Source organism: Methylobacterium dankookense, assembly GCF_902141855.1.
GTDB classification, from domain to species: domain Bacteria; phylum Pseudomonadota; class Alphaproteobacteria; order Rhizobiales; family Beijerinckiaceae; genus Methylobacterium; species Methylobacterium dankookense.
Window position 1 is genome coordinate 55,488 of sequence record NZ_CABFVH010000010.1, and the last position, 55,309, is coordinate 110,796.

Sequence of the window (55,309 nt, forward strand, 5' to 3'; positions counted from 1 at the left end):
GCACCAACGTCGTCACCGGCGAGACCGCGACGCTGGCGCTGACGCCGGCCCAGGCCGAGACCATCACGCTCGCGCAGAAGGTCGGCTCGCTGTCGCTGGCGCTGCGCAGCATCGCCGATTCCGGCAGGCCGGTGGAGGCCGAGCCGGAGCAGAAGAATCCCGCCCTCACGGTCGTGCGCTTCGGCGTCGCCCGGCAGCAGACCACCCGGTGATGGCCCAGATGCCCGCCCGTCCCGCCTTCCGCCCGCTGCGCGCCGCGCTCCGGCTCTCGCTCCCGCTCGCGGGCATCGCCCTCGGCTTCTCCGCCGCCGCCCAGGACCGGCCGGTCCTCGGCCCCGCGCCGACCCTGGCGGTCGGCGCCGCCGAGGCCTCGGCCACCCGCAAGATCGAATTGACCGCCGGCCGCTCGGTCATCGTCGACCTGCCGCGCGACGCCAAGGAGGTCTTCGTCGCGAACCCCAAGGTCGCCAACGCCGTGGTGCGCTCGACCCGCAAGGTCTTCGTGATCGGCATGGAGAACGGCACCACCTCGATCTTCATCCTCGATGCCGAGGGGCGCCAGATCACCGCCCTCGACGTCACCGTCGCGCGCGATCTGAACCTCAACATCCTGCGCCAGCTCCTCGGCCAGAGCATCCCCGGCGCCCGCTTCGACGTGCGCTCCAGCGGCGACTCGGTGCTGCTCTCCGGCTCGGTCGCCTCGGCCGCCGAGGCGCAGCAGGCCATCGACATCGCCAACGCCTTCGTCGGCGTCTCCGGCGGCGGAGGGGGCGGCAGCGGGGCCGGCGTCGCCGGCGGCTCGCGCGGCGCGGTCATCAACAACCTGACCATCCGCGGCAAGGATCAGGTCATGCTGCGCGTGACCGTGGCCGAGGTCTCGCGCACGGTGCTGAAGCAGTTCGGCGTCAACCTCAGCGGCAACTGGTCGAACCTCAACCTCGTCAACGCCTCGCCGCTCGCGATCTCCGGCGGCCAGTTCCCCACCGGCAACCTGATCTCGGGGACGATCAACGGCCCCGGCGGCGCAAGCCTGACGGCGACGCTCAAGGCTTTCGAGCAGGCCGGCGTGTCGCGGATCCTGGCCGAGCCGACCCTGACCGCGATCTCGGGCGAATCCGCCAAGTTCACGGCCGGCGGCGAGCTTCCGGTCCCGTCGAGCCAGACCTGCACCCCGGCCCTGGTGGCCGGCCAGCAGCCCACCTGCGTCGTCGGCATCGCCTTCAAGAAATACGGCGTCAGCCTGAACTTCACGCCCGTCGTCCAGTCCGAGAACCGGATCTCGATCCGCGTCGGCACCGAGGTCAGCGAGATCGACCCGCAGAACTCGTACAGCTTCGTCAGCGGCAACTCGACCACGGCCGTGCCCGGCCTGACGGTGCGCAACTCCGAGACCACCGTCGAGCTGCCCTCCGGCGGTACGATGATGACCGCGGGCCTGATCCAGCAGAAGAGCAAGTCGGCGATCGCCGGCCTGCCCGGCCTCATCAACCTGCCGATCCTCGGCGCCCTGTTCCGCAGCCGCGACTACCAGCGGCAGGAGACGGAGCTGATGATCATGGTGACGCCCTTCATCGCCAAGCCGATCGAGCCGCGCCAGGTCTCGAGGCCGGACGACGGCTTCGTCGAGGCCACCGACGGCCAGGCGGTTCTGCTGGGCCAGATCAACCGCCTCTACGGCGTGGCCGGCGCCAAGCCCCTCGGACGCGGCTACCGCGGCCGCGTCGGCTTCATCACCGACTGACCGTCTCCGATCCCCGCCTCGCCGGGCGCCCTGTTGCGGCCGCCCCGAAGACGGCCCGCCCTTTCAGGACCCGCGCCATGACCGCCCTCCGTCCTCAGCTTCTTCCCCTCGCCGCGCTCGCCGCCCTCCTCGGGGCGTGCCAGGCCGACCGGGCCGCGACCGGCTCGATCTATCCCCACGACTACCGCGCGCGGCACCCGATCGTGCTTGCCGACGGCAGCCGCAGCCTCGACGTCTTCCCCACCGGGCCCGGCCATCTCGATCCGCGCCAGCGGGCGGATGTCGACGCCTTCGTGCTCGAGTACCGACGCTACGGCCGCGGCACGCTCCTGGTCGAACTGCCGCGCGGGGTCGCGCCGGCGGCCGGCGCCGCGGTCGAGCGCACCGGCGCGGCGATCCGGCGGCTCACGGCCGAGGGCGGCGTCCCGTCCCGGGAGATCGTCGTGTCGGGCTATGCCGTGGCCAATCCCGGCCTCGCCGCACCGATCCGCCTGAGCTTCCAGCGCATGGAGGCCCGGGTCGCCGACCAGTGCGGGCTGTGGCCGCAGGATCTCGGCGTCAGCACGCCGATGTCGAACCTGCGCAACGAGCCGAACTGGAATCTCGGCTGCGCGACGCAATCCACCGTCGCCGCCCAGGTCGCCGACCCGGTCGACCTCGTGCGCGGCCGGACGGAGGGCCGGATCGACACGGTCCGCCGCGTCAAGGACATCGATCAGCTGCGCATCGGCAAGGATCCCTCAACCAACTGGCGTCAGGATGGGCAGACCAACGTGAGCAGCCGTCTCGGCATCTGAACCGCGTCGCGACCACGCCGGCCCCGTACAGGACCCGAACCGGAAAGCCTCATCATGGCGGACACTTCCGAGACATCCGAGCGCTTGATCGCCCCGGTGCCGCGGATCACGATCCAGGCGTTCTGCGAAACGGCGGAGACGGCTGCCGCCATCGAGGCGGCCGGCACGGACCGGCGCATGCAGAAGGCCCATCTGAAGGTGCAGATGGGCGGGGCCGCCGCGGCGGTCGAGGCCTATCGCAGCGCGCCGACGCCCAACGTCATCATCATCGAGACGCAGGGGCCGAAATCGAAGCCGCTGGAGCATCTCGACGCGCTCGCCGAGGTCTGCGACGAGGGCACCCGCGTCCTCGTGATCGGGCACGTCAACGACGTCGCGCTCTACCGCCAGTTCATCCAGCGCGGCGTCAGCGACTACCTGATGGTGCCGCTGGAGCCGCTGACGCTGATCACCTCGGTGTCCGACCTCTTCACCGCGCCGGGCGTCAAGCCGGTCGGCCGCACCATCGCCGTCTACGGCGTGCGCGGCGGCATCGGCGCCTCGACGGTGGCGCACAACCTCGCCTGGTCGATGGCCCGCGGCCAGAAGCTCCAGACGGTGATCGCCGACCTCGACATCGCCTTCGGCACCGCGAGCCTCAACTTCAACCAGGATCCGCCCCAGGGCATCGCCGAGGCGGTCTTCGCGCCGGAGCGCCTCGATTCGGCGCTCGTCGAGCGCCTGCTCTCGAAGTGCAGCGACAATCTCAGCCTGCTCTCGGCGCCCGCGAGCCTCGATCGCACCATCGACCTCTCCGAGCCCGCCTTCGACGGGCTCATCGACCACCTGCGCGCGGCGGTGCCCTGCATCGTGCTCGACGTGCCGCATCAATGGTCGGCCTGGACGAAGCGGGTCCTGACCGGCGCCGACGACCTCATCGTGGTGGCCGGCCCAGACCTGACCTGCCTGCGCAACGCCAAGAACGTGCTCGGCGCCCTGCAGCACGGCCGGCCGAACGACCGCGCCCCCCGCGTGGTGCTGAACGGCGTCGGCATGGCCAAGCGGCCGGAAATCGGCGCGGCGGAATTCGCCAAGGCGCTCGAGGTGCCGCTCGCGGCCGCCATCCCGTTCGATCCGGGCCTGTTCGGCACCGCCGCGAATAACGGGCAGATGGTGGCCGAGGTGCAGCCCAATTCCAAGGCGACCGAGATCTTCGCCGAGCTCGCCGCCTCGGTGCTCGGCCGTCCCGAGACGCGCCGCAGCCGTGCGAACCTGTTCGAGCCGCTTCTCGCCAAGCTCGCGCGGCGCAAGGCCTCCTGACCGTGATCACCCGAACCCGCACGGGCAAGGATCCCCAGCATGTTCGGTAGAAGGCAGAACGTCGCCCAGCCCGCCGCGCCGGCGCGCCCGCAGGCACAGGCGAAGGCCTCGGCGCCCGTCCTGATCCAGGACGACGCGCCGCCCCGGCGCGTGGAGCCGGTCGCGCCCTCCGTCTCCGTCCAGGTGGAGAGCCCGCGCTCCGAGGAATACTACCGCACGAAGAGCATGATCTTCGGCGCGCTGATCGAAGCCATCGACCTCGCCCAGCTCTCGCGCCTCGACGCCGAGACTGCCCGCGAGGAGATCCGCGACATCGTCTCGGAGATCATCGGCCTCAAGAACATCGTCCTCTCCATCGCCGAGCAGGAGGAGCTGCTCGACGACATCTGCAACGACGTCCTCGGCTACGGCCCGCTGGAGCCCCTGCTCGCCCGCGACGACATCTCCGACGTCATGGTCAACGGCGCCAACCGCGCCTTCATCGAGGTCGGCGGCAAGATCCAGCTCACCAACGTGCGCTTCCGCGACAACCAGCAGCTGATGAACATCTGTCAGCGCATCGTGAGCCAGGTGGGCCGACGCGTGGACGACGCTTCGCCGATCTGCGACGCGCGCCTGCCCGACGGCTCCCGCGTCAACGTGATCGCGCCGCCGCTCGCCATCGACGGGCCGGCACTCACCATCCGAAAGTTCAAGAAGGACAAGCTCACCCTCGACCAGCTCGTGCGCTTCGGCGCGATCTCGCCCGAGGGCGCCGAGATCCTCAAGATCATCGGCAAGAGCCGCTGCAACGTGGTCATCTCGGGCGGCACGGGCTCGGGCAAGACGACCCTGCTCAACTGCCTGACCGCCTATATCGAGCACGACGAGCGCGTCATCACCTGCGAGGACGCGGCCGAGCTGCAATTGCAGCAGCCGCACGTGGTCCGCCTCGAAACCCGGCCGCCCAACATGGAGGGCCAGGGCCAGGTCACCATGCGCGACCTCGTCAAGAACTGCCTGCGCATGCGGCCCGAGCGCATCATCGTCGGCGAGGTGCGCGGCCCGGAGGCGTTCGACCTCCTCCAGGCCATGAATACCGGCCATGACGGCTCGATGGGCACGCTCCACGCGAACTCGCCGCGCGAGTGCCTGTCGCGTATCGAATCGATGATCTCGATGGGCGGCTTCACCCTGCCCTCGAAGACGCTGCGCGAGATGATCGTCGGCTCGATCGACGTGATCATCCAGGCGATGCGCCTGCGCGACGGCTCGCGCCGCATCACCCACATCACCGAGGTGATCGGGATGGAGGGCGACGTCATCACGACGCAGGACATCTTCCTCTACGACATCATCGGCGAGGACGCGAACGGCCGCCTGATCGGCAAGCACCGCTCGACGGGCGTCGGCCGGCCGAAATTCTGGGAGCGGGCGCGCTATTACGGCCTGGAGAAGCGGCTCGGCGAGGCCCTCGACGCCGCCGAGATGGGATCAGAGCCGTGAACCTCGCAGGCAACCTCCCCCTCGCGGCCGGGCTGCTCGCCCTCGCGGTCGCCGGAATCGTCTACGTCGTGCTGCTGCCGCTCCTCACCGGCGAGCGCCGGGCGGCGCAGCGGCTGAAGACCATCAGCGTGCCGAGCGCGAGCGGCGCCGTGCGCAGCGCGACGGTCAACCGCCGCGACCAGATCGCCAAGACCCTCAACGAGATCGAGGCGAAGTCGAAGGGCGCCACCAAGGTCACGCTGGAGCTGAAGATCGCCCGCGCCGGCCTGCCCTGGACGGTGCGCACCTTCTGGACCGTCTCGGGGGGCATCGGCGCGGTGCTCGGCCTGATCCTCCTGATGATCACCGAGAGCCCGCTCGTCGCCCTCGGCGGCGTGTTCGTGGGCGCGCTCGGCGTGCCGCAATACATCCTGCGCAGCATGCGCCTGCGCCGCATCGCCAAGTTCAACAAGGAATTGCCGAACGCGGTCGACGTCATCGTGCGCGGCATCCGGACCGGCATCCCGGTCGGCGACTGCTTCCGCATGGTCTCGCGCGAGGCCGAGGAACCGGTGCGCAGCGAGTTCCGCACCATCATCGAGACGCAGGCGCTCGGCCTCTCCCTCGGCGATTCGGTGAGCCGCCTCTACGAGCGCGTGCCGGTGCCGGAGGTGAACTTCTTCTCGATCGTGATCAACATCCAGCAGCAATCGGGCGGCAACCTCTCGGAGGCGCTGAGCAACCTGTCGCGCGTGCTGCGCGAGCGGCGCAAGATGGCCGGCAAGGTCCAGGCGATGAGCATGGAGGCCAAGGCCTCCGCCTCGATCATCGCGGCGCTGCCCTTCGGCGTCGCCGGCATCACCACGCTGACGAGCCCGGACTACATCTCGCTGCTCTGGACGACCGATGCGGGCAAGATCGCCCTCGTCGGCTCGGCCCTGTGGATGGCCTGCGGGATCTTCACGATCAAGAAGATGATCGCCTTCGACTTCTGACCTCCGAGGCCGGCGCAGCCCGGCCCCATGCAGGCTCCCGAGCGCCATGATCGACCTGATCGCCGCCAAGCTCCTCGACGCGCGGTTCATGAGCACCGCGCTCACCGCGATCGCGGCGGCCGCCACCGCCTTCGCCGTCGCGCAGCCCTTCCTGGAGACCGATCGGCTCGGCAAGCGCATGAAGCTCGTCAGCGACGAGCGCGAGCAGATCCGCCGGCGCGAGCGCGAGCGCATGGGCACCGGCAAGGTCTCGATCCGGGCCGAGCAGAAGGCCTACATGAAGGACGTGGTCGAGCGCTTCGACCTGCGCCGCTGGCTCGGCACCGAGACCGCCAAGATCAAGCTGCTGCAGGCGGGCTATCGCGGGCCGCAGGCGGAGACCGCGTTCCTGTTCTTCCGCCTCGTCGCCCCGGTGGTGCTGACGCTGGGCTCGATCTTCTACTTCTTCGTGATCGAGGTGCTCGACCAGCCCTATCTGGTCCGCACCGCCCTGGTGATCGCCGCGTCCTATCTCGGCATCAAGGCGCCGGAGCTGTTCCTGATCAACAGCGCCAAGAAGCGCCAGGCCGAGGTGCGCAAGGCCTGGCCCGACGCCCTCGACCTGACGCTCATCTGCGTCGAATCCGGCATGGCCGTCGAGCACGCCTTCAAGAAGGTGAGCACCGAGATCGCGGTCTCCTCCGTGGTGCTGGCCGAGGAGCTGGCCCTGATGACCGCGGAGATGTCCTACCTGCCAGACCGGCGCCAAGCCTACGAGAACCTGAGCACGCGCATCGGCATCGAGCCCGTGAAGGCGGTCTCCACCGCCCTGATCCAGGCCGAGCGCTACGGCACGCCGATCGGCCAGGCCCTGCGCGTGCTCGCCCAGGAGAGCCGAGACCAGCGCATGACCGAGGCCGAGAAGAAGGCCGCGGCCCTGCCGCCGAAGCTCACCGTGCCGATGATCCTGTTCTTCCTGCCAGTGCTGTTCGTGGTGATCATCACCCCGGCGGTGATCCAGATCATGCGGGCGAACTGACGTCCGGACAGTCACGAACGATTGACAGGCGGCCGCGCTCCGGCCTATGCACCCGCCACCACGCGCGGCTTCCTCGCAGAAGTCCGCGCGTTTCGCGTTGCTGCCCGCGGCTCTCCGCAGGCGCGACACAACTGAACAAGAAGCCGGTCCAGGGGCTCGCCCCGGAGGCCGTTCGAGAACACGAGAGAACGATGTTCGCAGTCATCAAGACGGGCGGCAAGCAGTACCGCGTCGCCGCCAACGACACCATCACCGTCGCCACCCTCCCCGGTGAGGCCGGCGCCTCGATCGAGTTCGGCGAGATCCTGCTGTTCACCGACGGCGCGGGCGCGACCCAGGTCGGCGCACCGACCCTGTCTGGCATCACGGTCACCGGCGAGATCGTCTCGCACGGCCGCGACAAGAAGGTCATCGCCTTCAAGAAGCGCCGCCGGCAGAACTCGCGCCGCAAGCGCGGCCACCGTCAGGCCCACACCGTCGTGCGCATCACTGGCATTCAGGCCTGATCGCACTTCCGCAGGGCGCGTAGGGGTCCGTTCCGGGGCCCCGTCCGCGACCGCATCCACCCAACCCAGAATTCGGAGCAACTCCCATGGCACACAAAAAGGCTGGCGGCTCGTCCCGCAACGGTCGCGACTCGGAAGGCCGGCGCCTCGGCGTCAAGAAGTTCGGCTCGGAGGCCGTCATTCCGGGCAACATCATCGTGCGCCAGCGCGGCACCAAATGGCACCCCGGCGCCAATGTCGGCATGGGCAAGGATCATACCCTGTTCGCCCTCGTCCCCGGCAAGGTGCAGTTCGAGACGCGCCGCGGGCGCGCCTTCGTAGCGGTGATCCCGGCCCAAGAATCCCAGGTTCTTGAGGCTGCAGAGTAACGGCGGGCGCCTGACAGGCGAAGCGAGCGTCCCGCCGGTGTCCCAGACGACCCGGCAGAGACGTTCCCGCTGAGACCCGCGCAAATCGCGCGGGTCCGGGACCGGACGGAGCAGCGGGGAGGATGGGGCACCATCCTCCCCTTCGTCGTCTCAAGGCGCGGCACGCAAGGCGGCCGCCTCGGAGGTGACCCGATGTTCCCGGACCTGACTCGCGACGACGTCTTCCGGATCGAGACGCGCCGTCTCTGGCTGCGCTGGCCCCGCGCCCGGGATGCGGAGGCCATCACCCGGCTCGCGGGCGAGCGGGAGGTGGCCGAGATGACGGCGCGCATCCCGCATCCGCTGCCGCGGGCGGAGGTGGACGCCTTCCTCCTCGACGTGCGGGCCCGCAACAGCGACGGCGCCGGCCTGACCCTGGCCCTGTCGCGCCGCGCGGATCCGGCCGGGCTGATCGGCATCGTCGGCCTGTTCGAGGGCACCGAGGGCGTTCCGGAACTCGGCTACTGGCTCGGACGTCCCTATTGGGGCGCGGGCCTGATGTCGGAGGCCGCCCGCGCCGTGGTCGAGGCCTTCTTCGCCTATGCGGGCGGCGAGGTGCTGCAGGCCTCGGCCCGGGTCGAGAACGCGGCCTCGCAGCGGGTGCTCGCTTCCTGCGGCTTCCAGCATGCCGGCCGCGCGCGGAAGGCCTTCCCGGCGCGCGGCGGCGACCTCGCGGTCGACCTGTACCGCCTCGACCGGGCGCGCTGGCGGAACTGGCAGATGCCCTCCGCGCAAGCCGCCTGAAGGTTCGGGCCGGGCGACGCCCCGGCCCGGATCGTGCGAAACTGGACGAGAGGGCGGCTCGACCCGCTCGCCGCAAGAGACGGGTGTCACCGTGAAGTTCCTCGACGAAGCCAAGGTCTATGTCCGCTCCGGCGACGGCGGGGCCGGCTGCGTCTCGTTCCGCCGCGAGAAGTTCATCGAGTTCGGCGGCCCGAACGGCGGCGACGGCGGTCGCGGCGGCGATGTCTGGATCGAGTGCGTCCAGGGCCTGAACACCCTGATCGACTACCGCTACCAGCAGCATTTCAAGGCCCGGAAGGGCGAGCACGGCATGGGCTCGAACCGGCACGGGGCCAACGGCACCGACGTGGTGCTGAAGGTGCCGACCGGAACCCAGATCCTCGCCGAGGACGGCGAGACCCTGATCGCCGACCTGACCGAGGTCGGCCAGAAGATCCGCCTCGCCAAGGGCGGCAATGGCGGCTTCGGCAACGCCTACTTCACCACCTCCACGAACCGCGCGCCCAAGCACGCCAATCCGGGCCAGGAAGGCACGGAGATGTGGATCTGGCTGCGCCTCAAGCTCATCGCCGATGCCGGCCTCGTCGGCCTGCCGAATGCCGGCAAGTCGACCTTCCTGGCCACCGTGACGGCGGCCAAGCCGAAGATCGCGGACTATCCCTTCACCACCCTCCATCCCGGCCTCGGCGTGGTGAACGCCGACGGGCGTGAATTCGTGCTCGCCGACATCCCGGGCCTGATCGAGGGCGCGCACGAAGGCGTCGGGCTGGGCGACAAGTTCCTCGCCCATGTGGAGCGCTGCCGGGTGCTGCTCCACCTCGTCGAGGGCACGAGCGAGCATGCCGGCAAGGCCTACAAGCTGGTGCGCGGGGAGCTCGAAGCCTATGGCAACGGCCTCGCCGAGAAGCCCGAGATCGTCGCCCTGTCGAAGGCCGACGCCCTCGACCCGGAGACCCTCAAGGACCAGGTCGCCCGGCTGAAGCGCGCGGCCAAGCGCGCGCCTCTGGTCCTCTCCTCGGCGAGCGGCCAGGGCGTGCCGGAGGCGCTGCGGGCGCTGGCCGGCGCCATCGAGGCGGGCCGCGCGGCCGAGGAAGCGGCGGAGCCGGCCCCCGCCTGGGAGCCGTGACGACGGGAGCCGTTGCCCGCATCGCCGGAAACGCGCATCGTCGGCTTGGGAATGCGGTCCGGCCTTCAGGGAGTGGATCCGATGAGCGAGGCCCTGGTCATCGAGGGTCGTGAGGCGGCGGACCTCGCCCACGAATTGGCCGAGCGCCGCGGCGTCTCGGTGGAGCGGGCAGTCGTCGATTCCCTGCGCGAGGCGCTCAGCGCCGCCGCTGGTCGCCCGGCCGGAAGCGTGCCGGGCCCCGTCCGGGTCCCGACGCTCAAGGAGATGAGGCCGGACCAGCGTGCGCGCTACGAGCGCCTGCAGGCGCTGGCTCTGGAGGGAGAGGCTTTGAAGAAGCCCGGCGCGACCTCCGATCACAGCGATCTCTACGACGAGTTCGGCCTGCCGATATGATCGTCCTTGATGCGTCGGCGATCGTCGCAATCCTGCTCGGCGAGGAGGAGAAAGATCTTTTCGCGCACCTGATCGCCGGACAGGCCTCCGTCTTCGTCGGTGCCCCGACTCTGCTGGAAGCGCGAATCGTCCTGGTGTCCCGCCTCCAAGAGGCGGGCTCGCGGCTGCTCGACGGCTTTCTGGCTGAGTCCTGCGCCACCATCGTCCCGTTCGACGCCGCGATGTACGCTGCGGCGAGCCAGGCCTTCTCGCGCTACGGCCGCGGGCGGCACCCCGCGAAGCTGAATTTCGGGGATTGCATGTCCTACGCCGTCGCATCGGTCATGCGCCTGCCCCTTCTGTTCAAGGGCGACGACTTCGTCCACACGGACATCGTCCCCGCCTACGCGCCCCTGCCATGATCCCCGCACTCGAAGATTTCCGCCGCGTCGTCATCAAGGTCGGTTCCGCGCTCCTCGTGGATCGGGCGCGCGGCCGGCTGCGCCATGCCTGGCTCGCGGCGCTCGCCGAGGACATCGCGGACCTCCACGCCCGCGGCGTGGACGTGCTCGTCGTCTCCTCCGGCAGCATCGCGCTCGGGCGCACGGTGCTCGGCCTCGCTCCGGGCGCGCTCAAGCTGGAGGAGAGCCAGGGCGCGGCCTCGGTGGGGCAGATCGCCCTCGCCCGCCACTGGTCGGAGGCGCTCGGCCATCACGGCATCATCGCCGGCCAGATCCTGGTGACGCCTCAGGACACCGAGGAGCGCCGCCGCTACCTCAACGCCCGCGCCACGATTCAGAAGCTGCTCGAATTGCGCGCCGTGCCGGTGGTCAACGAGAACGACACCGTCGCGACGAGCGAGATCCGCTACGGCGACAACGACCGGCTCGCCGCCCGCGTCGCCACCATGATCGGCGCCGACGTGCTGGTGCTGTTCTCCGACATCGACGGGCTCTACACCGCCCCGCCGAAGAGCGACCCGGACGCCCGGCATCTCCCGGTGGTCGAGCGCATCACCCCCGAGATCGAGGCGATGGCCGGTGGCCCGGCTTCCGAACTCTCCCGCGGGGGCATGCGCACCAAGGTCGAGGCCGCCAAGATCGCGGTCGGCGGCGGCACGCATCTCGTCATCGCCGACGGGCGCGAGAAGAACCCGCTGCGCAAGGTGGTCGAGGGAGGGCGCTGCACCTGGTTCCTGTCCGGCTCGACCCCGAATGCCGCGCGCAAGACCTGGATCGCCGGCTCGCTGGAACCGCGCGGGGTGCTGCTCATCGACGACGGCGCCATCAGGGCGCTGCAGGGCGGGGCGAGCCTGCTGCCGGTGGGCGTGCGCGCCATCGAGGGCAGTTTTAGCCGCGGCGACGCGGTCGATGTGCGCAGCCTCGCGGGCAAGCCCCTCGGCCGCGGCCTCGTCGCCTACGACAGCACGGAGGCCGCGCTGATCATCGGTCATCCGAGCGCCCGCATCGGAGATCTGCTCACCCATCCCGGCCGCTCTTGGATGGTGCACCGCGACGACCTGGCGTTGTTTGTCGAATAGGTGAAAACCGGTACCCGCAACGCTTGTTTCGCCGGTTCCGGATGTGCAAGTACGGGCGGCATAACCTCGTTGACCGGATGGCGGACGTGCCTGTTCTCAACCTGCGCTCGGATCTCGCGGATGCCGACGACCTCGGCACGCAGATGGCCGGGATCGGCCGCCGCGCCCGCGCCGCCGCGCGGAAGATGGCGCTCGCCACCGCGCAGGCGAAGGATGTCGCGCTGCGCACCATCGCCGAGTGCATCCGTGCCCGCGGACCCGAGATCCTGCGCGAGAACGCCCGCGACGTCGCCGCCGCGAAGGCCGCCGGCCATAGCCAGGCGCTGATCGACCGGCTCACCCTCGACGAGAAGCGCCTCGCCGGCATCGCCGACGCGGTCGAGAAGATCGGCGCCCTGGCCGATCCGGTCGGGCGGCAGCTCGCGGCGATCGAGCGGCCGAACGGCCTGCTGATCGAGCGCATCGCCGTGCCGCTCGGCGTGATCGGCGTGATCTTCGAGAGCCGCCCCAACGTCACCGCCGATGCCGGGGCGCTCTGCCTCAAGGCCGGCAACGCCGCGATCCTGCGCGCCGGCTCGGACAGCCACCGCAGCGCCATGGCGATCGCCCAGGCGATGAGCGAGGGCCTCGCCGCCTCCGGGCTGCCCGCCGACGCGATCCAGATCGTGCCGACCCGCGACCGCGCGGCGGTCGGCGCCATGCTCTCCGGCCTCGACGGCAGCATCGACGTGATCGTGCCCCGCGGCGGGCGCGGCCTCGTGGAGCGGGTGCAGAGCGAGGCGAAGGTCCCGGTCTTCGCCCATCTCGACGGCATCTGCCACGTCTACATCCACGGGCAGGCCGATCTCGACATGGCCCGCACCGTGCTCCTCAACAGCAAGATGCGCCGCACCGGCGTCTGCGGCGCCGCCGAGACGCTGCTGGTCGACGCGGCCTGCGCTCGCACCCACCTCGCGCCCCTGGTGACGGCCCTGCTCGAGGCCGGCTGTGCCGTGCGCGGCGACGAGGGCGTGCGCGCGGCCGACCCGCGCGTGACGCCTGCGAGCGAAGCGGACTGGCGCACGGAATATCTCGACGCGGTGATCTCGGCGCGCGTGGTGGACGGCCTCGACGCGGCCATCGACCATATCGAGACCTTCGGCTCGCACCACACCGACGCGATCATCACCGAGGACGCGGAGGCGGCCGCCCGCTTCCTCGCCGAGGTCGATTCGGCGATCGTCACGCACAACGCCTCGACGCAGTTCGCCGATGGCGGCGAGTTCGGCTTCGGCGCCGAGATCGGCATCGCCACCGGGCGCATGCATGCCCGCGGGCCGGTCGGCGTCGAGCAGCTCACCACCTTCAAGTACCGGGTCCACGGCAACGGGCAGACCCGACCCGTCTGACGCGGCGTGCGGGCGACGTTGCCGCCGACCGCATCGGGCATGCGGATCGGGCTCTACGGCGGTTCCTTCAACCCGGCCCATCTCGGGCATCGGCACGTGACGCTGACGGCCCTGCGGCGCCTGGCGCTCGACCGGATCTGGTGGCTGGTCACGCCCGGCAACCCGCTGAAGGACCGCGGCCTCCTCGCGCCGATGGCGCAGCGTTGCGCGCAGGCCGCCGCGGTCGCCGACCACCCGCGCATCGCCGTCACCGGCTTCGAGGAGGCGATCGGCGCCCGCTTCACCCGGCAGACGATCCGCTACCTCACCCAGCGACGGCCGGACGTGCATTTCGTCTGGATCATGGGCGCCGATTCGCTGGCGAGCTTCCACCGCTGGCGCGGCTTCCACGAGATCGCCGCGCGGGTGCCGATCGCCGTCATCGACCGGCCCGGCCACACGCTGAGCGCCCCGAACGCCCGCGCCGCGCGGCTCCTCGCCGGGGCGCGCGTGCCGGAGGACGAGGCCGGAACGCTGGCGCTGCGGCGCCCGCCCGCCTGGACCTACCTGCACGGTCCGCGCTCGAACCTGTCCTCAACGCAGATCCGCCAGGGCTTGTGAACGGCAGATGGCGTATTGCAATCAGTCCGCGAACCCTCCACTTTCGGACCGTGCCGCTTCGGCGGAATCCAATTCTCATCAGGAACCGTGACGCTGTCCGAGACGACCCACACCGAGGCCGCCGACGCCGAGACCCACGCGCTGGCGCGAACCGAAGACCTGAGGGCGCTCGCTCTCGGTTGCCTCGACGAGATGAAGGCCGAGGAGACGATCGCGATCGACCTCGCCGGCAAGACCTCGCTCGCCGATACCATGATCATCGCCTCCGGGCGCTCGCAGCGGCATGTCGGCTCGATCGCCGACAAGATCCTGCAGGAGATGAAGGCCCGCGGCTTCGGCAATGCCCGCGTCGAGGGCATGCCGGCCTGCGACTGGGTCCTGATCGATGCGGGGGACGTGCTGGTGCACATCTTCCGCCCCGAGGTGCGCGGCTTCTACAACCTGGAAAAGATGTGGGGCGCCGACCGTCCCGCCGGCCAGCAGCTCGCCGGCTGACGGCACCGCACCCTTGCGCCTTCTCGTCGCCGCGGTCGGCCGCCTGAAGAACGGGCCCGAGCGCGACCTCGCCGCGCGCTACCGCGAGCGTACGGCCCAGTCCGGCCGGACGCTCGGCTTCACCGCCTGCGACCTCGTGGAACTCGCCGAGAGCCGGGCGCGCCGGGCGGACGACCGCTGCGCCGAGGAGGCGTCCGGCCTGCTCGGCCATCTGCCGGCCGGCGGCGTGCTGCTGGCCTACGACGAGCGCGGGCGCTCCGACCTGACGAGCGAGCAGATCGCGGGCCGGATCGGCGGCTGGCGCGATGCCGGCCGCGCGGCGCTCTGCGTCGCCATCGGCGGGCCGGACGGCCACGATGCCTCAATTCGGACGCGGGCGGAGCTGATCCTGTCCTTCGGGGCGGCGACGCTCCCGCACGGACTCGTGCGCGTGCTCGTCCTCGAACAGCTCTACCGCTCCATGACCATCCTGGCCGGCCATCCCTATCACCGCGGCGAAGCCGGCGCGTGAGCGGCACGACCCGGTGAAGCGAGGCTTCCTCAGACGGGCGGCGGGCGCCCTGGTCCTCCTGGCCGTCTCGGCCGCCGTGCCCGCGCGCGCCGAGGACGCCGCCCCCCAGGACCAGGACCGGCTGCAGAAGGCCCAGGCCGAGCGCGAGCGCCGCGCCGAGAACCTCAAGCGCATCGAGGAGGCCCTGGCCGCGAGCACCGGCGCGCGCGCCCAAGCCGAGTCCGAGATCGCGACGATCGGGCAGGATCGCGCGAAATTGAACACCGCCCTCGTCGATGCCGGCCGGCAGGCCCAGGCGACCGAGGCGCGGCTGACCCGGCTGGAGGAACGGCTGCGCACCATGGGCGAGAGCGAGGCGGCGATCCGGCGCTCGCTCGACGCCCGCCGCACGGTCATCGCCGAGATCCTTGCCGCGCTCCAGCGCATGGGCCGGCGCCCGCCGCCGGCCGTCCTGGTCAATCCGGAGGACGTGCTCGCGGTGATCCGCACCTCCATGCTGCTCGGCGCGGTGGTGCCGGAACTGCGCGGCGAGGTGGCGACGCTGGCGGGCGACCTCACGGAACTGGTGCGCCTGCGCAGCCTCATCGCCGCGGACCGGGAGGGCCTGCGCAACGACCTCGCCGGCTGGGCGCGCGAGCAGCAGCGGCTCAACGCCCTCGTCACGATCCGCCGCACCCGTCAGGCCGAGGTGGAGAGCGGGCTCGCCGCCGAGCGCGTGCGCGCGGCCGAGCTCGGCAATCAGGCGCGCAACCTCAAGGACCTCCTCGACCGCATGACGAGCGAGGTGAGCGCGGCCCGCCGCGCCGCCGAGGAGGCCCGCGCCGCCGAGGAGCGGGAGGCGAAGGCGACGCAGCAGCGCTTCGCCGCGGCCGGCTTCCGCGACCCCGCGCGGCTCGCCCCCAAGATCCCCTTCGCGCAGGTGCGCGGCGAGGTCCCGCGCCCGGTGAGCGGCCGGATCCTGCGCACCTTCAACCAGCCGGACGGCAATGGCGGTTTGACGCGCGGCATCTCGTTCTCGACGCGGCCCAAGGCGGTCGTATCCTCCCCCGCCGACGGCTGGGTGGCCTTCGCCGGCCCGTTCCGGTCCTACGGCCGTCTCTTGATCATCAATGCGGGCGATGGCTACTATCTCTTGCTGGCGGGAATGGATCAGATCAGCGTCGAGGTCGGCCAATTCGTGCTCGCGGGAGAGCCGGTGGGCAGCATGGGCGAGGGAAGTGCGGCACAGCCGGCAATAGACGGCGACCGCGGCGATCCGGTCCTGTACGTCGAGTTCAAGAAGGACGGTGGCTCCATCGATCCGGAGCCCTGGTGGGCGAGGAGCCCCAGCGAGAAGGTTCGCGGCTAATGCGCAAGACTTCCCTCATCATGCTCGGCGCGTTCCTCGGCGCCGGGACGTCGATGGTGGCGACGCAGACCGACTTCCTGTCGGGTCCGCGCGCCGTCGCGGCGTCCGCCGAGACCTACCGCCAGCTCAGCCTGTTCGGCGACGTGTTCGAGAAGGTGCGGACCGACTACGTCGAGAAGCCCGACGAGTCGAAGATGATCGAGGCGGCGGTCAACGGGATGCTGACCTCCCTCGATCCGCATTCGAGCTACATGGACGCCAAGGCGTTCCGCGACATGCAGACCACCACCCGCGGCGAGTTCGGCGGCCTCGGCATCGAGGTCACGATGGAGGACGGCCTGATCAAGGTCGTGACCCCGATCGACGACACCCCGGCGGCGAAGGCGGGCCTGCTCGCCAACGACATCATCACCCAGATCGACGACGATCAGGTCCAGGGCCTGACCCTGAACCAGGCCGTCGACAAGATGCGCGGCCCGGTGAACTCGAACGTCAAGCTGAAGATCAGCCGCAAGGAGGCCAAGGAGCCGATCGACGTCACGCTCACCCGCGACGTGATCAAGATCAAGCCCGTGCGCTCGCGCGTCGAGGGCAGCGACATCGGCTACGTGCGCCTGACCCAGTTCAACGAGCAGACCTTCGACGGCCTGCGCGCCGCGGTCGACAAGCTCTCGACCGAGATCGGCCAGGACAAGATCAAGGGCTACGTCCTCGACCTGCGCAACAACCCGGGCGGCCTTCTCGACCAGGCGGTGATGGTCTCCGACGCCTTCCTCGACCGCGGCGAGATCGTCTCCACCCGCGGCCGCAACCCGGACGAGACCCAGCGCTTCTCCGCGAAGTCCGGCGACATCACCAAGGGCAAGCCGGTGGTCGTGCTGGTCAACGGCGGCTCGGCCTCGGCCTCCGAGATCGTGGCCGGCGCCCTGCAGGATCACAAGCGCGCGACGATCCTCGGCACGCGCTCCTTCGGCAAGGGCTCGGTGCAGTCGATCATCCCGCTCGGCGGCTCGGGCGCGCTGCGCCTCACCACGGCCCGCTACTACACGCCGTCGGGCCGCTCGATCCAGGCGAAGGGCATCGAGCCGGACACCGAGATCCTGCAGGACGTGCCGGACGAGCTGAAGGGCAAGGACGAGACCAAGGGCGAGGCCGGCCTGAAGGGCCACCTCAAGCAGAAGGATACCGAGGAGCGCGGCGGCTCGTCCGCCTACGTCCCGCCGGATCCGGCCAAGGACAAGCAGCTCTCCGCGGCGGTCGACTTCCTGCACGGCATCCAGAAGGGCGCTGCCAACACCCAGAAGCCCAGCATGCCGAACTGAGCCCGCGCTCGGACCGTCATCGGAGCCCCGCCGGCCGCAAGGCCCGGCGGGGCTTCCCGTTTCAGCGCCCCGCGCCGTCCCGTTGAGGGAAAATTAACCATGACGGCCGGCAATGGTCCCAGGGGCGCCTCGCCGGTTCGGCGATTCCGGCGCGGCTCCGGGCCGAGGCCGTGGTGGGTGAGAGTTCCGACGATATCCTGACGCAGCCCCTCGGGGTGGCCGCACCGCTGAGCCGGAAGGCGGCGGCGCTCGCCCGCCTGCGGATGCTCGGGCGCTCGCCGAAGGCCATGGCCGGCGGCACGGGCGCGCTCGTCCTGCTCCTGGTCGGCAGCCTGCTGCTGTTCGGCGATCCGCAGGGCGGCGAGCCCCGCGTCACCGTCGCCATCACCCTGCGCGAGCCGGTTGCCGTGCCCACGCCCGCGCCGCAGGCGGTGGCCGCCGCGGCGCCCGAGCCCGAGGCACCGCCCGCCCGCACCCAGCGCAGCGCCGAGGAGATCGAGACGGCTTCGGGCGTCACCGTGGTGCGCCCGAGCGGCACCGCGGCGCCGAGCGAGGCGGTGGTGATCCGGGTCCCCTCCGCGAACGTGCAGCTCAACCCCGCGCCCGATCCGCGCCTGACCGACCGGGGCCGCCACGGCACGATGCCGAAGCTCGGCGAAGGCCGCCTGCGGGCGCTCGACGTCTATGCCCGCCCCGAGGAGCCGGGCAGCGGCCCGCGCATCGCCATCCTGATGACCGGCCTCGGCATCGGCCAAGCCGCGACCGCCGCCGCCATCGTGAAGCTGCCGCCGGCGGTGAGCCTCGCCTTCGCCCCCTATGGCGGCGAGGTCGAGCGCGCCGCCGCCCGGGCGCGCGCCGCCGGCCACGAGGTGCTGCTCCAGGCGCCGATGGAGCCCTTCGACTATCCCGACAGCGATCCCGGGCCGCAGACCCTGCTGACCGCGCTCAAGGGTCCGGAGAATGCCGACCGCCTCGCCTGGGCCATGAGCCGCTTCCCCGGCTATGTCGGCGTGGTGAACTTCATGGGCGCCAAGCTGATGAGCGATGCGGGCGCCTTCGAGCCGGTGCTGCGCGAGATCGGCGCCCGCGGGCTCGGCTTCGTCGACGACGGCACGGCCGCCCGCCCCCTGCCCGCCGGCCTCGCGGCCAAGGTGAAGACGCCGCTCGCCCGCGCCGAGATCGTGATCGACGCGGTGCCCCGCGCCGACGCGATCGACCGCGAGCTTGCCCGGCTCGAGGCGCAGGCCCGCACCAAGGGCTTCGCCCTCGCCTCGGCGAGCGCCCTGCCCCAGACCATCGACCGCATCGCCCGCTGGGCCCGCGATCTCGACGCCCGCGGCCTGCGCCTCGTGCCGGTGAGCGTCGCCCTGCGCGGCGGGGAGACGCGGCTGTCGAAAGCCGAGTAGACAGGCGCCACAGACGCGACCCGCGATTCGCCCGCAGCGGCGAGCGCCCGGGCCGTTGCCGCTGGCCCCCGCCCTCCCTATGGTCCCGCGCGATGACGACCGAGCCCACCGCCCTCCGCGAGCCGCCTCTGCCCTACCGGCCCTGCGTCGGCGTCGCCCTGATCAACCGGGAAGGCCTCGTCTTCGTCGGGCGCCGCAGGGACATGCCCGCCGATGCGGGCGACGCGGCCGCCTGGCAGATGCCGCAGGGCGGCATCGACGAAGGCGAGACGCCCGAGGCGGCGGCCGTGCGCGAGCTCTACGAGGAGACCGGCGTCTCGCCATCCTGCCTGCGCCCCCTCGGCCAGACCCCGGAATGGCTCACCTACGACCTGCCGCCGGAACTGCTGAAGCGCTCCTGGCAGGGCCGCTACCGCGGCCAGGCGCAGAAATGGTTCGCCTTCGGCTTCCTCGGAACGGATGAGGAGATCGACGTCGAGAGCCCCGGCGGCGGCGCGCACAAGCCGGAATTCGACGCGTGGCGCTGGGTGCCGTTCTCGGAGCTGACCGGGTTGATCGTGCCGTTCAAGCGGCCCGTCTACGAGGCCGTCGTCACCAGCTTCGCCCCGCACGCCGCCTGGGCGCGCGCGGCGTGACCCGCGCCGCGCGAGCCTGAGCCGCCCCGTGCGCTGGCTCGCCGTTCCCCTCGCCATCGCCTTCGGCTGGCTGCTCTTCACCCTGAGCCCGCTCTGGGCCCTCTACGACCTCGCCCGGGCGGTGCGGGCGCGCGACGTCGCCTATGTCGAGCGGCATGTGAACTTCCGGACGCTGCGCCTGTCGCTCGTCCGCCAGACCAGCGCCGCCGTGAAGGCCGCGGCCGACAGCAATCCCGGCCTGGAGCCCCGCGAGCGTCAGCAGCTCAGCGACGCGGCCGTCGGGCTGGCGCTTGCCCTCGCCGAGACCATGGTGACGCCGGAGACCGTCATCGACCTCCTCGACGACGGCTGGCCGCAGCGCCTCGACCTGCCGCGGCCGGAGACCCAGCCGGCCGCCGGGCTCAATCTCGACCGGATCGGCAAGCTCGTTCCCTATTACCTGACCTCCGAGATGCGCGGCTTCCGCACGGTGGTCGTCCCGGTGCCGCCCGAGGCGCCGCGGGCGCTGCAGACGCGCATCCGCATGCGCCTGCGCGGCTGGTCCTGGCGGCTCATCGACATCGAGGTGAACGAGGCCCTGCGCCAGCGCATGGCGGCGGGCCTCGCCAAGACCATCGCCAAGGCCCAGCAGGGGCCCGGGCGCAACTGAAATCCGGGCGGCGAGAGGGATCATCTCTCTCGCGGGTCCGGGCGGAGCCCGGGGATCGCCTGTCGGGGCTTCGCCCCGACACCCCACCAAAGCGACTTAACCCTTTATCCCCGACACGTTCAGCGCGGCTTGGCCTCGGCCGGCTCGGTCTTGTCGCCCTTCGGGATGCGCGGCTTGCGCGATTCCGCGATGCTCTCGGCCTTGTCCTCGTCGGTGTCGCCGCTCTGCTCGATCGCCTTGTCGGGATCGGCCGCGAGCGTCTTCACGATCGCGAGAAGGCGCTCGCATTCGGGGCCGTACTTGTAGCTCTCCAGCACGATCGCGGCATCGCGCAGCGTGCGCAGGTCGCGCAGGGTCTGGCCGTTGGCGCCCTCGCGAAGCTCGGCCTTGCCCGCGATCAGGTCCTCGATCTTCGCCCCCGCGACGTCGCAGGCCTGCGCGGATCCGCCGGCCAGGCAGGCGGCCAGTGCGGCCGGCAGGGCGAGCGGCAGGACGAGGAAGCTGCGGGCGGAGCGGATCATCGGTTCGTCTCGGGGATCAGGCGTGGTGCGGCGAGCCGTGGCCCAGGATGTCGTTGGTGAGGGCGACGAGCTGGCTCGGGCGATAGGGCTTCGGAACGAAGACCGATTGCGCAACGGCGTCGCCGTGGGAAAGCTCCGCGCGGCCGCCCGAGGTGTAGACGACGGGCAGGTCCGGGCACTGGCACCGGGCGTGCCTCGCCAGCGCGATGCCGTTCGTGTTGCGGGCGAGATCGATATCGGTGAAGAGCAGGTCGACGCTCTCCCGGGCCAGGATCTCCTTCGCCTCCCAGGCATCGGCCGCGGTGAGGACGCGGTAGCCTTCGTCGAGAAGGGCCTCGGCGGCGAGCTCGCAGACCACGGGCTCGTCCTCGACGACCAGGACCGTGTTGGCGCCGCGCTCGAGATGGGCGGCCGTCAATCCGTGCACGGGATAGGCAAAGGGGATCATGACGCAACTCCAACTCACCCGGCACGGAGATCCCGTCCCCTCGCCGGATCGCAGGACCAACGGGGCCCTGCGCGCCGGTGTTCGCCGTGTTTGCATCGAATTGCTGAGGTTTGGTGAGCGGAGCCTTAACCCTGCCCGCGCTCTGCTGAACGGAGCGCCCGAAATGGTTAACGAAGGATTAGCGACTCCGTCCGGGAGCCGCATTTCGTGAACCGGGGCTGGCAGTTGGGAACCGGGCTGACCCTGACCGCGCTCGCCGGCTACGTGGATGCGCTGGGCTTCGTGCGGCTCGGCGGCCTCTACACCTCGTTCATGAGCGGCAACACCACCCAGCTCTCCGTCTCCCTCGCCCACGGCGACATCCGGCACGCCCTGATGCCGATGCTGCTGCTCTTGGGCTTCCTCGTCGGGGCGACGCTGGGCAGCGGCCTCTCCATGGTGACGCCGCCGCGCTGGGCGACCTCCGTGGTGCTCGCCTACGAGACGCTGCTGATCATGGCGGCGCTGGCGCTCGGCCTGCCGACGCCGGAGCTCGGCCTCGCCTCGTTCTTCATGGCGATGGCCATGGGCGCGCAGAACGCGGTCCTCGCCCAGGTGAAGGGCTTCCGGGCCGGCACCACCTTCGTCACCGGCGCGCTGTTCAGCCTCGCCCAGAAGATCGCCGAGGCCTTCACCGGCAAGGGGCCGCCGCTCGGCTGGCTCGGCGACGCGGCGGTGTGGGGGGCACTCCTCCTCGGCGCGTTCCTGGGCACGCTGGCCTATGGGCGCTACGAGCTTTACGCCCTCCTCCTTCCGGCGCTGGCCGGCGGCAGCCTCGCGGTCGCCGCGGCCCTGCTCGCCGCCCGCGCCCGCATCGCCGCCTGAGGATTCCCATGACCGCACCGACCTCCCTGCTGAGCCACGTGGCGCCGATCGAGGCGGGCGCGCACGTCACCGCCGCGCACTGGCTCGGCGGAAGGCTGGCGCTGGCGCTGGGCGACGGCACCGTGGTGCTCGCGGGCGACGGCGAGACCGTGCGGGCGGCGGCCCATCCGGAGGGCTCGATCCTGTGCGCCGCGAGCACGGGCAGCCGGCTCCTCACCGGCGGCGACGATGGGCGCGTGGTCGAGATCCGCGCCGACGGCACCCTCGCCGAGGCGGGAACCGCGAAGGGCGGCGCCTGGATCGACGCGCTCGCCCTGCATCCGGACGGCGGCTTCGCCTTCTCGGCCGGCAAGCGCGTCGCCAGCCGCGACGCCAAGGGCCGCGAGCGCACCCTCGACGCGCCCTCCACCGCCCGCGGCCTCGCCTTCGCGCCGAAGGGGTTCCGCCTCGCGGTCGCCCACTACAACGGCGTCAGCCTCTGGTACCCGAACCTGGAGACGCCGCCCGAGCTGGTCTCGTGGAAGGGCTCGCATCTCGACGTGACCTGGTCGCCGGACGGCCGCTTCGTGGTCTCGACCATGCAGGAGAACGCGCTGCACGGCTGGCGCCTGCAGCCGGACCGCGGCCACATGCGGATGTCGGGCTACCCCGCCAAGGTGCGCTCGGTGTCGTGGTCGTCCGACGGCAAGTGGCTCGCCACCAGCGGCGCCGAGGCCGCGATCATCTGGCCCTTCGATTCGAAGGAGGGCCCCACCGGCAAGGCCCCGCGGGAATGCGGCGTGCGCCCGGCCCGGGTCTCGCAGGTGAGCTTCCACCCGAAGGCGCCGGTCCTGGCGCTCGGCTACGAGGACGGCTGCATCCTGCTCGTGCGATTCTCGGACGCGGCCGAGCTTCTCGTGCGCCCGGCGGTGAAGGGCAGCGCGGTGACGGCGCTCGCCTGGGACGCGGCCGGCGCCCGCCTCGCCTTCGGCTGCGCGGACGGGGCGGCCGGCCTCCTCAGCCTGCCGGGCTGAGGAACCGGAGCGCGGCTCCCCCCCTTTACGCTCACGCTCCCGCCACGGAGGACACCCGTGTTCCGCGTGATCCGAACACTCGGCCTCGCCCTCGGGCTGATCGGCGGCGGCCTCGCCGCCCAGGGGCCCGAATTCACCCAGCAATACGTGCAGCGCCTCGGCGGGACCGTGGACGAGCTGCGGCGGCAGGTCGACGGCCTGGAGGCCGACGCCCGGGCCAGCGGCACCACCCGCGACGGCGCGGTCGACCGGCTGCGCGGCAGCCCGGACCAGCTCGTCGCCCGCCGCGGCGAGGCGGCGCGCGGCGACATCGAGCGGCTCGCCGCGCTCAACGCCCAGCAGCAGGCCATCGCCTCGGCGACGAGCCCGCTCGGCCGCATGGTCGCGGTGATGCGCCAGCCCGATTCCGGCCTCGCCCAGGCGACCTGGCGCGACTACCAGCCGGCCGTGCCGACCACCGCGGACGGCGTGATCGCCGGCCTCCTCGGCTTCATCGCCACCTGGGCCGCGTGGCGGCTCGTCTCGGATCTCGGGCGGCGCGCCGCACGGCGGCGGCCGCGCGAGCCGGTCACGGCGACGTGATTCCCGACGCAACCTGCGCGCGCGGTGTGACCGGACATCTACAGCTTCGAGCCCGCTCCTTGCACTAGGGAGAGAGTTGGACCCGCGCGCGGCGGCCGTGATCGCGCCGGGCCGATCCGCAGAGTCGCCCCATGCCGCGCGCGCCCCAACCGATTGTCGATCCGGCGCTCGATGCGGCAGCTCTGCTCCGGCGCGTGGGCTTCTTCGGGCTGTTCGTGGTGGTGCCGGTGACCGCGCAGGTGGCGCGGCGCGCCTCGGTGATCATCGCCCCCATCGCCGTCGTGCTCCTCGTCATCGCGAGCGCCATCGACGGGCGCCAGCGCGCCGTGCGCCCGTCCGGGTCGCGGCTGCTGCGCTCGGCCGCCTTCCTGGCGGGCATGCTGGTGATCCTGTGGTCCGCCCTCTCGCTCGCCTGGACGCCCTTCCTCTCGGCGGCGGCGGAGCGGCTCGCCAACCTCGCCGCGGTGATCGGCCTGACGCTGCTCGGCTATTTCTCGCTGCCCGACCGGATGCGCTCGGCCAACCTCTACCTGCTGCCGCTGGGGGTCACCGCCTCGGCGCTCGTCGCCATCGTGCTGGGCCTGTTCGGCGACAGCCTGATCCAGGGCGGCGCCGACGACGACAGCGCGCTGGGCCGCGGCCTGACGCTGCTGACGCTGCTCGTCTGGCCGGCGGTGGCGTGGCTGCGCTCGCGGCGGCGCGACCGCGAGGCCCTGGCCGTGGCCCTGCTGGTGGCCGGGGCGCTCGTCGCCTCGCCGAACGTCACGCAGATCGTGGCGCTGGCGGTCGGCGCCGTCGCCTTCGCGGTGACGAGCTTCCGGCCCCGCCTCGGCACATTGCTCACGGCGGGCGTGACCGCGGGGCTGCTCGCCACGGCGCCGCTCCTGCCCTTCGTGGCGCGGCCGGTCGGCTCCGCCCTGTTCGGGCCGCTCGCGCCCGGCGTGCTCTCGCTGAAGAGCTGGCAGAAGGTGGTGACCACGGAGCCCGTGCGGCTGATCACCGGCCACGGGTTCGAGACGGCGCTCCGCGGCCGCTTCGTCGGCCTCGTGCCGATGAACGCGCCGACCACGGCCCTGTTCGAGTTCTGGTACGAGCTCGGCATCGTCGGGGCGCTCGCCGCCGCCTTCGCGCTCTACGCCTCGGTGCGCCGGGCGGGCCGCGACGTGCCGGTCCTCGTCCCCGGGGCGATGGCGGCCTTCGCCTCCGCCTTCACGGTGGCCTGCATCGGCGTCGGGCTCACCGTGATCTGGTGGCTGACGGCGCTCGCCATGACGGTCCTCGTCTTCGTGGCGATCGAGCGCGGGCAGTTCCGCACCAGCCGCCCGAAGGTCAGCCGCCTGCGCCGGATCCACGAGAGCGGGGAAGGCTGATCACGTCCGGGATCCCAAAGGGATCACCCCTTTGGTGGGTCCAGGGCGAAGCCCTGGGATGACGCCGGGGCACCCCGCGAGAGGGATGATCCCGCTCGACACCCGGGTTTCAGCCGATCTCGGCTTCGTCCTCGATCCGGGCCATGTCGTCGTCCGACAGGCCGAAATGATGGCCGATCTCGTGGACCAGCACATGCGCCACGAGGTGGCCGAGCGTCTCGTCGTGCTCGGCCCAGTAGTCGAGCAGCGGGCGCCGGTAGAGCCAGACGGCGTTCGGCATCTGGCCCGTCACCACCTCGCCCGACTGCGCGAGGCCGACGCCGCGGAACAGGCCGAGCAGGTCGAACTCGCTCTCGCACGCCATCTCGGTGAGCGTCTCATCGTCGGGGAAGTCGTCAACGATGATGCGCACGCCCGCGCAGAGGCGCCGGAAGCCCTCCGGCAGGGCGGCGAAGGCCGCGTCGGCGAGTTCCTCGATCTCGGCGAGGCTCGGCGCCTTCGCGCCCGCGAGCGCGCTCACCGCCGCTGCGCCGGCGCCGCCGCCGGCATCACGCAGCCGCCGAGGAATCCGGCGAGGTCGTCGGTGATGTAGTCGATATGCGGCTCCTGCACCGCCTCCTGCTCGAAGGCCTCCCGATAGGGATCGGCGACCTTGGGCACGACCAGCACGGTCGCCATGCCGAGATCGTGCGGGACCACGAGGTTGCGGGCGATGTCCTCGAACAGGGCGGAGCGGGCCGGGTCGATGCCGTGGCGACTCAGGAAGCGCTCATAGGTGGTGCGCTCGGGCTTCGGCACGAAATCGGCCGCGGCAATGTCGAACACGTCCTCGAAATGGCTGAGGATGCCGAGCTTCTCCGCCACCCGCTCGGCATGGCGGCGCGAGCCGTTGGTGAGGATCAGCTTGCGTCCGGGCAGGCGCTCGATGGCGTCGCCGAGGCCCACGTCGAGCTTGATCGTCGAGTGGTCGATGTCGTGGGCGAAGTCGAGGAAGTCGTGCGGGTCGACGCCCTCCTCGACCATCAGCGCCTTCAGGGTCGTGCCGTAGCGATGGTAGAAATGCTTCTGCAGGGCCCGGGCCGAGAGGCCGTCGAGGCCGTAGAGGCGCATGACGTAGAGCGTGATCCGCTCGTCGACCTGCGGCCAGACCATCGCGTCGCTGGGATAGAGGGTGTTGTCGAGGTCGAACACCCAGGTGTCCACCTGGTCGAAGCCGCGGGCGTCGCCGGTGGTGAAGTGGCACGTATCGGGTCGGTACACGTCTCACTCGGTGTGATGCGGCCGGGAGCGGGTGCCCCCGGCCGCGGAGGGGATCGGGCTCAGCCCCTGCGGATCAGGGTGCCGGCGCCGTAATCGGTGAAGAGCTCGAGCAGCACGGCGTGGTTCACCTTGCCGTTGAGGATGACCACCGCCTCGACGCCCTGGTCGATGGCGTAGATGCAGGTCTCGATCTTCGGGATCATGCCGCCGGTGATGGTGCCGTCGGCGATGAGGCGCCGGCAATCCTCCACCGTCAGCTCGGGGATCAGCTTCTTGTCCTTGTCGAGCACGCCCGGCACGTCGGTGAGCAGCAGCAGGCGCTTGGCCCGCAGCGCGCCGGCGATGGCGCCCGCGAAGGTGTCGGCGTTGACGTTGTAGGTCTGGCCGTCGGCGCCGTAGGCGACGGGGGCGAGAACCGGGATCAGCTCGGCCTTCAGCACCGCGTCGAGGACGCCGCGCTCGACATGCTCGGGCTCGCCCACGAGGCCGAGATCGACCACCTGCTCGGTCTCGCTGCCGGGATCCCGCACGGTCTTCATGGCGCGCTTGGCGCGGACCATGTTGCCGTCCTTGCCGCACAGGCCGATCGCCCGGCCGCCCTCGGCCGAGATCCAGCCGACGATCTGCTTGTTGATCGAGCCGGCGAGGACCATCTCGACGACCTCCACGGTCGCTTCGTCGGTGACGCGCAGGCCGCCGCGGAACTCGGACTGGATGCCGAGCCGGTCGAGCATCTTCCCGATCTGCGGGCCGCCGCCATGGACCACGATCGGCTTCAGGCCGGACTGCTCCAGGAGCACGATGTCCTCGGCGAAGTCCTCCGCCGCCGCGCGGTCGCCCATGGCGTGGCCGCCATACTTGATGACCACGATCTCCTGGTCGTAGCGCTGCATGTGGGGCAGCGCCTGGGCCAGCACCTCGGCGCGCACGTGGACATTCGGCAGTTCGGTCATCGCGGTCCTCTGCGGGCGCGGACGGCGTCGGACGCCGTCGGCGCGGGCGCCTTTCTATCGGAAGCGGGCCGGGCTGCGAAGCACGCGCGGGTGACAGACGCATGACACGCGCGGAACCCGCACGGGAGGCCGGGACCCCGCCGCCCTACTCCGCCGGGACGGCCGAGCGGACCTCGCGCGGCGCGAAAAGCCCCCCCTCCGGCTGCATGTCGACGCGCCGGTCGTGCAGGGCGTTGAGCGTCGAGCGGTGGCCGATCGAGACGATGGTGGTGCCGGGCAGGCGCTCGCGCAGCATCTTGTAGATCGCGGCCTCGCTCGGCTCGTCGAGCGCCGCGGTCGCCTCGTCGAGGAAGAGCCATTGCGGCTTGGCGAGCAGCGCCCGCGCGATGGCGAGGCGCTGCTGCTCGCCGCCCGACAGGCGGCGGTCCCAGCTGTCGACCTCGTCGAGCCGGTCGGCGAGCTGCGGGAGCTGGGCCGCGACCAGGGCCTCGCGGATCGCCTCGTCCGTGAACTGGTCGATGGTGCTCGGATAGACCACGGCGCCGCGGAGCGTGCCGAGCGGCAGGTAGGGCCGCTGCGGCAGGAGCAGGGCCGATTGCCCGGCCGGCACGTCGACCCGGCCCTTGCCGAAGGGCCAGATCCCGGCGATCGCCCGGAACAGGGTGGACTTGCCCGAGCCCGAGGGCCCGGTGAGCAGGGTGGCGCCCCCCGTCCGGAAGGCGAGGTCGTCGGCCTTCACGATCTCGCGCCCGTCTGGAAGGGCGAGCGTCAGGCCGCGGGCGGTGACCGGCCCGGTGGTGTCGTTGCCCTGGGCGAGGCCGTAGCCCGCGGCCGAGAGCGCCTCGGCCTTGGTCATCGCCCGCTTGAAGGAGCCGAGACGGATGGTGTTCGCCCGGTAGGAGGCGAGCGTGATGTAGCTCGTGACGAAGAAGTTCAGCGCGTTCTGGACGTTGCCGAAGGCGTCCGAGGTCTGCTGCAGCGTGCCCAGGGTGATCTTCTTCGAGAAGAAGGACGGGGCCGCGATGATGAGCGGGAAGACCGCGCTCGCCTGCCGGTAGCTGAAGGTGAAGGCGATCAGCTTGATGCGCCGGTAGATGATGTCGACGTAGTTGTCGATCACGGTGTGGAAGATCGTGGCCAGCCGCGAGGCCTCGGCGCGCTCGCCGCGCAGGAGCGCGATCTGCTCGGAATAGATGCGGTTGCGGGCCAGCGAGAAGCGGAAGTCCGCCTCGACCTGCTCCTGGCGGAAGTTGAGGCCGATCAGCGGCTTGCCGATGATGTGGGTGAGCCAGGTGCCGACCACCGCGTAGGCGATGACGAGCCAGACCAGGAAGCCCGGGATCACCGCGTCGGTGAAGGGCAGCACGAAGTCGCGCGACAGCGTCCACAGGATGACGATGAAGGAGACGAGCTGCGCGGCCTGGGAGAGCAGCCGGATCGACAGGCTCGCCGTCTGCTGGATGAAGGCGTTGACGTCCTGCTGGATACGCTGGTCGGGGTTGTCGGCCTGCTCGTCGATGAAGGGGATGCGGTAATGCGTGCCCTTGCCGAGCCAGCGCTCGTAGAGGCTGTGCGTCAGCCAGGTGCGCCAGCGGATGTGCAGCGAGGAATCGACGAAGAGGTCGATCATCCCGATCACGATGTTGAGCATCGCGAGCGGGATGAAGATCCACAGCACCTGATGCCAGAAAGCCTCCGCGTTGAGCTCCTGCAGGGTGTTGTAGAGGTCGCGGTAGAAGAAGTTGAACCGCAGCGTCAGCGCCACGTCGGCGAAGTTGACGAAGATCGACAGCGCCACGAGCCGCTGGCCGATCTGGCCCTCCGTGCGGCCGAACCAGCGGAACAGGCCGATCTCCTTGGTCGGCGCGTCGCGGTTGGCGAAGTACGGGTCGGCGATCAGGGTGATGTCGCGGATGGGCTTCCAGTAGGAGATCGCGAGCACGATGCCGGCGAAGACCACGGCGCCGGTCGCGGCGAAGGCGGGCGGCAGCAGCGCGCCGATGACGGCGGGCAGCAGGCCCATGGCGGCGGCGGTCTTGGCGCCCGCGAGCAGCAGGTAGCCGATGCCGTAGACCGAGACGAAGACCTTCAGATAGGCGGAGAGGTTCCCCGAGGCGACGAGGATGCCCGCCATGACGAAGCCGGCGAGCGAGACGTAGAGCGGGGGCGAGGGGATGCCCGGCACCGCCAGCAGCACCAGCGCGACGAGTGCGGTGAGCGCGGCCTGGAAGCCCAGACCGGTCCTGAGTGCGGCCACGCGCGTCTCTCCAATACTCCCGAGGCCGGGGGCTTGTTCAGCCCACGGCCGTCGTCAGCGCCAGTGACGGCGCGTCGTGGCGAGATAGTGGCATCGATGCCGCCCTGTCCCGTGAAACTTTCGCAAGGCGCGGGCGACCGATCGCCCCGCCTACCAGTTCCACTCCTCGAAGCCCGGCTCGCGGCAGCGGTAGCCGACCGGGCATTGCGGGTTGTCGCGGGTGGGCAGGAAGCGCAGCTCCGCGACCTCGGAGAAGTCGCAGAACGAGCGGTCGCGGACGAGGCGCTCCGTCGCGCCCCGGCCGGTGGGCAGGGTGACCTCGCCCTCGCGCTTCACCAGGGCCATCGCCTCGGCGCAGACCAGCCGCTGCGTCGCCGATGGCGGGACGGCGATGGGTCGTCCTTGCGCGAAGGAGGCACTGGCGGTGAGGCCGAGCAGAAGGGCGCTGACGAAGCGTCGCATCGGGGGAATGGCCAAGTGCCTCGGAACGCACGTGAACTCGGGATGGGGCCGTGCAGGCCGCAGCCCCGTGTCCCGCGATCAAGCATGGCAGTTTCCGCCGGCCCCGGGAAGGGCCTGGGTGTCACCCCGGCGCCCCAGCGCGGGAGAATTCGCCGTGGCGGCGCCGTAATCGGCTGATTTGGAATTCGCAGGCGCAGAGACCCGGTTAACATTTCGTTGAACACAGGCGGGATGGGACCGGCGCCGCTGCTTGACCTGCCCCCGCCGTGAGGACTGGTGTTCTGCGATGTCCGCTCTCTCGATTCTCGATCTCGATGCCGTCCGGGCCGCGCCCGTGAGCCGCGAGCCCTACGCCTTCACGCTCGGCACGAACGTGCTCAAGCCCGAGTCGATCGACGCGATCCGCGCCGACTTCCCCGACATCGCCAAGCCCGGCTACCTGACGGTGGACGAGGTCGCGCTCAAGGGCCGCTTCAAGGCGCTGATCGACGAGCTCGAGAGCGACGCCTTCTCGGCGATCCTCGGCGAGAAGTTCGGCATCGACCTCGTCGCGTGCCCGCGCCTTACGACAATCATGAAGCGGTCTCAGCTCAAGTACGGCTCGATCCACACGGACGGCCCGTCGAAGGTGCTCACTCTCCTCGTCTACATGAACGACGCCTGGTCCGCCCCGGCCGCCGGCCGGCTGCGGGTGCTCTACGACGGCAAGAACTACGAGCCCTTCGCCGTCGAGGTGCCGCCGACGATGGGGACGATGTTCGCGTTCCTGCGAGCGGACAATTCCTGGCATGGGCACGAGCCCTTCGAGGGCGAGCGCCGCGTGGTGCAGGTCGCTTGGCTGAAGGACGCCTCCGAGCTGGAGCGTAAGAAGAAGCGCAACCGCACGGCGCAGTTCCTCAAGGGCATCTTCGGACGCTGACAGATGAGCGGGGGAGCGGCCATGGCGGCGGGTCTCGATCCGGGACCGCTGGGGAAGGAGGCGGGTCAGGGCCGCGGCGGCCGGGCTTGGCGCGCCGTGCTGCTCGCGCTCGCGGCCGGCTGGGGCGCCTTCCTGGCCTACAGCGCGGTCTTCCTGACTGAGGATCCGCCCCTGCGCCACGCCGCCGTGGCAGACCGCGAGACCACGAGCGGGCTCGACTTCCCCGCCCCCGGCTCCGCCCCGCTGCAGACCGCCCGCCGCGTCGCCTACGGGCTCGACGAGCCGCGCCCCGACACCGCCCCCTCGGCCGATCCCCCGGCGACACACCCCGCCTCCGTGGCCCGGGCGACGGCAGCGGAGCCGCCGATCCAGCCCGGCAGGACGGGCGCCCTGCCCGAAGCGGTGGCGACGGCACCACCCACCGAGCGGATGGCGGCAGAGCGGCTGGACCATATCGGGGTTTGGGGACCGAACGCGGCGGCCTGCGGCGCCCGCCACCGCCGCCGCGGCTACTATCAGGCCATCATCACCCTCGAGCGGGCGAAGGCCGGCCGCACCGTCTGCACCTTCCACGACGGACGGCGCATCGGGAACGCCTGGGTCACGGCCGCGGAGTGCAGCGACCGCGGCCGCCACTGGTCCTCGCAGGTGCGGCTCGTCGTGGAGGGCGACCGTCTGACCTGGTCGAGCGCCCGGGGAACAGCCTCCTACATCCGCTGCGGCCGGCGCCCGGGCTGAGCCCGATGCTTTCAGGCCCCGGCCACCTCGGTCCGCGCCTTGAGCACGTCGATCAGCGCGCGATCGCGCCGCGCCTCCAACTCCGCCACGGTGCGACCGGCGGCCTCCGCCTCGACACCAGCAACGATCGCCGCCTTCACGTCCTCGGTGAGTCGCGGATCCCCGAGGCTCTCCCAGCGCCGCTCCTGGCTCGGCCCGAGATGGTCGAGATAGTGCCGGATGCCGCCGGCCCCGCCGCCGAGATGGTAGGTCATGTGCGGGCCCATCGCCGACCAGCGCAGGCCCGGCCCGTTGCAGAGCGCGGCGTCGATATCGGCCACGCTCGCCACGCCTTCCGCAACGAGATTCACCGCCTCCCGGTACAGGGCCGAGGCGAGGCGATTGGCGATGTGGCCCGGCATCTCCCGTCGCAGGATCACCGGCCGGCGTCCGAGCCGGGTATAGAAGGCGGCGGCCCGCTCCGCGGCGGTATCGCTGCCCGCCACGATCTCGACGAGCGGCACGAGATGGGGCGGGTTGAAGGGATGGGCGACGAGCACGCGCTCGGGCCGGGCGCAATCGGCGACGATCCGGCTGCGCAGCATCGCCGAGGTGCTCGATGCGACCAGGATGTCGGCCGGCAGGCAGGCGTCGATCCGGGCGAGCAGGCCGCGCTTGAGCCCCTCCTCCTCGGGCGCGTTCTCCTGCACGAAGCCGGCGCCCGTGACCGCCGCCTCGAGGTCGTCATGGGTGGCGAGCCGGCCAGCGCCCGTCAGGCCGAGTTCGGCGAGTTGGCCCAGCGCGAGGTCGACCGAAACCCGCAGACGGTCGGCGAAGCCGGGTGCCGGATCCCAGGCGGAAACGTCGATTCCGTGCGCCAGGAACAGGGCCGCCCAACTCGCACCGACCGTGCCGCATCCGACCACGGCGACGGCGCCGATCTCATCCATTTCAGAACTCCGGACTCTTCCACCGCACGCGCTTTACATCCGGTGCCGCCGCTGCATTAGTCAACGCGCGATGCTCTCGTTTTCGTGAGATCGAGCGGGCGACAAGACCCGCGACCGGAGGATGCCCATGCTCAAGCGCGCTCTCGCCTGCGCCGCCCTGTTCGCCCTCGCCGCGACCGTCCCCGCCCGTGCGCAGGACGTGGTCCGGCTCGGCAATCTCAAGTTCGCCCATTACGGCGCGATCTCCTACATGAAGGAAATCGCGCCCAAATTCGGCCTGAAGATCGACGAGCGGCAATTCGCCAAGGGCGCCGACATCTACCCGGCCATGGCGGTCGACCAGATCGACATCGCGGCCTCGGGCGGCGATGGCGCCGTGGCCGCGCGGGGGAACGGCGTGAAGCTCCTCGTGGTGGCGGGCTTCGCCAATGGCGGCGTGCGCATCCTCAAGCGACCGGACCTGCCGGCCAAGACCGCGGCCGACCTGAAGGGCCTCAAGGTCGCCACCGTCCGCGGCGGAACCCAGGACCTGATGCTGCTGGCCGAGCTCGACAAGCACGGCATGACCTGGTCCGAGCGGCCCGGCAAGGACGTGCAGCTGACCTATTTCAACAACTACGCCGACCTGAACCAGGCGCTCGCGCAGAAATACGTCGACGTGATCTGCCAGAGCGAGCCGCAATCGACGCAGGCGATCAGCGCCGGCTGGGGCGTGGAGTTGGTTAAGCCCTACGACACGCCGATCGGCATCCCCTACCGCCCGCTGGTGATGACCGAGAAGATGTACAACGAGAAGCCGGAGGTGGCGGCCAAGGTCCTCAAGCTGTTCGTCGCCGCCACCAAGGCCTTCATCGACGACCCGGCTCTGGCCGAGAAATACGTGCGCGAGCAGGTCTTCAAGGGCCAGCTCTCGAGCCAGGATTTCCGCGACGGCATGGCCAACGCGAGCTATACCTACGACATGCCGGCCGGGCATATGCAGACCACTTCCGACTACATGGTCAAGTATGGGCTCGGCAAAATGGTCAGCCCGCCCAAGAGCGACGCCGAATGGGTCAAGACCGATCTCCTGGATAAGGCCAAGGCCGAGCTGAAGACCAACTGATGCGCGCGTCCTCGCTCCGCGGCGCCATCGTCCCGGTCGGCCTGCTCGTCCTCTGGGAGATCCTAAGCCGCGTCGGCGTGTTCTCGCCGATCGTGCTGCCGCCGCCCACGGCGGTGGCGGCCAAATGGTTCTCCGGCCTGCTGCCGGGCCTGCCCTACGACCCCGATACGCAGAGCTATCTCGGCTGGCTCTTCTCCGGCGAGATGCCGCACGACATGGTGTCGAGCCTGTCGCGCGTGGTCAGCGGCTTCGTGATCGGGGCCGGCCTCGCGGTGCCGGTCGGCCTGGTGCTCGGCACCAACGACCGGCTCTACGACCTGTTCAACCCGCTGCTGCAGGTGCTGCGCCCGATCCCGCCGATCGCCTATATCCCGCTCGCTATCGTCTGGTTCGGCCTCGGCAACCCGCCGGCCCTGTTCCTGATCGCGCTCGGTACCTTCTTCCCCGTCCTCGTCAACACCATCGCCGGGGTGCGGCAGGTCGATTCGATCTATATCCGCGCGGCGCGCAACCTCGGCGCGGGCTCGTGGACGATGTTCCGCCGCGTGATCCTGCCGGCGGCGAGCCCCTTCGTGCTCGCCGGCATGCGCATCGGCATCGGCACCGCCTTCATCGTCGTGATCGTCGCCGAGATGATCGCGGTCTCGGACGGGCTCGGCTACCGCATCCTCGAGGCGCGGGAATACATGTGGTCCGACAAGATCATCGGCGGCATGCTCACCATCGGCGTGCTCGGCCTGATCATCGACGGGGCGATGAGCCGCCTCAACGACCACCTGCTGCGCTGGCACCGCGGCCTGGAGCGGTAGGACCCGCTTCCTCCTCATCCCATCGGTCAGCGCGAGACGGAATACGGCATGTCGGCAGAGATCATGGTCGCGGATGCCAGCAAGGTGTTTGGCAGCGGCGATGCCGGCGTCGCGGCCCTGCAGGACGTTACCGCGACGGTGCCGGAGGGGCAGTTCCTCTGCCTGCTCGGCCCCTCGGGCTGCGGCAAGTCGACCCTCCTCAACGCGATCGCCGGCTTCACGCCGCTGACCGCCGGCCACATCACCATTGGCGGCACGCCGGTATCCGGGCCGGGGCCCGACCGCGGCATGGTCTTCCAGGAATACGCGCTGTTCCCCTGGATGAGCGTCGAGGACAACGTCCGCTTCGGCCTCGACATCAAGGGCGTGCCGCGCGCCGAGGCCGGAGTGACGGTCGACCGGATCACCGCGACCCTCGGCCTGTCGGATTTCCGCAAGCGCTTCCCGAAGGACCTCTCCGGCGGCATGCGCCAGCGCGTGGCCATCGCCCGCATCCTGGCCCTCGACCCGCCGGTGATGCTGATGGACGAGCCCTTCGGCGCCCTCGACGCGCTGACGCGGCGCACCCTGCAGGACGAGCTGCTGCGGATCTGGGCCGAGTACCGCAAGACGGTGATCTTCGTCACCCACTCCATCGAGGAGGCGATCTACCTCGCCGATCGGATCCTGGTGATGACCTACCGCCCGGGCCGGCTGAAGCGCGACGTGATGGTGGACATGCCGCGCCCGCGCGACACCGCCTCGGCCGAGTTCAACGCGATCAAGCGGGAGCTCGCAGGCCTCGTGATGGCCGAACAGCAGCGCTTCACCGATGCCGAGCTGCACGCGCCCGCCGTCGACTGATCTCAGATTCGCCGCTTTCGCCGACGAGTCAGGCGGGACGAACGCTCTTCCGGCGCGGATACGGCCGCGCATCGCAGGACGGCCCGGTGATCCGCTTCGACGACGTCACGAAGGTATACAGGACGGACGGCCATCGCCGCACCATCCTGGAGCGGGTCTCGTTCACCCTCAAGCCGGGCGTCAGCTACGGGATCCTCGGCATCAACGGCGCCGGCAAGTCCACGACCATGCGCCTCATCGGCGGGGTCGAGGCGCCGACGAAGGGCGAGATCCATCGGGGCCTGCGCGTTTCCTGGCCCCTCGGCTTCGCGGGCGGGTTCCACCCGCAGATGACAGGGCGCGATAACGTCATCTTCGTCGCGCGCATCTACGGCGAGGATCCGCGGCGCGTCCTCGACTTCGTCGAGGATTTCGCCGAGCTCGGCAGCTATCTCGACGTGCCGATCCGGACCTATTCCTCCGGCATGGGCGCGCGTCTCGCCTTTGGGATGAGCATGGCGATCCCATTCGACTGCTACCTGATCGACGAGGTGACCTCGGTGGGCGATGCGCGCTTCCAGAAGCGCTGCAACGAGGTCTTCTCCAGCCGCCGCAAGCATGCCGACGTGATCATGGTCTCGCACTCGATGGAGGTCATCCGCGAGTGGTGCCAGCAGGGCATCGTCCTCCTCAACGGCCGGGCGATCGTCTATGAGGACGTGAACGACGCGATCGAGCTCTACCGGCGCCTGAACGCCTGACCGCCCTCCCCCGGTCGGTGCCGCGGCGGACATGGTTTCGCCGCGGGTGCGTGCGAGTGGACGTGCCAGAGGGATCGATCGCCATGGCCCGGCGGCCGGCAGGGGAAGCGAACAACCCGATGAACGTCGAGATCCGCAATCCGCAGGGTCAGCCGCTCAGCACAGCGGACAAGTCGCAGGCGGTCGCCGAATCGCTGCGGCAGATCGCGCGGCTGTCGCGCTTCGCCGACCGGAAGAAGGGCATCCGGTCCTACCAGAGCCACGTCAAGCGCGATCCCTGGCTGCCCGTCCTCTTCGTGCTCTGCTTCGTGCTGCCGACCCTATGCGGCGCCGTCTATTACGGGCTCATCGCCTCGGACCGCTACGTGACCGAGACGCATTTCGCGATCCGCCCGGCGCTCGGCGGCGCCGAGAAGGCCGCCCCGGACAAGGTCGGCACCAATCTCGGCGTGCCCAAGGAGCTGATCGCGCAGGACACGCTGATCACCTACGAATACGTCATGAGCCGCGCGATGCTGGAGGTCCTGGAGAAGGACCTGCCGCTGCGCGAGTGGTTCAGCCGCGACAGCATCGACTACCTGTCCCGCCTCGATCCGGAGAAGCCGATCGAGAAGTTCGTGAAGTACTGGCGCCACCGCGTCTCGATCGACGTCGAGTCCGGTTCGGGCATCATGACGCTCGCCGTTAACGCCTTCGACCCGCAGGAATCGCTCACCATCACCAAGGCCGTCGTCAAGGAGGCGGAGCGCATGGTGAACGAGCTCAGCATGAGGGCCCGCAACGACGCGGTGGCGGAGAGCAACCGCGAGCTGAAGCTGGCCGAGGAGCGCATGACCCGGATCCGCTTCGCGGTGCGCGACCTGCGCAACCGCGACGGCGTCCTCGACGCGCAGAAGACGAACGAGGCGAACCTCAAGACGATCGGCGAGCTGCGCACGGCCCGCATCAATCTCGCCGTGCAGCTCACCGTCGCGCAGCGCGATCTCGGACCGAACTCCAACCGGATCGTCGAGCTGAAGACGCAGATCAAGGATCTCGACGAGAACATCGCCCGGCTCGAGCGACAGGCCGCGAGCGTGGATCCCGAGCAGAAGCGCCTGCTCTCGGACGCGATGACCCGGTTCGAAGGCTTCGACAACGAGCGCAAGGACGCCGAGAAGTACTACGCGGCGGTGCTCGCCGCGAACGAGCGGGCGCGCATCATCGCTGCGCGCCAGATCGAGTTCTTCAGCATGATCGTGCCGCCGGTACTCGCCCAATCGGCCGTGCAGCCGCGGCGCGTCCTGATGATCAGCCTGATCACCGCAGGCGCCGCGATCCTGTTCGCCGGCGCGATGTTCGCCCGCAAGCAGGTCGCCTGAGCCGCCCGCCGGCCTCCCGCTCTCAGCGGGTGGCCGAGCCGGGCCCGGCGAGGTCGGTCGTCGGAGCCGCGCCGGCCTCGGCGGTGCCGCCGGTCCAGCCTTGCGCCCGCCAGCCCTCGGCGCGCTCGTCGAGATCGATCGAGCCGTGCTTGTCGAGGATCGCGAGCGCCCGGTCGGCCATGTCGTCGCCGACCCGCGCGGTGACCAGCGTCCCGCCCCGGCGCACGCCCTCGGCATAGGTCGCGGCCTCGTGCTCGCTGAGCCCGGCGCCGGTGAGGCCGCCGATCAGGCCGCCGGCCGCCGCACCGACGCCCGCCCCCGTCACCGCGGCCACGAGCCAGCCCGCCGCCACGACGGGGCCGAGGCCCGGTATGGCGAGGAGTCCGAGGCCGGCGAGCAGTCCCGCGCCGCCGCCGAGCACGGTGCCGAGGGTCGCCCCCGTCCCGGCCCCGTCGGCCGCGTCCGATTCCGTGGCCCGCGCCGACCCGTCCCGCGGCGCGACGCGGCCGGCGATGCGGCTCTCCGGATCGCTCGCGACGATGCTGATGTCGGCGTGGGGGATGCCCTCGGCCTCCAGCTTGTCGACCGCGCGGGCGGCCGCGTCGTAATCGTCGAACAGGGCGGTGACGGCGCGTGTGGCCATGGATCGTCTCCTGCTGTGCGCTGGGTCTCGCGGAGGGCGCGGACGCTCCGTCAGCGCGCCGCGACGTTCCCGCGGTAATCCATCCCGATCCGGACGTCCTTGCCGGCATGGGTGGCGATGCCCTCCCAGATGCCCTGATCGGTCTTCTTCAGGTCGCGGATCTCGCCGAAGCCCATGCGGCCGAAGCGCTCGCGCACCTGCGCCTCGGTGAAGCTGTTGGCGCCGGGCTCCAGCGGCTCGCCCATCATGCCCTGGCCGGCCGGGCGGCCCGCCTCGCCGGGCGCCTGGGCCGAGGCGGCACCCGCGGCGAGAGCCAGGAGAGCGAAAGTGATGGTGAGGGCGCGCATCGGTGGGTCCTCGGCGGTGTCCGTGCCCGTTCAAGCCCCGGAGCTGCCCGGGGTTCCGGCCGGTGCCGGGCCGGCGGTTAACGGGGCGCTAACCATCCGCCCGGCAATTCTTGCCGGGTCTGCCGGTCGCGGACGGGAGCGCGGGCATGAGCGAGACGGCCTCTGTGCCGGGACGGACGGGCGGCATCGCGGGGGCGCTGAACGGCTTGGCGCTGCCGAGCCGCGGCGATCTCCGGGCGCTGTCGCGCCGGTCCGATCTCGTCTTCGCGACGGCGGTGATGGGCATCCTGGCGGTGCTGATCTTCCCGCTGCCCGCGGTCCTGCTCGACCTGCTGCTCGCGGTGTCGATCATCATATCCGTGCTGATCATGATGACAGGGCTGTTCATCGACAACCCGCTCGAATTCACCGTCTTCCCGACGTTGCTGCTCATCGCGACCATGCTGCGGCTCGCGCTAAACCTCGCCTCCACGCGCCTCATCCTCGGCCATGGCCACGAGGGCACGGCGGCCGCCGGCCACGTCATCGAGGCGTTCGGCAACTTCGTGATGGGGGGCAACTTCGTCATCGGGATCATCGTCTTCGCGATCCTGATCATCGTGAACTTCGTCGTCATCACGAAGGGATCGGGCCGTATCGCGGAAGTGGCGGCCCGCTTCACCCTCGACGCGATGCCGGGCAAGCAGATGGCGATCGACGCCGACCTCTCGGCGGGGCTGATCGACGAGAAGGCCGCCAAGGCGCGGCGCGCGGCGCTGGAGGAGGAATCGGCCTTCTTCGGCGCCATGGACGGCGCCTCGAAATTCGTGCGCGGCGACGCCGTGGCGGCGCTCCTCATCACCTTCATCAACGTGGTGGGCGGTATCATCATCGGCGTGGCGCAACAGGGCATGCCCTTCGGCGCGGCGGCCAAGAGCTACACGCTGCTGACCATCGGCGACGGGCTGGCGAGCCAGGTGCCGGCGCTGATCGTCTCGACGGCGGCCGGCATCCTGGTCTCGAAGGCGGGCGTGCGGGGCTCGGCCGACAAGGCGCTCGGCAAACAGCTCGCCCATTACCCGAAGGCCCTCGGCATGTCGGCGGGCGTGATGGTGCTGATCGCGCTCCTGCCCGGGATGCCGATGCTGCCCTTCCTGCTCCTCGCCGGCGGATCGGGCTACGCCGCCTGGCGCATCGCCAAGACCGCGAAGGAGGCGCCGCCCCTCGACGCCGACGGCAAGCCCGCCGATCCGGCAGCGATCGCCGCGGCCAAGGAGGAGACCGTCACGGAGCTGCTCAAGCTCGACGACCTCAAGCTCGAGATGGGCTACGCCCTGCTCGCCCTCGTCAACGGCGAGGCCGGCGACCGGCTCACCGACCAGATCAAGGCGCTGCGCCGCCAGCTCGCGGCGGAGCTCGGCTTCGTGATGCCCTCGGTGCGCATCCTCGACAACGTGCAGCTCGACGCCAACGCCTACGTGGTGCGGGTGAAGGAGATCGAGGCCGGCACGGGCCGGATCTTCCCCGGCCAGTTCATGGCGATGGACCCGATGGGCGGCCAAGTGCAGCTCCCCGGCCAGCACATGCTGGAGCCGACCTTCGGCCTGCCCGCGACCTGGATCGATGCGGGCCTGCGCGACCAGGCCCAGCTCAAGGGCTACACCGTGGTCGACGCGGCGACCGTGGTCTCGACGCACCTCACCGAGATCATCAAGGCGCATGTCTCGGAGCTTCTCAACCATGTCGAGGTGCAGAAGCTGCTGCGCGAGTTGCCGAAGGAGCACGGCGACCTGCTCAAGGAGGTGGTGCCGAGCCAGATCTCGACCACGGGCGTGCAGCGCGTGCTGCAGTTCCTGCTCTCCGAGCGGGTCTCGATCCGCGACCTCGGCGCCATCGTGGAGGGCATCGCGGAGGTGGCGGGGGCGGTGAAGAACCCGCGCGACATCGTCGAGCACGTGCGCGCCCGCCTCGGCCGCCAGATCTGCGCGCAGTACCAGGGCCCGGACGGCACCCTGCCGATCATCACCCTGTCGCCGGCCTGGGAGCAGGCCTTCATCGAGGCGATCGTCGGCGAGCGCGAGGAGCGCTACCTCGCGATGCAGCCCTCGAAGCTGACGGAGTTCGTCAACACGGTGCGCGACCGGTTCGAGGCGGCGGCGCGCCTCGGCGAGATGCCGGTGCTCGTGACCTCGGCCCAGTCGCGGCCCTTCGTGCGCTCGATCATCGAGCGCTTCCGCCGCGAGACCCCGGTGATGAGCCAGGCGGAGATCCATCCGCGGGCGCGGCTGCGGACGGTGGGATCGATCTGAGGGGCTGTTCGAGCGGATCGAGCGGGTTGCTAGAGTATTTTCCATGATCCTTGGATCATGGAAAATACTCTAGCACATTGATTGTGCCGCGTTTTCTTTCGCGGAACCGGCAACCACTTCCGCGGAAAATGCTCTAACCTCCACTTATCCCCTCCTCGACCTCATCCTGAGGCGCCGCAGCGAAGTGGAGGCCTCGGAGGCCTCCTTCGAGGCCCGCTGCGCGGGCACCTCAGGATGAGGTGGTTTGGTTTGGTAAGGTAGGACGAGCTGAATCTTCGCGAAGATCGGCCGAAGAGGCCCGGACGGATCACAGGAACCGGCAGAAACAAAGAAGGCCACCCGCAGGGTGGCCTTCATCGATGTCGCGGCTTGGGCGGTTCTCAGACCGCCGTCTCCTTGAGCTTGTGCTCGATCTCGTGGGCGTCGAGGCCGGGCGCGGTGACCGGAGCCTCGGGCACCGCCTTCGAATCGGTCTTGCCGACCGCGGCCGCGAGGCGGGAGCGCTCGAACATCAGCACGATCACGATCGAGGCCAGCAGCGGCAGCCAGAGGTAGAAGACGCGGAAGATGATCACCGCGGCGATGACGGCGTCCTTCTGCGTCTCGTCGGTGATCTGCATGGCGGTGATGAACACCAGCTCGAACACGCCGAGGCCGCCGGGGGCGTGCGAGGCGAGCGCCAGCGAGAACGAGGCGAGGAAGATCGCCAGCACCGTCACGAAGTGGACGTTCATCTCGACGGGCAGCGCGAAGTAGATGATGCCGGCGGCGCCGAGCAGCTCCAGCGGCGCGGCGAGCAGCTGGCGGCCCATGATGCCGGGACGCGGATATTCGAGCTTGAACGAGCGGATGTGCAGCGGCGGCAGGTGCAGGATCGAGCCGACCACGTAGAGCGCGACGAAGGCGAGGAGCGCGAAGCCGACCACGAGCGCGGTCTTCGGATCAGTGAAGACGGCGGGGAGCTTGCCCTCGAGGCGGGTGAGCAGGTTCGGGTCGATCACCAGCGTGGCGCCGCCGAGCAGCACCGTGCCGAGGAAGAAGGTGAAGGAGCAGAGCGCCACCAGCACCGCGACCTGGGCCGCCGAGAGCCCCTTGGCCGTGTAGGCCCGGTAGCGCACCAGCGCGCCCGAGAAGACCGAGGCGCCGATATTGTGCGACAGCGCGTAGGTGGTGAAGGAGCAGAGCGAGACGAACAGCCACGAGATGTGGCGCACGCCGAGATGCAGGAGCGCGATCCGGTCGTACCAGGCGAGCGCGGCGTAGGCGACGAGGGTCGAGACCAGCGCGAGCAGGATCCGGTGCGGCGGGATCGCCAGGATCGCCCCCCAGATCGCCGACAGCGAGGTGGTCTTCAACTCCTGATAGAGAAAATATCCGGACACGACGACCGCCGCGAGGCCGACGAGCGGCCAGATGAACTCGCTGATCTTCTTCATGGCACCTGCCCTTCGGGCGACCCTGATGCGCCAGGAAGCGGCGCGCCGCAAGCGCGACCGAGGTGTCCCGCGCGGCGCGTGATGTCAGCCGATCATGACCGTTTCATGCCAATGCCCGACTCGATGCCCGGCCGGCGGCCTCACGAGGCGCCGTTCCGGCCGTCGGCGGGCACGTCTTTCAGGCCCGGGCGCGGGCGAGGCCGATCCCGTCCATCGCCGCCTGCTCGCGGGCGGCCTCCGCGGCGCGCTCGGCCGAGCGCTCGCGGTCGTCCAGGATCTCGACCTTCTTCAGGTCCTCGAAGGCCTCGCCGAGCTCGGCCTTCGCCTCGGCGAGCTGGTCCTCCAGCGCGGCAGCCGACTGGCGCATGTTGTCCCGCCGCGTCGCCGCGGCGCGGGCATAGGTCGGATAGGCGAAATGCGCCGTGTCGGTGATGCCGGCACGGGATTCCTCCTGCGCGATCTCCCGATCGAGCTCGGCCGCCATCCGCAGGAAGTCGGCCATCATCATCTCGATCTGGGTCACGCGACGGCGCTTCTCGTCGACCTGGAAGCGGCGCAGACGGATCAGCGTGTCACGCGATTTCATGGGGGACGCTCACTCCACGCTCACAAGGAGGCCCCCTCCGGCCACGCCGGAACGACCTCTCAGTCGCCGCCCACGATCTGGGCGAGACGGGCGTATCCTTCACCGATGGACGTTGCTTCTTCCTTACCCTGTCCCAGAAAAGCCTCGATATCGGGCATCAGCGCCACCGCCTGGTCCACTTCAGGTGATGAGCCGGCCCGGTAGGCGCCGAGGCGGATCAGCTCCTCCATGTCGGCATAGGTGGAGAGCACGCGCCGCGCGCGCCGCACCACCGGCAGATAGGCCGGGTCGCAGGAGCGCGGCATGGTGCGCGAGACCGAGCGCAGCACATTGATGGCCGGGTAGCGCCCGCGCTCGGCGATGCCGCGCTCCATCACGATATGCCCGTCGAGGATGCCGCGCACCGCGTCCGCCACCGGCTCGTTGTGATCGTCGCCCTCCACCAGCACCGTGAACAGGGCCGAGATCGTCCCCTCCCCCACCCCGGGCCCGGCCCGCTCGAGCAGGCGCGGCAGCTCCGAGAACACGGTCGGCGTGTAGCCCTTGGCGGTGGGCGGCTCGCCCGCGGCCAGCCCGATGTCGCGCTGGGCCATGGCGAAGCGGGTGATGGAATCGATCATGCACAGGACTTTCGCGCCCTGGTCGCGAAAATGCTCGGCGACGGACAGGGTCACGTAGGCGGCGTTCCGGCGCATCAAGGCCGGCTCGTCGGAGGTCGCCACCACCACCACGGAGCGGGCGAGGCCCGCGGCACCGAGATCGTCCTGCAGGAATTCCTGAACCTCGCGGCCGCGCTCGCCGACGAGGCCGATCACCGCCACGTCGGCGGCGGTGTAGCGGGCGAGCATCGAGAGCAGCACCGACTTGCCGACGCCCGAGCCGGCGAAGATGCCCATGCGCTGGCCGGCGCACATGGTGAGAAAGGTGTTGATGCAGCGCACGCCGAGATCGAGCGCCGGCCCGACCCGGCGCCGCGCATGGGCCGGGGGCGGGTCGGCGCGCAGCGGGTAGATCCGCGGCCCCTCCGGCAGGGGCCCGAGCCCGTCCACGGGGCGCCCGAGGGCGTCGATCACCCGGCCGAGCCAGCCCTGGGAGGGCCGCACGGCGCCCGCCGCCTCGTCTCGGACAAAGGCCGGGCAGCCGCGGCGCACGCCCTCCAGGGAACCGAAGGGCATGGCGAGCGCCCGCTCGCCCTGGAAGCCGATGACCTCGCAGGGGATCAGCCCGCCCGCGCCCTCGACGTCGAGGCGGCCGCCGAGGCGCATGGCCGCCACCGGCCCTGCAACCTCGACGAGCAGGCCGCGGATGGCCACGACGCGGCCGTAGACGGCGAGCGGCTCGACCCGCTCCAGGGCCGCCCGCAGGGCGGCGAGCGAGGCGGGGACCGTCGCAGGATTGTCCGTCACCGGAGGCGCCCTCTCAACCCTTCGTTTACCTCCCTCCTTAACACTGGGCTCATCGGGCTTGTAGCGGCCCGTGCTTTCGCGGGGCGCGGCGGGTCTTTCGACCCGCCTCGATCGCCTGCCTCGACATGCCGCACCAGCGTGTCCGGCCGGCAACAGTGAGAGCACGATTCGTTGCAGGTGAGGCACTTGAATCGGGTTGCGAGGATCGGGCGCGCGGGGAACGGTGGCACCTGTGAGAACAGATCGTCAACGTTACCGGCTTGGCCGCACGAGGGGCACGAACAGATCGCTTGCAACCGAGAATCAGGTTTTGTTAACGATTAACCACTAGCGTTTCACGTCAATGTCGACGGAACGCCTGTCCACAGGCCGGGACAGGTGAGCGACGGGGGCGTGTCCGAACGCTGAAGCGGCCGGCGGGGCTGGGGACCGACGATGCGGGTACTTCTGATCGAGGACGACAGCGCCACGGCGCAGAGCATCGAACTGATGCTCAAGTCCGAGAACTTCAACACCTACACCACCGATCTCGGTGAGGAGGGTGTCGATCTCGGCAAGCTCTACGACTACGACATCATCCTCCTCGATCTGAACCTGCCCGACATGTCGGGCTACGAGGTGCTGCGCTCGCTCCGCGTCGCCAAGGTGAAGACTCCGATCCTGATCCTGTCCGGCATGGCCGGCATCGAGGACAAGGTGAAGGGCCTCGGCTTCGGCGCCGACGACTACCTGACGAAGCCCTTCCACAAGGACGAGCTCGTCGCCCGCATCCACGCCATCGTCCGCCGCTCGAAGGGCCACGCCCAGTCCGTCATCACGACCGGCGACCTGGTGGTGAATCTCGACCAGAAGACCGTCGAGGTCTCCGGCGCCCGCGTCCACCTCACGGGCAAGGAGTACCAGATGCTGGAGCTCCTCTCGCTCCGGAAGGGCACGACGCTCACCAAGGAGATGTTCCTCAACCATCTCTACGGCGGCATGGACGAGCCCGAGCTGAAGATCATCGACGTGTTCATCTGCAAGCTCCGCAAGAAGCTCGCCAACGCCAGCCAGGGCAAGAACTACATCGAGACCGTCTGGGGCCGCGGCTACGTCCTGCGCGAGCCGATGGACGGCGAAGAGCGCATCGCGGTCTGATCCGCCCCACCCGCTGCCCCGAAGGGCCTGCCGCCGCGGAGACGATCCGCGGCGGCAGGCCCTTCGCGTTTGGGGTCCGCCGTCCCGCCTCCTGTGCGCCACGGCACGCCCCGAGGGGCGCCGCCATGCCGGAGGCGGGGCCGTGGCGCGGGCGCCCCTGTTCGGGCGGGCGGGATGTGCTATGGCTCGGCCCGTGATGAGACCGACTCTGCACGGCTGGCGCATGCTGACCGCGATCCTTCAGATCGCGGCCTTCGTGCTGTTCGTGCTGCCGGCGCCCGCCCAGGCCGCGGTGCACCGGCATGCGGGCCTCCACGCTGCGCTGGAACAGGCCGCGGCCGAGCACGGCCACACCGTCCTCGCCACGGATTCCGCCACCGACCAGGCCGACGCCGTCCCCAATGCGGGCGGCGGCCACGACACCTGCTGGCTCGGCTGCTGCTCCTGCCACGCCTTCGTCGGGGCGGCACCCGTCGCGCCCATGCGCACCGCCTGGACGGCGCGGCGCCTGCCCGTTCCCGCGCCCGACGCCGCCCGGCCGGACGCGACGCCCGAAGCCCTGCCCGAGCCCCCGAGACACGACGCCTGAGACCTGCGCGCCCGTCGGCGCGCTTCGCGTGGGACGTCGAGCCGCCCCGCGCCCGGTTTCGGACACGGTCAAGGGTGCCTTTTCCCATGCGGATTCCATTTCGTGCCGCCCGCGCGGCTCTCCTCGCGCTCGCCCTCGGGGCCGGCGCGGCCTCGGCGCACGAGGGCCACGATCACGGCGACGCGCCCAAGGCGGCGCCCGCGACGATCACGCCGCGCGGCACGTCGAGCACCGATGCGCTCGAACTCGTCGCGGTCGCGCGCAACGGCCAGATCACGGTGTTCATCGACCGCGCTGCGACCAACGAGCCGGTGACGGCGGCGCAGGTCGAGGCCGAGACGCCCGAGGGCACCGCCACAGCGGCGCCCGCCCCGGACGGCAGCTACCGCCTCGACGCCCATTGGAGCGAGAGGCCCGGCGCCTACGACGTGCTGTTCACGGTGACCGTCGACGGCGCGGCCGAGCTGTTCCCCGTCTCCCTCACCGTGCCGGAGCCGCCGCCGGCCCCGCCCTCCGGCCCCGCCGCCGCCTGGCATGCCGGCCTCGCGGTCGCGCACGATTTCCGCCAGCACCTGCGCGAGGCCGATCCGATGCCCTTTCTCGTCGGGGGTGCGGGCTTCCTCCTCGGCATCGCGGCGACCCTCGCCTTCCGGCGCCGCCCCCTCGTGCCGGCCATCGCCGTGCTCATTCTGATCGCGGCCTTCCTCGCGGCGCCCGTCGCCTTCGCCGGCGAGGGGCACGACCACGGCGCCCCCCAGGCAGCTCAGATGGCGGCGCCCGGCCCGCAGGACCTCGCCCAGCGCTTGCCCGACGGCTCGGTCTTCGTGCCGAAGCCCACGCAGCGGGTGCTCAGCCTGCGCACCCTGGTGACGGCGGAAGCCCCGCTTAGCCGCACCACCGAGCTGCCCGGCCGCGTCGTGCCGGATCCGAATGCCAGCGGCGTCGTGCAATCCTCGGTGGGCGGCCGGCTCTCGCCGCCGGCCTCCGGCCTGTTCCCCCGGCTCGGCACACGGGTCTCGAAGGGCGACGTGCTCGCCACCGTGACGCCGCCGGTCCAAGCCGTGGACGTCTCCGACATGCGCCAGCGCCAGGGCGAACTCGACCAGCAGATCGCCATCGTCGAGCGCCGGGTCGAGCGCTACCGCAAGCTCGCGCCGGGCGGCGCGATCTCGCAGGTGCAGCTCGAGGAGGCCCAGGCCGAGCTGAAGGGGTTGGTCGACCGCCGCAGCGCGCTCGACGGCGTGCGCGCCCAGCCCGAATCACTCACCGCGCCAGTCTCCGGCATCGTCGCCGAGGCGAACGCGGTGGCCGGCAAGATGGCGAGCCCCGGCGCCGTGGTGTTCCAGATCGTCGATCCGGACCGGCTCTGGGTGGAGGCCCTGAGCTTCGACGCCCCAGCCGCGGCGGCCGACGCCACCGCCCGCCTCGCGGACGGGCGGGTGCTGAGCCTCGCCTATATGGGCGCCGGCCTCGCCGACCGCAGCCAGGCGGTGCCGGTGCAGTTCGCGATCCGCGGCACGCAGGCCGACCTGCGCACCGGCCAGTTCGTCACCGTGCTCGCCGAGACCGACGCCCGCCAGACCGGCCTCGCCCTGCCCCGCACCAGCGTGGTCCGCGGCGGCAACGGCCAGAGCATCGTCTACGAGCACACCGCGCCCGAGCGCTTCGAGCCGCGCGAGGTGCGCGTCGAGCCCCTCGACGCCAGCCGCGTGCTGGTGGTCTCGGGGCTGGCGCCCGGCCGCCGCATCGTCGCCCAGGGCGCCGAGCTCCTCAATCAGGTCCGCTGAGGAGCCCCGATGTTCACGCTCCTCGTCACGCAGTCGCTGCGCAACCGCCTGCTCGTGCTGGCGCTCGCCGCCGTGCTCGTCCTCTACGGCGCCTTCGCCGTGACCAAGCTGCCGGTGGACGTCTTCCCCGACCTCAACCGGCCGACCGTCACCATCATGACCGAGGCGGAAGGCCTCGCGCCCCAGGAGGTCGAGCAGACCGTCACCTTCCCCCTCGAGACGCAGATGAACGGCCTGCCCGGCGTCACCCGCGTCCGCTCGGTCTCGGGCGTCGGCCTCTCGGTCACCTATGTCGAGTTCGACTGGGGCACCGACATCTACCGCAACCGCCAGCAGGTCGCCGAGCGGCTGGCGACGGTGCGTCCGCAACTGCCCCCCACCGTGACCCCGATGATGGGCCCGGTCTCCTCGATCATGGGGCAGATCGTCATGGTGGCGCTGACCGGCGACACGGCCAGCCCGATGCAGCTCCGCGAGATCGCGGACTTCACCATCCGCCCGCGCCTGCTCGCGATCCCCGGCGTCGCGCAGGTGATCCCGATGGGCGGCGAGGTGCGCCAGTTCCGGGTGGCGCCCCAGCCCGCGGCGCTCCGCGCGCTCGGCGTCACGCAAGGCCAGCTCGAGACGGCGCTCGCGCAGTTCGGCACGAATACCGGCGGCGGCTTCACCGACCAGTATGCCCGCGAATACCTGATCCGGAACCTCGGCCGGACCATGGATCTCGACGACCTGCGCAACATGGTGGTCGCCACGGTCGAGACCCGGCCGGTCTACCTGCGGCAGGTGGCCGAGGTCTCCTTCGCGGCACGCGTGAAACGGGGTGACGCCGGCTATATGGGCGCGCCGGCCGTCGTCGTCTCGGTGGAGAAGCAGCCGGGCGTCGACACGGTCCGCCTCACCCGCGCGGTCGAGACGGCGCTCAACGAGATCACCGCGAGCCTGCCCCAGGGCGTGCGCGCCGACCGGCTGATCTTCCGGCAGGCGGACTTCATCGAGACCTCGATCCGCAACGTCGAATCGGTGCTGGTCGAGGCGGTCGCCGTCGTGGCCGTGGTGCTGTTCGCCTTCCTGCTCAACGTGCGCACCACCGCGATCTCGCTGACCGCGATCCCGGTCTCGATCCTCGCCACCGCGATCGTGTTCCACCTCGCGGGGCTCTCCATCAACACGATGACGCTCGGCGGGCTCGCCATCGCCATCGGCGAGCTCGTCGACGACGCGGTGGTCGACGTCGAGAACATTTTTCGCAGGCTCGGCGAGAACCGGAAGGCCGGCAACCCGCGCTCGGTCTTCGAGGTGGTGGTCTCCGCCTCGAACGAGGTGCGCTCCGGCATCGTCTACGCGACGATGGTGATCGTCCTCGTCTTCGTGCCGCTCTTCGCCCTGTCGGGCATCGAGGGCCGGCTCTTCGCGCCGCTGGGGCAGGCCTACATCGTCTCGATCCTGGCGAGCCTCCTCGTCTCGATCACCCTGACGCCGGTGCTCGCCTATTACCTGCTGCCGGGGATGAAGCGCCTGGAGGAGCACGAGAGCGGGCTGGTGCGCGTCCTGAAGCGGCTCAACGCGGCCGCCTTGCGCCTCGCCCTCGCCCACCGGCGGCCGATCCTGGCCGGCGCCGCGCTCACGGTCGCCGCGGCGGGCTTCGCCGCCACCACCCTGCCCCGCGCCTTCCTGCCGCCCTTCAACGAGGGCTCGTTCACGGTCAACATGACCTTCAATCCCGGCATCTCGCTCGCCGAGAGCAACCGGGTCGGACTCGTCGCCGAGCGCCTGCTCCTGGAGATCCCGGACGTGCGCTCGGTCGGGCGCCGCACCGGCCGGGCCGAGCTCGACGAGCATGCCGAGGGCGTGCACTCCTCCGACCTCGAAGTGGCGCTGAAGCTGGGCGCCCGGCCCAAGCCCGAGCTCGTCGCCGACATCCGCGGGCGGCTCGCGCTGCTCCCCGTCAACGTGAATGTCGGCCAGCCGATCTCGCACCGGCTCGACCACATGCTGTCCGGCGTGCGCGCCGAGATCGCGCTGAAGATCTTCGGCGAGGACCTCGACACGCTCCGCCGCCTCGCCGAGGACCTGCGGCGGCGCATGGCCGAGATCCCCGGCCTCGCCGACCTTCAGGTCGAGAAGCAGGTGCTGATCCCGCAGCTCGAGATCCGCGTCGACTACGCCCGCGCGGCCCTCTACGGCGTGCAGCCGGCCGCCCTGGTGGAGCAGTTGAGCCGCCTCTCCAACGGGCAGGTGGTCTCGCGGGTGGTGGACGGCTACCGCCGCTTCGACGTGGTGATGCGGCTCTCCGATTCCGTCCGCACCACGGGCGGGCTCGGCGACCTGCTGATCGAGACGCCCTCGGGCTGGGTGCCGGCGCGGCAGATCGCCGACATCCGCGAGACGGACGGGCCGAACCAGATCCTGCGCGAGAACGCCCGCCGCCGCATCGTGGTGATGGCCAATACGAGCCCCGGCGCCGACATGGGCGCCATCGTCACGGCCATCGAGAAGACGGTGGCCGAGGCCCGGCTGCCGGAGGGCTACGCCACCAGCCTCGAAGGCACCTTCCAGGCGCAGGGGGAAGCGAGCCGGACCATCGGCCTGCTCTCGGGGCTCTCCTTCGCCCTGGTCTTCGCCCTGCTCTACAGCCGCTACCGCTCGGTGGTGTTCACGCTGATCATCCTCGGCAGCATCCCGCTGGCGCTGATCGGCTCGGTGGCGGCCCTGAAGATCGCCGGGCAGCCGCTCTCGGTGGCCTCGATGATCGGCTTCATCACGCTGACCGGCATCGCCACCCGAAACGGCATCCTGAAGATCAGCCACATCCTCAACCTCGCGATCCACGAGGGCGTGCCCTTCGGGCCGGATCTCGTGATCCGCGGCAGCCTGGAGCGGCTGGCGCCGGTGCTGATGACGGCGCTCTCGGCGGGCGTCGCCCTTGTGCCGCTGCTGATCGGGGCCGACGCGCCGGGCAAGGAGATCCTCCACCCCGTGGCGGTGACGATCTTCGGCGGGCTGATCAGCGCCACGCTCCTCGACACGATCCTGACGCCGATCCTGTTCCTCAGCTTCGGGCGCAAGCCGCTGGAACGCCTGCGTCAGACGCAAGCGAACCCGGCCGATGCGGCCTCAGGCCGCCCGGCCGAAGCCTTCTGAACCATCACCCCAGCAGGAGACGGATATGCGCAAGATTCTGGTCGCCGCCCTCGCCGCCGCCCTTCTCGCGACGCCCGCCGCGGCGGCCGGACCGAACGGCGGCCAGACCGTGGTGGCCGACGGGCACCCGGTCGAGTTCGTCAACACCGGGACGGGCGTGACCTTCTTCCTCTCGGACGAGGACGGGAAGCCGGTCGACACCGCCGGGCTCAGCGCCAAGGCCTATGTCCAGGCCGCCGGCAAGACCGAGACGCTGACCCTGAAACCGGCCGCGCCGAACAAGCTCGTCGCCGACCTTAAGGCCCCACTGCCTGCGGGCGCCAAGGTGGTGCTCTCGGCCAAGCTCCACGGCCATAACCTGCAGGCCCGGTTCACGCCCTGAACCGGGGCGCGGATCCTCAGGCCCGGTGGTGGCGCAGCAGCCCCGCGACGCTGGAGCAGGCGATCACGCAGCCGACGCCCATGAGGCAGAGGCAACCGATCGCCGGTCCCGGCCGCCCCCGGCCGAGCACGATGGCGGCGACCACGGGAAGCAGGGCGAGGACGAGCAGAAGGGTCACGGGCAACGCTCCGAAGGTCTGCGACGCGGCAGAGCCTAGGGGCGAGGGGTTAACCATCTTTCACCGCCGCGCGTGCGGGTGGCTTTCCTGCAACGCGCACGCGGCCTCAATGGCAGCCGCAGCCGCTGCCGCAGCTTCCGCCCGCGGCGGGCGCCGCCTGGGCCGTGCCGCGGCGCTCACGGTCGAGCCCGCGCTCGGCGAGCTCGGCGAGATAGGTCTTCCAGCGGTCGCAATACTCGGCGCCGAGCGTGTAGAGGTAGCCCCAGCCGTAGATGCCGGTATCGTGCATGTCGTCGAAGCCGAGCTTGACCGCGTAGTTGCCGACCGGCTGCACGGCCAGGATCTCGACCGCGCGCTTGCCGCCGATCACCTTGCGCTCGGCCGGCGAATGGCCCTGCACCTCGGCCGAGGGGCTCGACACGCGCAGATACTCCGCTGGCAGGGCGAAGCGCTTGCCGTCGTCGAAGGCGACGTTGAGGATGCGCTTGTCGGCGGACAGGCGGATCTCGGTGGGCCAGCGTTCCTCGCTCACGGATCAGGTCCCTTTCACAAGCGGCGTGCGGCGGCTGGTCCGGCCCAGCTTGCTCCCTGGCACACATCCCCTCATATGCCAGGACATGCTAGGTTCGTCACGCGACGCCATCGTCAACCAGCCGCAGCAGAGCCCTGAACCCGAGATGTGGGGACCGCGTACCGATTTCGCAGCGACCGCTGCCCCCGCACCCGCGCCGCTGATCGATCCGTTCCAGCGGGCGATCACCTATCTGCGCATCTCGGTGACGGATCGCTGCGATCTGCGCTGCGTCTACTGCATGGCGGAGGAGATGAACTTCCTCCCAAAGCGCGACCTCCTGACCTTGGAGGAGCTGGACCGTCTCTGCGGCGTGTTCATCGCGCGCGGCGTGCGCAAGCTGCGCATCACCGGCGGCGAGCCGCTGGTGCGGCGCGACATCATGCACCTGTTCCACCGCCTGTCGCGCCATCTCGGCACGGGCGCCCTGCAGGAGCTGACGCTCACCACCAACGGCACCCAGCTCGGGCGATTCGCAGGTGAGCTCGCCGATCTCGGCGTGCGCCGGGTCAACGTCTCCCTCGACACCCTCGACCCGGACAAGTTCCGCGCGATCACCCGCCGCGGCGACCTGAAGGTCGTGCTCGACGGGATCGCCGCGGCGCGCGACGCCGGCATCAAGGTGAAGATCAATGCGGTGGCGCTGAAGGGCGTCAACGAGCACGAGATCGCCGACATGATCGCCTGGGCCCACGGGCTCGGCATGGACATGACGCTGATCGAGGTGATGCCGCTCGGCGAGGTCGAGGGCGACCGCACCGACCAGTTCCTGCCCCTCTCGGTGGCGCGGCAGCAGCTGGAGGAGCGCTACACCCTCACCCCCCTGCCCGACCGGACCGGCGGCCCGGCCCGCTACGTGCACGTGGCGGAGACCGGCGGGAGGCTCGGCTTCATCACGCCGCTGACGCACAATTTCTGCGAGAGCTGCAACCGGGTGCGCCTGACCTGCACCGGCAAGCTCTACATGTGCCTCGGGCAGGAGGATGCCGCCGACCTGCGCGCGGCGCTCCGCGCCTCGCCGGACGACGCCCTGGTGACGCAGGCGGTGATCGACGCGATCGCGCGCAAGCCCAAGGGCCACGACTTCGTCATCGAGCGCCAGCGCCCGGCCGCCGTGCCGCGCCATATGAGCGTGACCGGCGGCTGATCCATCCGGGTTTCGAAAGGGATCATCCCTGTCGCGGGTCCAGGGCAGAGCCCTGGATGCCGTCGGGGCTTGGCCCCGACACCCCACCAAAGGGATGATCCCTTTGGGAACCCGGATCTCAGTCCGCGCTCATCGGGGGCATGTAGGGCTGGCCTTCGGCGGTCAGCGCGCGGTCCAGGGTCTCGATCGCGACGAGGATGCGGGTCAGGTCCTCGGCCATCGTCACCGGGGCGAGGTCCATGCTCGCGATGCGGCGGGCGAGCGTGTCGCGCTCGCGCACGAGGCTGGCGCGCGCCCGGTTGAGGGTCTCGATCGCCGACTCTGTCATGGCAGCCCCGTTCTCCGCCGACCGGCCCATTAAAACGGCCGACGGCCCCGCGCGTCGCAACGCGCGGGGCCGTCATGAAGATCCGGGGTTCGGAATCGGTTACGGGCAGGCGTGGCGCCGGCCGTCATTGCCGAGATAGGTGCCGGTCCGCGTGTCGTAGGAGCGGAAGCGGCGCACGCAATACGCGACCGAGGCGCCATCGGAGCCGCCATCGGTGGCCGCCGGCTCGGCATAGTCCTCGCCGCCATAGGTCACGGGCGCGTAGCCGCCGCCGTAATAGCCGTCATAGGGGTAGGGATAGCCGTCGCCGTAGCCGCCATAGAGGCCGCCCGCGGCAAGGCCGAGGCCAACGCCCGCCCCGAAGCCGGCGAGCCCATAGCCGCCGCGGCGCCAGTAACCGTGACCCCGATGGTAGCCGTAGCCCCGGTTGAAGCCGGCGGCACGGTAGCCGTTGCCGAAGCCGGGATTGTTGAATCCCGGATTGCGCCCTGCGAAACCCGGATTGGCCGCGACGCCGGGATTGCCGGCGAAGCCGGGCCGGGGACCGCCGCCGAAGCCGCGGCCCGCGAAACCGCCACCCTGTTGGAGACCGCCACCGCGGAAACCGGCGCCACCGATCGTCTGCTGGCCGCCGACACCGCCGAAGCCGCCGCGGCCGGCCCCGAAGGTGCCCATCCGGACACCGCCACCCGCGAGGGCACCGCCCCCGCCGCCGAGGACGCCGCCGGCCATCCCGCTACCCACGGCCCGGCCCCTCTGGGCGTCGGCCGTCGCCGGAAGCAGGGCGATCGCACCGGTGAGGAGCGCTGAGGCGAAGAGAAGCTGTTTCATGATCCGATCCTGCCGCTCGCAAACTTTGTGGAGAGTCAACGGCCGAGGGACCGGAATTGATCATGCTACACTTTGTCCCGACGAGACCGCGGGCTCATCAGAAGAAGGCCTGCAGCCCCGTCTGCGAGCGGCCGAGGATCAGCGCGTGCACGTCGTGGGTGCCCTCGTAGGTGTTCACCGTTTCGAGGTTCTGGGCGTGCCGCATCACGTGGTACTCGCCCATGATGCCGTTGCCGCCATGCATGTCGCGGGCGGTCCGGGCGATGTCGAGGGCCTTGCCGCAATTGTTGCGCTTGACCAGGCTGATCATCTCGGGCGCCATCCGGCCCTCGTCCATCAGCCGCCCAACGCGCAAGCTGGCCTGGAGGCCGAGCGCGATCTCGGTCTGCATGTCGGCGAGCTTCTTCTGGACGAGCTGCGTCTGTGCCAGCGGCCGGCCGAACTGCTTGCGCTCCAGGGTGTAGTTGCGGGCGCGGTGCCAGCAATCCTCGGCCGCGCCCATCGCGCCCCAGGAGATGCCGTAGCGCGCCCGGTTGAGGCAGCCGAACGGACCTTTCAGCCCCGAGACGTTCGGCAGGAGCGCATCCTCGCCGACCTCGACGCCCTCCATCACGATCTCGCCCGTGGTCGAGGCGCGCAAGGAGAGCTTGCCCTTGATGGTCGGGGCCGAGAGACCCTTCATGCCCTTCTCCAGCACGAAGCCGCGGATGGCGCCGTCATGGGCGTCGGACTTCGCCCAGACCACGAACACGTCGGCGAAGGGCGCGTTCGAGATCCACATCTTGGCGCCCGAGATCCGGTAGCCGCCCTCGATCTTCTCGGCCTTCGTCTTCATGCCCGCCGGGTCCGATCCGGCATCCGGCTCGGTGAGGCCGAAGCAGCCGATCCATTCGCCGGAGGCGAGCCTCGGCAGGAACTTACGACGCTGCTCCTCCGAGCCGTAGGCGTGGATCGGGTACATGACGAGGGAGGATT

At 70.7% G+C, this 55,309-nt stretch carries 59 protein-coding genes (2 of these 59 only partly in view); 41 read left to right on the top strand and 18 right to left on the bottom strand.

The window, feature by feature from the left end; genetic code table 11:
• From cpaB to MTDSW087_RS10655, 23 genes are all read left to right on the top strand, one after another.
• A protein-coding gene (gene cpaB, locus MTDSW087_RS10545; protein ID WP_144763542.1) for a Flp pilus assembly protein CpaB crosses the window boundary here: on the top strand, window positions 1–212 show its 3' end. 589 nt of this gene lie to the left of the window's left edge; the window shows 212 of its 801 coding nt (coding positions 590–801); its start codon lies off the left edge, out of view; its stop codon occupies window positions 210–212.
• Window positions 213–220: 8 nt separating this feature from the next.
• On the top strand, window positions 221–1,741 hold the full coding sequence (locus MTDSW087_RS10550; RefSeq protein ID WP_144763544.1) for a type II and III secretion system protein family protein: 1,521 nt from the start codon (window positions 221–223) through the stop codon (window positions 1,739–1,741).
• Window positions 1,742–1,818: 77 nt separating this feature from the next.
• Window positions 1,819–2,538 carry a CpaD family pilus assembly protein gene (locus tag MTDSW087_RS10555; RefSeq protein ID WP_144763547.1) on the top strand — a complete coding sequence of 240 codons (720 nt, stop codon included), beginning with the start codon at window positions 1,819–1,821 and terminating at the stop codon, window positions 2,536–2,538.
• 54 nt (window positions 2,539–2,592) lie between these two features.
• Window positions 2,593–3,837, top strand: a complete 1,245-nt coding sequence (locus tag MTDSW087_RS10560) for a CpaE/TadZ family protein (protein ID WP_144763570.1) — start codon at window positions 2,593–2,595, stop codon at window positions 3,835–3,837.
• Window positions 3,838–3,876: 39 nt separating this feature from the next.
• Window positions 3,877–5,322 (top strand): TadA family conjugal transfer-associated ATPase, encoded by a 1,446-nt coding sequence (locus tag MTDSW087_RS10565; protein ID WP_144763572.1) that lies wholly within the window; start codon window positions 3,877–3,879, stop codon window positions 5,320–5,322.
• The gene (locus MTDSW087_RS10570; RefSeq protein WP_144763574.1) at window positions 5,319–6,296 is read left to right on the top strand and encodes a type II secretion system F family protein; all 978 of its coding nucleotides are present in this window, start codon (window positions 5,319–5,321) and stop codon (window positions 6,294–6,296) included. The genes MTDSW087_RS10565 and MTDSW087_RS10570 overlap by 4 nt, the downstream gene beginning before the upstream one ends.
• Before the next feature lie 46 nt (window positions 6,297–6,342).
• Entirely contained in the window at window positions 6,343–7,314 is a 972-nt protein-coding gene (locus tag MTDSW087_RS10575; RefSeq protein ID WP_144763576.1) for a type II secretion system F family protein, read from the top strand.
• A gap of 191 nt (window positions 7,315–7,505) precedes the next feature.
• Window positions 7,506–7,820 (top strand): 50S ribosomal protein L21, encoded by a 315-nt coding sequence (rplU, locus tag MTDSW087_RS10580; protein WP_144763578.1) that lies wholly within the window; start codon window positions 7,506–7,508, stop codon window positions 7,818–7,820.
• Between the two features lie 86 nt (window positions 7,821–7,906).
• A complete protein-coding gene (gene rpmA, locus MTDSW087_RS10585; RefSeq protein WP_144763580.1) occupies window positions 7,907–8,188 on the top strand; it encodes a 50S ribosomal protein L27 in 282 nt (93 codons plus the stop codon).
• A gap of 192 nt (window positions 8,189–8,380) precedes the next feature.
• Window positions 8,381–8,971, top strand: a complete 591-nt coding sequence (locus MTDSW087_RS10590) for a GNAT family N-acetyltransferase (RefSeq protein ID WP_144763582.1) — start codon at window positions 8,381–8,383, stop codon at window positions 8,969–8,971.
• A gap of 91 nt (window positions 8,972–9,062) precedes the next feature.
• Window positions 9,063–10,097, top strand: coding sequence for a GTPase ObgE (obgE, locus tag MTDSW087_RS10595; RefSeq protein ID WP_144763584.1), 1,035 nt, complete (start codon window positions 9,063–9,065; stop codon window positions 10,095–10,097).
• A gap of 81 nt (window positions 10,098–10,178) precedes the next feature.
• Window positions 10,179–10,490, top strand: coding sequence for a type II toxin-antitoxin system VapB family antitoxin (locus MTDSW087_RS10600; RefSeq protein ID WP_186383800.1), 312 nt, complete (start codon window positions 10,179–10,181; stop codon window positions 10,488–10,490).
• Window positions 10,487–10,891, top strand: a complete 405-nt coding sequence (locus MTDSW087_RS10605) for a type II toxin-antitoxin system VapC family toxin (protein ID WP_144763588.1) — start codon at window positions 10,487–10,489, stop codon at window positions 10,889–10,891. The genes MTDSW087_RS10600 and MTDSW087_RS10605 overlap by 4 nt, the downstream gene beginning before the upstream one ends.
• Window positions 10,888–12,009 carry a glutamate 5-kinase gene (gene proB / locus MTDSW087_RS10610; RefSeq protein WP_144763590.1) on the top strand — a complete coding sequence of 374 codons (1,122 nt, stop codon included), beginning with the start codon at window positions 10,888–10,890 and terminating at the stop codon, window positions 12,007–12,009. The genes MTDSW087_RS10605 and proB overlap by 4 nt, the downstream gene beginning before the upstream one ends.
• An 86-nt stretch (window positions 12,010–12,095) precedes the next feature.
• Window positions 12,096–13,397, top strand: coding sequence for a glutamate-5-semialdehyde dehydrogenase (locus tag MTDSW087_RS10615; protein WP_144763592.1), 1,302 nt, complete (start codon window positions 12,096–12,098; stop codon window positions 13,395–13,397).
• A gap of 6 nt (window positions 13,398–13,403) precedes the next feature.
• Window positions 13,404–13,997: a nicotinate-nucleotide adenylyltransferase gene (locus MTDSW087_RS10620; RefSeq protein WP_144763594.1), complete on the top strand. Its 594-nt coding sequence runs from the start codon at window positions 13,404–13,406 to the stop codon at window positions 13,995–13,997.
• Between the two features lie 93 nt (window positions 13,998–14,090).
• Window positions 14,091–14,492 (top strand): ribosome silencing factor, encoded by a 402-nt coding sequence (rsfS, locus tag MTDSW087_RS10625; RefSeq protein WP_238179632.1) that lies wholly within the window; start codon window positions 14,091–14,093, stop codon window positions 14,490–14,492.
• 13 nt (window positions 14,493–14,505) lie between these two features.
• The gene (gene rlmH / locus MTDSW087_RS10630) at window positions 14,506–15,003 is read left to right on the top strand and encodes a 23S rRNA (pseudouridine(1915)-N(3))-methyltransferase RlmH (RefSeq protein WP_144763596.1); all 498 of its coding nucleotides are present in this window, start codon (window positions 14,506–14,508) and stop codon (window positions 15,001–15,003) included.
• Window positions 15,004–15,016: 13 nt separating this feature from the next.
• Window positions 15,017–16,351: a murein hydrolase activator EnvC family protein gene (locus MTDSW087_RS10635; protein WP_373322057.1), complete on the top strand. Its 1,335-nt coding sequence runs from the start codon at window positions 15,017–15,019 to the stop codon at window positions 16,349–16,351.
• Entirely contained in the window at window positions 16,351–17,673 is a 1,323-nt protein-coding gene (locus MTDSW087_RS10640) for a S41 family peptidase (protein ID WP_144763600.1), read from the top strand. The genes MTDSW087_RS10635 and MTDSW087_RS10640 overlap by 1 nt, the downstream gene beginning before the upstream one ends.
• Window positions 17,674–17,846: 173 nt before the next feature.
• Window positions 17,847–19,079 (top strand): divergent polysaccharide deacetylase family protein, encoded by a 1,233-nt coding sequence (locus tag MTDSW087_RS10645; protein WP_144763602.1) that lies wholly within the window; start codon window positions 17,847–17,849, stop codon window positions 19,077–19,079.
• Window positions 19,080–19,171: 92 nt separating this feature from the next.
• The gene (locus tag MTDSW087_RS10650; RefSeq protein ID WP_144763604.1) at window positions 19,172–19,714 is read left to right on the top strand and encodes an RNA pyrophosphohydrolase; all 543 of its coding nucleotides are present in this window, start codon (window positions 19,172–19,174) and stop codon (window positions 19,712–19,714) included.
• 28 nt (window positions 19,715–19,742) lie between these two features.
• On the top strand, window positions 19,743–20,363 hold the full coding sequence (locus MTDSW087_RS10655) for a DUF2939 domain-containing protein (protein ID WP_144763606.1): 621 nt from the start codon (window positions 19,743–19,745) through the stop codon (window positions 20,361–20,363).
• A 119-nt stretch (window positions 20,364–20,482) separates the two neighbouring features.
• Here the strand turns inward: MTDSW087_RS10655 and MTDSW087_RS10660 are convergent, their stop codons facing one another.
• Together MTDSW087_RS10660 and MTDSW087_RS10665 are read right to left on the bottom strand one after the other, a co-directional pair.
• Entirely contained in the window at window positions 20,483–20,884 is a 402-nt protein-coding gene (locus MTDSW087_RS10660; RefSeq protein ID WP_144763608.1) for a photosystem reaction center subunit H, read from the bottom strand.
• 16 nt (window positions 20,885–20,900) lie between these two features.
• Window positions 20,901–21,332 (bottom strand): response regulator, encoded by a 432-nt coding sequence (locus MTDSW087_RS10665; protein ID WP_144763610.1) that lies wholly within the window; start codon window positions 21,330–21,332, stop codon window positions 20,901–20,903.
• 207 nt (window positions 21,333–21,539) lie between these two features.
• Between MTDSW087_RS10665 and MTDSW087_RS10670 the strand changes: the two genes are divergently transcribed.
• From MTDSW087_RS10670 to MTDSW087_RS10685, 4 genes are all read left to right on the top strand, one after another.
• The gene (locus tag MTDSW087_RS10670) at window positions 21,540–22,196 is read left to right on the top strand and encodes a YoaK family protein (protein ID WP_144763612.1); all 657 of its coding nucleotides are present in this window, start codon (window positions 21,540–21,542) and stop codon (window positions 22,194–22,196) included.
• An 8-nt stretch (window positions 22,197–22,204) separates the two neighbouring features.
• Window positions 22,205–23,209, top strand: coding sequence for a WD40 repeat domain-containing protein (locus MTDSW087_RS10675; RefSeq protein WP_373322056.1), 1,005 nt, complete (start codon window positions 22,205–22,207; stop codon window positions 23,207–23,209).
• Window positions 23,210–23,266: 57 nt separating this feature from the next.
• A complete protein-coding gene (locus tag MTDSW087_RS10680; protein ID WP_144763614.1) occupies window positions 23,267–23,791 on the top strand; it encodes a DUF2937 family protein in 525 nt (174 codons plus the stop codon).
• A gap of 131 nt (window positions 23,792–23,922) precedes the next feature.
• Complete coding sequence (locus MTDSW087_RS10685) at window positions 23,923–25,161, top strand: peptide ABC transporter permease (protein WP_144763616.1); 1,239 nt, start codon at window positions 23,923–23,925, stop codon at window positions 25,159–25,161.
• 109 nt (window positions 25,162–25,270) lie between these two features.
• On the opposite strand, the gene MTDSW087_RS10690 is transcribed toward MTDSW087_RS10685, so the two are convergent.
• The 5 genes from MTDSW087_RS10690 to MTDSW087_RS10710 all read right to left on the bottom strand — a co-directional run bounded on the left by MTDSW087_RS10690 (window position 25,271) and on the right by MTDSW087_RS10710 (window position 30,093).
• Window positions 25,271–25,681, bottom strand: coding sequence for a metallopeptidase family protein (locus MTDSW087_RS10690; RefSeq protein ID WP_144763617.1), 411 nt, complete (start codon window positions 25,679–25,681; stop codon window positions 25,271–25,273).
• Window positions 25,678–26,421: a pyrimidine 5'-nucleotidase gene (locus tag MTDSW087_RS10695; RefSeq protein WP_144763619.1), complete on the bottom strand. Its 744-nt coding sequence runs from the start codon at window positions 26,419–26,421 to the stop codon at window positions 25,678–25,680. Before MTDSW087_RS10695 ends, MTDSW087_RS10690 begins: the two co-directional genes overlap by 4 nt.
• A 59-nt stretch (window positions 26,422–26,480) precedes the next feature.
• Window positions 26,481–27,374: an acetylglutamate kinase gene (gene argB, locus MTDSW087_RS10700; RefSeq protein WP_144763621.1), complete on the bottom strand. Its 894-nt coding sequence runs from the start codon at window positions 27,372–27,374 to the stop codon at window positions 26,481–26,483.
• Between the two features lie 145 nt (window positions 27,375–27,519).
• A complete protein-coding gene (locus MTDSW087_RS10705; protein WP_144763623.1) occupies window positions 27,520–29,631 on the bottom strand; it encodes an ABC transporter ATP-binding protein/permease in 2,112 nt (703 codons plus the stop codon).
• A gap of 150 nt (window positions 29,632–29,781) precedes the next feature.
• Window positions 29,782–30,093 (bottom strand): hypothetical protein, encoded by a 312-nt coding sequence (locus MTDSW087_RS10710; RefSeq protein ID WP_144763625.1) that lies wholly within the window; start codon window positions 30,091–30,093, stop codon window positions 29,782–29,784.
• 286 nt (window positions 30,094–30,379) lie between these two features.
• On the opposite strand from MTDSW087_RS10710, the gene MTDSW087_RS10715 reads away from it, so the two are divergent.
• Together MTDSW087_RS10715 and MTDSW087_RS30090 are read left to right on the top strand one after the other, a co-directional pair.
• On the top strand, window positions 30,380–31,012 hold the full coding sequence (locus tag MTDSW087_RS10715; RefSeq protein ID WP_144763627.1) for a 2OG-Fe(II) oxygenase: 633 nt from the start codon (window positions 30,380–30,382) through the stop codon (window positions 31,010–31,012).
• A gap of 3 nt (window positions 31,013–31,015) precedes the next feature.
• A complete protein-coding gene (locus MTDSW087_RS30090) occupies window positions 31,016–31,750 on the top strand; it encodes a peptidase inhibitor family I36 protein (RefSeq protein WP_186383801.1) in 735 nt (244 codons plus the stop codon).
• A gap of 11 nt (window positions 31,751–31,761) precedes the next feature.
• Here MTDSW087_RS30090 and MTDSW087_RS10725 read toward each other — a convergent pair whose 3' ends face one another.
• A complete protein-coding gene (locus MTDSW087_RS10725; protein ID WP_144763629.1) occupies window positions 31,762–32,679 on the bottom strand; it encodes a 3-hydroxyacyl-CoA dehydrogenase NAD-binding domain-containing protein in 918 nt (305 codons plus the stop codon).
• A 127-nt stretch (window positions 32,680–32,806) separates the two neighbouring features.
• Between MTDSW087_RS10725 and MTDSW087_RS10730 the strand changes: the two genes are divergently transcribed.
• The 5 genes from MTDSW087_RS10730 to MTDSW087_RS10750 all read left to right on the top strand — a co-directional run bounded on the left by MTDSW087_RS10730 (window position 32,807) and on the right by MTDSW087_RS10750 (window position 37,537).
• Window positions 32,807–33,784, top strand: a complete 978-nt coding sequence (locus MTDSW087_RS10730; RefSeq protein ID WP_144763631.1) for an ABC transporter substrate-binding protein — start codon at window positions 32,807–32,809, stop codon at window positions 33,782–33,784.
• Complete coding sequence (locus tag MTDSW087_RS10735) at window positions 33,784–34,593, top strand: ABC transporter permease (protein ID WP_144763633.1); 810 nt, start codon at window positions 33,784–33,786, stop codon at window positions 34,591–34,593. The genes MTDSW087_RS10730 and MTDSW087_RS10735 overlap by 1 nt, the downstream gene beginning before the upstream one ends.
• 48 nt (window positions 34,594–34,641) lie before the next feature.
• A complete protein-coding gene (locus MTDSW087_RS10740; RefSeq protein WP_144763635.1) occupies window positions 34,642–35,436 on the top strand; it encodes an ABC transporter ATP-binding protein in 795 nt (264 codons plus the stop codon).
• Window positions 35,437–35,522: 86 nt separating this feature from the next.
• Window positions 35,523–36,176 (top strand): ABC transporter ATP-binding protein, encoded by a 654-nt coding sequence (locus MTDSW087_RS10745; RefSeq protein ID WP_142581861.1) that lies wholly within the window; start codon window positions 35,523–35,525, stop codon window positions 36,174–36,176.
• Window positions 36,177–36,295: 119 nt separating this feature from the next.
• Window positions 36,296–37,537, top strand: a complete 1,242-nt coding sequence (locus tag MTDSW087_RS10750; RefSeq protein ID WP_144763637.1) for a KpsE/RkpR family capsule polysaccharide export protein — start codon at window positions 36,296–36,298, stop codon at window positions 37,535–37,537.
• Between the two features lie 22 nt (window positions 37,538–37,559).
• On the opposite strand, the gene MTDSW087_RS10755 is transcribed toward MTDSW087_RS10750, so the two are convergent.
• Together MTDSW087_RS10755 and MTDSW087_RS10760 are read right to left on the bottom strand one after the other, a co-directional pair.
• Window positions 37,560–38,180 (bottom strand): general stress protein, encoded by a 621-nt coding sequence (locus MTDSW087_RS10755; protein WP_144763639.1) that lies wholly within the window; start codon window positions 38,178–38,180, stop codon window positions 37,560–37,562.
• A gap of 50 nt (window positions 38,181–38,230) precedes the next feature.
• The gene (locus tag MTDSW087_RS10760; RefSeq protein WP_144763641.1) at window positions 38,231–38,527 is read right to left on the bottom strand and encodes a hypothetical protein; all 297 of its coding nucleotides are present in this window, start codon (window positions 38,525–38,527) and stop codon (window positions 38,231–38,233) included.
• 146 nt (window positions 38,528–38,673) lie between these two features.
• Between MTDSW087_RS10760 and flhA the strand changes: the two genes are divergently transcribed.
• On the top strand, window positions 38,674–40,815 hold the full coding sequence (gene flhA / locus MTDSW087_RS10765) for a flagellar biosynthesis protein FlhA (protein ID WP_144763643.1): 2,142 nt from the start codon (window positions 38,674–38,676) through the stop codon (window positions 40,813–40,815).
• A gap of 380 nt (window positions 40,816–41,195) precedes the next feature.
• Here flhA and MTDSW087_RS10770 read toward each other — a convergent pair whose 3' ends face one another.
• From MTDSW087_RS10770 to fliI, 3 genes are all read right to left on the bottom strand, one after another.
• Complete coding sequence (locus MTDSW087_RS10770; RefSeq protein WP_144763645.1) at window positions 41,196–42,251, bottom strand: lysylphosphatidylglycerol synthase domain-containing protein; 1,056 nt, start codon at window positions 42,249–42,251, stop codon at window positions 41,196–41,198.
• Window positions 42,252–42,429: 178 nt separating this feature from the next.
• Complete coding sequence (gene fliJ, locus MTDSW087_RS10775) at window positions 42,430–42,837, bottom strand: flagellar export protein FliJ (protein WP_142581856.1); 408 nt, start codon at window positions 42,835–42,837, stop codon at window positions 42,430–42,432.
• Window positions 42,838–42,896: 59 nt separating this feature from the next.
• A complete protein-coding gene (gene fliI / locus MTDSW087_RS10780; RefSeq protein WP_144763647.1) occupies window positions 42,897–44,243 on the bottom strand; it encodes a flagellar protein export ATPase FliI in 1,347 nt (448 codons plus the stop codon).
• A 435-nt stretch (window positions 44,244–44,678) separates the two neighbouring features.
• On the opposite strand from fliI, the gene ctrA reads away from it, so the two are divergent.
• The 5 genes from ctrA (at window position 44,679) to MTDSW087_RS10805 (ending at window position 51,279) form a co-directional block, all read left to right on the top strand.
• Window positions 44,679–45,380 (top strand): response regulator transcription factor CtrA, encoded by a 702-nt coding sequence (gene ctrA, locus MTDSW087_RS10785; protein WP_142581854.1) that lies wholly within the window; start codon window positions 44,679–44,681, stop codon window positions 45,378–45,380.
• A 193-nt stretch (window positions 45,381–45,573) separates the two neighbouring features.
• Window positions 45,574–45,969, top strand: coding sequence for a hypothetical protein (locus MTDSW087_RS10790; protein WP_144763649.1), 396 nt, complete (start codon window positions 45,574–45,576; stop codon window positions 45,967–45,969).
• An 86-nt stretch (window positions 45,970–46,055) separates the two neighbouring features.
• A complete protein-coding gene (locus tag MTDSW087_RS10795) occupies window positions 46,056–47,756 on the top strand; it encodes an HlyD family efflux transporter periplasmic adaptor subunit (RefSeq protein WP_144763651.1) in 1,701 nt (566 codons plus the stop codon).
• Window positions 47,757–47,765: 9 nt separating this feature from the next.
• Window positions 47,766–50,897, top strand: coding sequence for an efflux RND transporter permease subunit (locus MTDSW087_RS10800; protein WP_144763653.1), 3,132 nt, complete (start codon window positions 47,766–47,768; stop codon window positions 50,895–50,897).
• A gap of 25 nt (window positions 50,898–50,922) precedes the next feature.
• Window positions 50,923–51,279: a hypothetical protein gene (locus MTDSW087_RS10805; protein WP_144763655.1), complete on the top strand. Its 357-nt coding sequence runs from the start codon at window positions 50,923–50,925 to the stop codon at window positions 51,277–51,279.
• A gap of 16 nt (window positions 51,280–51,295) precedes the next feature.
• On the opposite strand, the gene MTDSW087_RS30095 is transcribed toward MTDSW087_RS10805, so the two are convergent.
• Together MTDSW087_RS30095 and MTDSW087_RS10810 are read right to left on the bottom strand one after the other, a co-directional pair.
• The gene (locus tag MTDSW087_RS30095; RefSeq protein WP_186383802.1) at window positions 51,296–51,457 is read right to left on the bottom strand and encodes a hypothetical protein; all 162 of its coding nucleotides are present in this window, start codon (window positions 51,455–51,457) and stop codon (window positions 51,296–51,298) included.
• Window positions 51,458–51,563: 106 nt separating this feature from the next.
• On the bottom strand, window positions 51,564–51,989 hold the full coding sequence (locus MTDSW087_RS10810; RefSeq protein ID WP_144763656.1) for a gamma-butyrobetaine hydroxylase family protein: 426 nt from the start codon (window positions 51,987–51,989) through the stop codon (window positions 51,564–51,566).
• Between the two features lie 145 nt (window positions 51,990–52,134).
• Here MTDSW087_RS10810 and moaA point away from each other — a divergent pair, with 145 nt between their 5' ends.
• Window positions 52,135–53,175: a GTP 3',8-cyclase MoaA gene (gene moaA, locus MTDSW087_RS10815; RefSeq protein ID WP_144763659.1), complete on the top strand. Its 1,041-nt coding sequence runs from the start codon at window positions 52,135–52,137 to the stop codon at window positions 53,173–53,175.
• 118 nt (window positions 53,176–53,293) lie between these two features.
• Here moaA and MTDSW087_RS10820 read toward each other — a convergent pair whose 3' ends face one another.
• The 3 genes from MTDSW087_RS10820 to MTDSW087_RS10830 all read right to left on the bottom strand — a co-directional run.
• A complete protein-coding gene (locus tag MTDSW087_RS10820) occupies window positions 53,294–53,503 on the bottom strand; it encodes a hypothetical protein (protein ID WP_144763661.1) in 210 nt (69 codons plus the stop codon).
• Window positions 53,504–53,602: 99 nt separating this feature from the next.
• The gene (locus tag MTDSW087_RS10825) at window positions 53,603–54,334 is read right to left on the bottom strand and encodes a BA14K family protein (RefSeq protein ID WP_144763663.1); all 732 of its coding nucleotides are present in this window, start codon (window positions 54,332–54,334) and stop codon (window positions 53,603–53,605) included.
• 97 nt (window positions 54,335–54,431) lie between these two features.
• Window positions 54,432–55,309: the 3' portion of an acyl-CoA dehydrogenase gene (locus MTDSW087_RS10830; protein ID WP_144763665.1), read on the bottom strand. The gene runs 349 nt beyond the window's last position; 878 of the gene's 1,227 nt are visible here — the last part of the coding sequence; its start codon lies beyond the right edge, outside the window; it ends in the stop codon at window positions 54,432–54,434.

Coding starts and splice junctions, on each gene's coding strand:
- MTDSW087_RS10550 (WP_144763544.1), top strand. CDS start 221: ATGCCCGCCCGTCCCGCCTTCCGCCCGCTGCGCGCCGCGCTCCGGCTC.
- MTDSW087_RS10555 (WP_144763547.1), top strand. CDS start 1,819: ATGACCGCCCTCCGTCCTCAGCTTCTTCCCCTCGCCGCGCTCGCCGCC.
- MTDSW087_RS10560 (WP_144763570.1), top strand. CDS start 2,593: ATGGCGGACACTTCCGAGACATCCGAGCGCTTGATCGCCCCGGTGCCG.
- MTDSW087_RS10565 (WP_144763572.1), top strand. CDS start 3,877: ATGTTCGGTAGAAGGCAGAACGTCGCCCAGCCCGCCGCGCCGGCGCGC.
- MTDSW087_RS10575 (WP_144763576.1), top strand. CDS start 6,343: ATGATCGACCTGATCGCCGCCAAGCTCCTCGACGCGCGGTTCATGAGC.
- rplU (WP_144763578.1), top strand. CDS start 7,506: ATGTTCGCAGTCATCAAGACGGGCGGCAAGCAGTACCGCGTCGCCGCC.
- rpmA (WP_144763580.1), top strand. CDS start 7,907: ATGGCACACAAAAAGGCTGGCGGCTCGTCCCGCAACGGTCGCGACTCG.
- MTDSW087_RS10590 (WP_144763582.1), top strand. CDS start 8,381: ATGTTCCCGGACCTGACTCGCGACGACGTCTTCCGGATCGAGACGCGC.
- MTDSW087_RS10600 (WP_186383800.1), top strand. CDS start 10,179: ATGAGCGAGGCCCTGGTCATCGAGGGTCGTGAGGCGGCGGACCTCGCC.
- MTDSW087_RS10605 (WP_144763588.1), top strand. CDS start 10,487: ATGATCGTCCTTGATGCGTCGGCGATCGTCGCAATCCTGCTCGGCGAG.
- proB (WP_144763590.1), top strand. CDS start 10,888: ATGATCCCCGCACTCGAAGATTTCCGCCGCGTCGTCATCAAGGTCGGT.
- MTDSW087_RS10640 (WP_144763600.1), top strand. CDS start 16,351: ATGCGCAAGACTTCCCTCATCATGCTCGGCGCGTTCCTCGGCGCCGGG.
- MTDSW087_RS10650 (WP_144763604.1), top strand. CDS start 19,172: ATGACGACCGAGCCCACCGCCCTCCGCGAGCCGCCTCTGCCCTACCGG.
- MTDSW087_RS10660 (WP_144763608.1), bottom strand. CDS start 20,884: ATGATCCGCTCCGCCCGCAGCTTCCTCGTCCTGCCGCTCGCCCTGCCG.
- MTDSW087_RS10665 (WP_144763610.1), bottom strand. CDS start 21,332: ATGATCCCCTTTGCCTATCCCGTGCACGGATTGACGGCCGCCCATCTC.
- MTDSW087_RS10675 (WP_373322056.1), top strand. CDS start 22,205: ATGACCGCACCGACCTCCCTGCTGAGCCACGTGGCGCCGATCGAGGCG.
- MTDSW087_RS10685 (WP_144763616.1), top strand. CDS start 23,923: ATGCCGCGCGCGCCCCAACCGATTGTCGATCCGGCGCTCGATGCGGCA.
- argB (WP_144763621.1), bottom strand. CDS start 27,374: ATGACCGAACTGCCGAATGTCCACGTGCGCGCCGAGGTGCTGGCCCAG.
- MTDSW087_RS10710 (WP_144763625.1), bottom strand. CDS start 30,093: ATGCGACGCTTCGTCAGCGCCCTTCTGCTCGGCCTCACCGCCAGTGCC.
- MTDSW087_RS10715 (WP_144763627.1), top strand. CDS start 30,380: ATGTCCGCTCTCTCGATTCTCGATCTCGATGCCGTCCGGGCCGCGCCC.
- MTDSW087_RS30090 (WP_186383801.1), top strand. CDS start 31,016: ATGAGCGGGGGAGCGGCCATGGCGGCGGGTCTCGATCCGGGACCGCTG.
- MTDSW087_RS10725 (WP_144763629.1), bottom strand. CDS start 32,679: ATGGATGAGATCGGCGCCGTCGCCGTGGTCGGATGCGGCACGGTCGGT.
- MTDSW087_RS10730 (WP_144763631.1), top strand. CDS start 32,807: ATGCTCAAGCGCGCTCTCGCCTGCGCCGCCCTGTTCGCCCTCGCCGCG.
- MTDSW087_RS10735 (WP_144763633.1), top strand. CDS start 33,784: ATGCGCGCGTCCTCGCTCCGCGGCGCCATCGTCCCGGTCGGCCTGCTC.
- MTDSW087_RS10740 (WP_144763635.1), top strand. CDS start 34,642: ATGTCGGCAGAGATCATGGTCGCGGATGCCAGCAAGGTGTTTGGCAGC.
- MTDSW087_RS10750 (WP_144763637.1), top strand. CDS start 36,296: ATGAACGTCGAGATCCGCAATCCGCAGGGTCAGCCGCTCAGCACAGCG.
- MTDSW087_RS10755 (WP_144763639.1), bottom strand. CDS start 38,180: ATGGCCACACGCGCCGTCACCGCCCTGTTCGACGATTACGACGCGGCC.
- MTDSW087_RS10760 (WP_144763641.1), bottom strand. CDS start 38,527: ATGCGCGCCCTCACCATCACTTTCGCTCTCCTGGCTCTCGCCGCGGGT.
- flhA (WP_144763643.1), top strand. CDS start 38,674: ATGAGCGAGACGGCCTCTGTGCCGGGACGGACGGGCGGCATCGCGGGG.
- MTDSW087_RS10770 (WP_144763645.1), bottom strand. CDS start 42,251: ATGAAGAAGATCAGCGAGTTCATCTGGCCGCTCGTCGGCCTCGCGGCG.
- fliJ (WP_142581856.1), bottom strand. CDS start 42,837: ATGAAATCGCGTGACACGCTGATCCGTCTGCGCCGCTTCCAGGTCGAC.
- ctrA (WP_142581854.1), top strand. CDS start 44,679: ATGCGGGTACTTCTGATCGAGGACGACAGCGCCACGGCGCAGAGCATC.
- MTDSW087_RS10795 (WP_144763651.1), top strand. CDS start 46,056: ATGCGGATTCCATTTCGTGCCGCCCGCGCGGCTCTCCTCGCGCTCGCC.
- MTDSW087_RS10800 (WP_144763653.1), top strand. CDS start 47,766: ATGTTCACGCTCCTCGTCACGCAGTCGCTGCGCAACCGCCTGCTCGTG.
- MTDSW087_RS10805 (WP_144763655.1), top strand. CDS start 50,923: ATGCGCAAGATTCTGGTCGCCGCCCTCGCCGCCGCCCTTCTCGCGACG.
- moaA (WP_144763659.1), top strand. CDS start 52,135: ATGTGGGGACCGCGTACCGATTTCGCAGCGACCGCTGCCCCCGCACCC.
- MTDSW087_RS10820 (WP_144763661.1), bottom strand. CDS start 53,503: ATGACAGAGTCGGCGATCGAGACCCTCAACCGGGCGCGCGCCAGCCTC.
- MTDSW087_RS10825 (WP_144763663.1), bottom strand. CDS start 54,334: ATGAAACAGCTTCTCTTCGCCTCAGCGCTCCTCACCGGTGCGATCGCC.